Source organism: Streptomyces mabaensis, from assembly GCF_053763515.1.
The window spans coordinates 1-45,411 of the sequence record NZ_JBSOPZ010000047.1 but is presented as its reverse complement, the minus strand read 5'-3'; the positions used below and the strand labels follow the sequence as shown (position 1 = coordinate 45,411).

Annotated in this window: 39 protein-coding genes and 1 tRNA gene; 10 read left to right on the top strand and 30 right to left on the bottom strand. The window is 71.1% G+C overall.

The window, feature by feature from the left end; genetic code table 11:
* The first annotated feature begins 342 nt into the window (after positions 1-342).
* Positions 343-2,013: a multicopper oxidase family protein gene (locus ACWV17_RS30490; RefSeq protein ID WP_455362213.1), complete on the top strand. Its 1,671-nt coding sequence runs from the start codon at positions 343-345 to the stop codon at positions 2,011-2,013.
* Between the two features lie 911 nt (positions 2,014-2,924).
* Here ACWV17_RS30490 and ACWV17_RS30485 read toward each other — a convergent pair.
* Both ACWV17_RS30485 and ACWV17_RS30480 read right to left on the bottom strand, forming a co-directional pair.
* Positions 2,925-3,368 (bottom strand): CBS domain-containing protein, encoded by a 444-nt coding sequence (locus tag ACWV17_RS30485; RefSeq protein ID WP_455362212.1) that lies wholly within the window; start codon positions 3,366-3,368, stop codon positions 2,925-2,927.
* Positions 3,369-3,574: 206 nt separating this feature from the next.
* A complete protein-coding gene (locus ACWV17_RS30480) occupies positions 3,575-3,925 on the bottom strand; it encodes a winged helix-turn-helix transcriptional regulator (protein WP_455362211.1) in 351 nt (116 codons plus the stop codon).
* 45 nt (positions 3,926-3,970) lie between these two features.
* Between ACWV17_RS30480 and ACWV17_RS30475 the strand changes: the two genes are divergently transcribed.
* Positions 3,971-4,858: an NAD(P)-dependent oxidoreductase gene (locus ACWV17_RS30475; RefSeq protein ID WP_455362210.1), complete on the top strand. Its 888-nt coding sequence runs from the start codon at positions 3,971-3,973 to the stop codon at positions 4,856-4,858.
* 5 nt (positions 4,859-4,863) lie between these two features.
* Here ACWV17_RS30475 and ACWV17_RS30470 read toward each other — a convergent pair whose 3' ends face one another.
* Entirely contained in the window at positions 4,864-5,073 is a 210-nt protein-coding gene (locus tag ACWV17_RS30470) for a DUF397 domain-containing protein (RefSeq protein WP_455362209.1), read from the bottom strand.
* Positions 5,074-5,182: 109 nt separating this feature from the next.
* On the opposite strand from ACWV17_RS30470, the gene ACWV17_RS30465 reads away from it, so the two are divergent.
* Entirely contained in the window at positions 5,183-5,530 is a 348-nt protein-coding gene (locus ACWV17_RS30465) for a hypothetical protein (protein ID WP_455362208.1), read from the top strand.
* A gap of 28 nt (positions 5,531-5,558) precedes the next feature.
* Positions 5,559-5,708 carry an antitoxin VbhA family protein gene (locus ACWV17_RS30460; RefSeq protein ID WP_455362214.1) on the top strand — a complete coding sequence of 50 codons (150 nt, stop codon included), beginning with the start codon at positions 5,559-5,561 and terminating at the stop codon, positions 5,706-5,708.
* Between the two features lie 16 nt (positions 5,709-5,724).
* Here ACWV17_RS30460 and ACWV17_RS30455 read toward each other — a convergent pair whose 3' ends face one another.
* The 4 genes from ACWV17_RS30455 to ACWV17_RS30440 form a co-directional block, all read right to left on the bottom strand.
* Entirely contained in the window at positions 5,725-7,146 is a 1,422-nt protein-coding gene (locus tag ACWV17_RS30455; RefSeq protein ID WP_455362207.1) for a GH1 family beta-glucosidase, read from the bottom strand.
* A gap of 63 nt (positions 7,147-7,209) precedes the next feature.
* Complete coding sequence (locus tag ACWV17_RS30450; protein ID WP_455362206.1) at positions 7,210-8,052, bottom strand: carbohydrate ABC transporter permease; 843 nt, start codon at positions 8,050-8,052, stop codon at positions 7,210-7,212.
* Complete coding sequence (locus tag ACWV17_RS30445) at positions 8,049-9,008, bottom strand: carbohydrate ABC transporter permease (RefSeq protein WP_455362205.1); 960 nt, start codon at positions 9,006-9,008, stop codon at positions 8,049-8,051. Before ACWV17_RS30445 ends, ACWV17_RS30450 begins: the two co-directional genes overlap by 4 nt.
* Positions 9,005-10,381 (bottom strand): ABC transporter substrate-binding protein, encoded by a 1,377-nt coding sequence (locus tag ACWV17_RS30440; RefSeq protein ID WP_455362204.1) that lies wholly within the window; start codon positions 10,379-10,381, stop codon positions 9,005-9,007. The genes ACWV17_RS30445 and ACWV17_RS30440 overlap by 4 nt, the downstream gene beginning before the upstream one ends.
* 152 nt (positions 10,382-10,533) lie before the next feature.
* Here ACWV17_RS30440 and ACWV17_RS30435 point away from each other — a divergent pair, with 152 nt between their 5' ends.
* Positions 10,534-11,562 carry a LacI family DNA-binding transcriptional regulator gene (locus ACWV17_RS30435; protein ID WP_455354572.1) on the top strand — a complete coding sequence of 343 codons (1,029 nt, stop codon included), beginning with the start codon at positions 10,534-10,536 and terminating at the stop codon, positions 11,560-11,562.
* A 62-nt stretch (positions 11,563-11,624) separates the two neighbouring features.
* Here the strand turns inward: ACWV17_RS30435 and ACWV17_RS30430 are convergent.
* The 3 genes from ACWV17_RS30430 to ACWV17_RS30420 all read right to left on the bottom strand — a co-directional run bounded on the left by ACWV17_RS30430 (position 11,625) and on the right by ACWV17_RS30420 (position 13,751).
* Positions 11,625-11,697: transfer RNA gene (locus tag ACWV17_RS30430), tRNA-His, on the bottom strand.
* Positions 11,698-11,853: 156 nt separating this feature from the next.
* Entirely contained in the window at positions 11,854-12,456 is a 603-nt protein-coding gene (gene orn / locus ACWV17_RS30425; protein ID WP_455354571.1) for an oligoribonuclease, read from the bottom strand.
* 5 nt (positions 12,457-12,461) lie between these two features.
* On the bottom strand, positions 12,462-13,751 hold the full coding sequence (locus ACWV17_RS30420) for a helix-turn-helix domain-containing protein (protein WP_455362203.1): 1,290 nt from the start codon (positions 13,749-13,751) through the stop codon (positions 12,462-12,464).
* Positions 13,752-14,417: 666 nt separating this feature from the next.
* Between ACWV17_RS30420 and ACWV17_RS30415 the strand changes: the two genes are divergently transcribed.
* Positions 14,418-14,939 carry a universal stress protein gene (locus tag ACWV17_RS30415; protein ID WP_455362202.1) on the top strand — a complete coding sequence of 174 codons (522 nt, stop codon included), beginning with the start codon at positions 14,418-14,420 and terminating at the stop codon, positions 14,937-14,939.
* Positions 14,940-15,091: 152 nt separating this feature from the next.
* Positions 15,092-15,661, top strand: coding sequence for an acetate uptake transporter (locus tag ACWV17_RS30410; RefSeq protein WP_455362201.1), 570 nt, complete (start codon positions 15,092-15,094; stop codon positions 15,659-15,661).
* Positions 15,662-15,773: 112 nt separating this feature from the next.
* Here the strand turns inward: ACWV17_RS30410 and glmS are convergent, their stop codons facing one another.
* The 8 genes from glmS to ACWV17_RS30370 form a co-directional block, all read right to left on the bottom strand.
* Positions 15,774-17,588, bottom strand: a complete 1,815-nt coding sequence (gene glmS, locus ACWV17_RS30405) for a glutamine--fructose-6-phosphate transaminase (isomerizing) (RefSeq protein WP_455362200.1) — start codon at positions 17,586-17,588, stop codon at positions 15,774-15,776.
* A 73-nt stretch (positions 17,589-17,661) separates the two neighbouring features.
* Positions 17,662-17,940, bottom strand: a complete 279-nt coding sequence (locus ACWV17_RS30400) for a hypothetical protein (RefSeq protein ID WP_455354566.1) — start codon at positions 17,938-17,940, stop codon at positions 17,662-17,664.
* A 201-nt stretch (positions 17,941-18,141) separates the two neighbouring features.
* Positions 18,142-19,944: an IucA/IucC family protein gene (locus tag ACWV17_RS30395; protein ID WP_455362199.1), complete on the bottom strand. Its 1,803-nt coding sequence runs from the start codon at positions 19,942-19,944 to the stop codon at positions 18,142-18,144.
* Positions 19,941-20,510: a GNAT family N-acetyltransferase gene (locus ACWV17_RS30390; protein WP_455362198.1), complete on the bottom strand. Its 570-nt coding sequence runs from the start codon at positions 20,508-20,510 to the stop codon at positions 19,941-19,943. Before ACWV17_RS30390 ends, ACWV17_RS30395 begins: the two co-directional genes overlap by 4 nt.
* Entirely contained in the window at positions 20,507-21,802 is a 1,296-nt protein-coding gene (locus ACWV17_RS30385; protein ID WP_455362197.1) for a lysine N(6)-hydroxylase/L-ornithine N(5)-oxygenase family protein, read from the bottom strand. The genes ACWV17_RS30390 and ACWV17_RS30385 overlap by 4 nt, the downstream gene beginning before the upstream one ends.
* On the bottom strand, positions 21,786-23,276 hold the full coding sequence (locus tag ACWV17_RS30380) for a pyridoxal phosphate-dependent decarboxylase family protein (RefSeq protein WP_455362196.1): 1,491 nt from the start codon (positions 23,274-23,276) through the stop codon (positions 21,786-21,788). The genes ACWV17_RS30385 and ACWV17_RS30380 overlap by 17 nt, the downstream gene beginning before the upstream one ends.
* 176 nt (positions 23,277-23,452) lie before the next feature.
* Positions 23,453-24,370 (bottom strand): siderophore-interacting protein, encoded by a 918-nt coding sequence (locus ACWV17_RS30375; protein WP_455362195.1) that lies wholly within the window; start codon positions 24,368-24,370, stop codon positions 23,453-23,455.
* 113 nt (positions 24,371-24,483) lie between these two features.
* Positions 24,484-25,515, bottom strand: coding sequence for an ABC transporter substrate-binding protein (locus ACWV17_RS30370; RefSeq protein ID WP_455362194.1), 1,032 nt, complete (start codon positions 25,513-25,515; stop codon positions 24,484-24,486).
* A 333-nt stretch (positions 25,516-25,848) separates the two neighbouring features.
* Here ACWV17_RS30370 and ACWV17_RS30365 point away from each other — a divergent pair, with 333 nt between their 5' ends.
* Positions 25,849-26,262 (top strand): hypothetical protein, encoded by a 414-nt coding sequence (locus ACWV17_RS30365; RefSeq protein WP_455362193.1) that lies wholly within the window; start codon positions 25,849-25,851, stop codon positions 26,260-26,262.
* Positions 26,263-26,554: 292 nt separating this feature from the next.
* Here ACWV17_RS30365 and ACWV17_RS30360 read toward each other — a convergent pair whose 3' ends face one another.
* The 5 genes from ACWV17_RS30360 to ACWV17_RS30340 all read right to left on the bottom strand — a co-directional run bounded on the left by ACWV17_RS30360 (position 26,555) and on the right by ACWV17_RS30340 (position 33,214).
* Complete coding sequence (locus ACWV17_RS30360) at positions 26,555-27,001, bottom strand: hypothetical protein (RefSeq protein ID WP_455354557.1); 447 nt, start codon at positions 26,999-27,001, stop codon at positions 26,555-26,557.
* A gap of 303 nt (positions 27,002-27,304) precedes the next feature.
* Positions 27,305-28,465: an acyl-CoA dehydrogenase family protein gene (locus ACWV17_RS30355; RefSeq protein WP_455362192.1), complete on the bottom strand. Its 1,161-nt coding sequence runs from the start codon at positions 28,463-28,465 to the stop codon at positions 27,305-27,307.
* Between the two features lie 2 nt (positions 28,466-28,467).
* On the bottom strand, positions 28,468-29,406 hold the full coding sequence (locus ACWV17_RS30350) for a hydroxymethylglutaryl-CoA lyase (RefSeq protein WP_455362191.1): 939 nt from the start codon (positions 29,404-29,406) through the stop codon (positions 28,468-28,470).
* Positions 29,403-31,589 carry an acetyl/propionyl/methylcrotonyl-CoA carboxylase subunit alpha gene (locus tag ACWV17_RS30345; RefSeq protein WP_455362190.1) on the bottom strand — a complete coding sequence of 729 codons (2,187 nt, stop codon included), beginning with the start codon at positions 31,587-31,589 and terminating at the stop codon, positions 29,403-29,405. Before ACWV17_RS30345 ends, ACWV17_RS30350 begins: the two co-directional genes overlap by 4 nt.
* Before the next feature lie 8 nt (positions 31,590-31,597).
* Complete coding sequence (locus ACWV17_RS30340) at positions 31,598-33,214, bottom strand: carboxyl transferase domain-containing protein (protein ID WP_455362189.1); 1,617 nt, start codon at positions 33,212-33,214, stop codon at positions 31,598-31,600.
* An 89-nt stretch (positions 33,215-33,303) separates the two neighbouring features.
* Here ACWV17_RS30340 and ACWV17_RS30335 point away from each other — a divergent pair, with 89 nt between their 5' ends.
* Both ACWV17_RS30335 and ACWV17_RS30330 read left to right on the top strand, forming a co-directional pair.
* Entirely contained in the window at positions 33,304-33,945 is a 642-nt protein-coding gene (locus ACWV17_RS30335) for an SACE_7040 family transcriptional regulator (protein WP_455362188.1), read from the top strand.
* Between the two features lie 15 nt (positions 33,946-33,960).
* Positions 33,961-34,740: a phosphatase gene (locus ACWV17_RS30330; protein ID WP_455362187.1), complete on the top strand. Its 780-nt coding sequence runs from the start codon at positions 33,961-33,963 to the stop codon at positions 34,738-34,740.
* A gap of 19 nt (positions 34,741-34,759) precedes the next feature.
* On the opposite strand, the gene ACWV17_RS30325 is transcribed toward ACWV17_RS30330, so the two are convergent.
* The 7 genes from ACWV17_RS30325 to ACWV17_RS30295 all read right to left on the bottom strand — a co-directional run bounded on the left by ACWV17_RS30325 (position 34,760) and on the right by ACWV17_RS30295 (position 45,163).
* Positions 34,760-35,872, bottom strand: coding sequence for a S1 family peptidase (locus tag ACWV17_RS30325; protein ID WP_455362186.1), 1,113 nt, complete (start codon positions 35,870-35,872; stop codon positions 34,760-34,762).
* 196 nt (positions 35,873-36,068) lie between these two features.
* The gene (locus tag ACWV17_RS30320; RefSeq protein ID WP_455362185.1) at positions 36,069-37,688 is read right to left on the bottom strand and encodes a DUF6297 family protein; all 1,620 of its coding nucleotides are present in this window, start codon (positions 37,686-37,688) and stop codon (positions 36,069-36,071) included.
* Positions 37,685-38,374, bottom strand: a complete 690-nt coding sequence (locus ACWV17_RS30315; RefSeq protein WP_455354547.1) for an ABC transporter ATP-binding protein — start codon at positions 38,372-38,374, stop codon at positions 37,685-37,687. Before ACWV17_RS30315 ends, ACWV17_RS30320 begins: the two co-directional genes overlap by 4 nt.
* On the bottom strand, positions 38,371-38,616 hold the full coding sequence (locus tag ACWV17_RS30310) for a hypothetical protein (protein ID WP_455354546.1): 246 nt from the start codon (positions 38,614-38,616) through the stop codon (positions 38,371-38,373). The genes ACWV17_RS30315 and ACWV17_RS30310 overlap by 4 nt, the downstream gene beginning before the upstream one ends.
* Before the next feature lie 82 nt (positions 38,617-38,698).
* Entirely contained in the window at positions 38,699-40,549 is a 1,851-nt protein-coding gene (locus ACWV17_RS30305) for an ABC transporter ATP-binding protein (protein WP_455362184.1), read from the bottom strand.
* Positions 40,546-43,902: a lantibiotic dehydratase gene (locus ACWV17_RS30300; RefSeq protein WP_455362183.1), complete on the bottom strand. Its 3,357-nt coding sequence runs from the start codon at positions 43,900-43,902 to the stop codon at positions 40,546-40,548. Before ACWV17_RS30300 ends, ACWV17_RS30305 begins: the two co-directional genes overlap by 4 nt.
* A 37-nt stretch (positions 43,903-43,939) precedes the next feature.
* Positions 43,940-45,163, bottom strand: coding sequence for a lanthionine synthetase C family protein (locus ACWV17_RS30295; RefSeq protein WP_455362182.1), 1,224 nt, complete (start codon positions 45,161-45,163; stop codon positions 43,940-43,942).
* Positions 45,164-45,411: the final 248 nt, after the last annotated feature.

Genomic DNA, 45,411 nt, shown 5'->3' with positions numbered 1-45,411 from the left:
CCCCCCCCCCCCCCCCCCCCCCCCCCCCCCCCCCCCCCCCCCCCCCCCCCCCCCCCCCCCCCCCCCCCCCGCGCCCATGTCTGGTGTGTCTATATTTCGGTAGGTACGGGGCCGGGGTAAGCTGCGGACCATGATCACATATCGGACACCGTGCGATGTGCGGCCCTTGCTGCTCGCGGCGGTGCTGTTCGGGCAGGCGCTGATACGCGTCGCGTGACGTGCGCGCGTACGTGCGTGCGTACGTGCGCTCTCCGCCTCAATCCGCCCGAATCCGCCCCGAACCTGCCCCGAATCCGCTTCGACGGGGATGGTCCTCGCTCAGTTGCCGAGGTGCACTCAGTCATGCACACGCACAGCCACACCACCCGCCGGGCCGTTCTCGGTGCCGGAATCGCCGCGGCCGGTTCGGCGCTTCTGTCCGCCTGTTCGGGCGGTCGCCCGGAGCGCGGCGCTCCCGGCTCCGGCTCCGGCTCCGCCGCGCCCGGCGGGCACGGCTCCGGACCCGGCGGGCACAGCCCTCCCCCCGGGCCCCGTGGGTTCGTCTCCCCCGGGGACGTGGAGGTCGGGGAGGTCGAGGCGAAGCGCGGCGACGGCCGGGTCCACACCGTGAAGCTCACCGCCACCGCCGGCTCGGTCGAGCTGGGCGGCGGACGTACGTTCAAGTCGTGGGCGTATGACGGCCTGCTGCCCGGCCGGGAGGTCAGGCTGACGGCGGGCGACACGCTCGCACTCACCGTCGCCAACCACCTGCCGCAGTCGACGTCGATGCACTGGCACGGGATCGCGCTGCGCAACGACATGGACGGCGTGCCCCATGTGACGCAGGCGCCGATCAAGCCGGGCGAGTCGTTCGCGTACCGCTTCAAGGTGCCGCACCCCGGTACGTACTGGTTCCATCCGCACTCCGGCGTGCAGATCGACCGGGGGATGTACTCGCCGCTGATCGTGGACGACCCGAAGGAGCCGCTGTCGTACGACCGCGAGTGGATCGTCATCCTCGACGACTGGGTGGATGGAGTGGACGGCTCCACGCCTGACGCGGTGTTCGCCCAGCTCCGCAAGGGCGCGGGCGGCGGCATGAACCACGGCTCCGGGCACGGGGGTCATAGTGGCGACGACGGCCATGGTGGCGACGACGGCCATGGGGAGGATGGGCCGGGGCTGGGAGCGGGGCCGAACCGGTTGCGGATGGGCATGACGAGCTACCTGCTCGGCGGCGACGCGGGCGACGTCGACTATCCGCACTACCTGATCAACGGGCGCACCCCGGACGATCCTTCGCAGTTCACGGCCAAGCCCGGCGACCGGATCCGGCTGCGCATCATCAACGCCGGCGGTGACACGGCCTTCCGGGTGGCGCTCGGCGGTCACAAGCTGACGGTCACCCACACCGACGGCTTCCCCGTCCGGCACGAACGGACCCACGCGCTGCTGCTGGGCATGGGCGAGCGGTACGACGTGGTGTTCACCGCCAGGGACGGGGTCTTTCCGCTGACCGCGCTCGCCGAGGGTAAGCGGGCCTCGGCGATGGCGGTCCTGCGCACCGGCGGCGGGGCGCTTCCGCGCCCGTCGGCGCGTCCGGCCGAGCTGTACCGGAAGGTGCTGTCATCGGCTGCGCGTCTCGTGCCGGACGAGTCCGTGGCGCTCGCGCGGCGGAGGCCGGACCGCGAGGTCCGGATCAAGCTGACGGGCGGCATGGAGAAGTACGACTGGGCCTTCGACAGGAAGCCGTACTCCCCGGACCGCCGCTATCCCGTCCGCTACGGCGAGCGGGTCCGGATGTCGTTCATCAACGTCACAGAGATGTGGCATCCCATCCACCTGCACGGCCACACCTTCGCCCTGGCGGGCGTCAACGGGGCGGGCGCGCGCAAGGACACGGCGGTGGTGCTGCCGCACCGCAAACTGACCATCGACTTCGACGCGGACAATCCGGGCCTGTGGATGCTGCACTGCCACAACATCTACCACTCGGAGTCCGGAATGATGACGACGGTGGCATACCGATCGTGAGGCGGGGGCTGGGGCGGGGGTGAGGCGGTCCAGCTTGGCCGGGGGCGAGTTCGTGCGGGTGGGGGGCCGCCCGGCCGGTGATGATGGCGGCTCCGGGCCGGGCGTCAAGGGCGCTCCCTGCGGTCGCGTCGCTGCGCGATGGGCTGCGCCCACCCTGGACTCCCGTCCCTCCACCGCTGACTGATGAGTGGGGGGCGGCCCCCGGAGCGGGGCCCGGGAGCACCTATCGGTTGGTCCGGGCCCCGCTGCCGGCCGCAGGCCGCTGGGTGGTTGCGGGGCGCGGTCTCTCCGGGATGGGCCCGGCTCCGGCTTAGCGGCCACCGGGTGGTGGGTGGCGCGCGGTCCCTCTGGGATGGGCCGGGCCCCGGCTCAGCGGCTTCAGGCCGGTGGGCGTTGGCGAGTGCGGCAGGCACCGGAAGTGCCCGGACGGGGCTCTGGGCGGCCGTCAGGCCGGTCTGGCTGAGGTATGACGACATCCGTCGGCATGAGGGGTCCGCAGGGCCTCAATCTCGCCCGATTTGCCGGGGTTTATGGCCTACTCGCGGCCCTCTCGGCCGCTTGGTGTCAATCCACCTCGGATTGGGCGTTGTCGTAGGCCAACAGACGGCCGTCGGCCGCTGAGCCGAGGCCAGCAGCCCCCGAAGTGGCCGCGTGTCTTGTCCCGCTCACCGGGCTGAGGTCACCGACGAGAGCGCGGCCACTCCCGGGGCTCAGGTGGGGCCCCGCTCCCCGGGGCCGCCCGACACTCATCTGCACCAGCGGGACGGGGCGGACGGTCAAGGGTGGCCGGAGGCCATCGCGCAGCGACGCGACGAAGGAGCGCCCTTGACGGTCCGACCCGGCCCGCCATACTCACCAACCGGGCGGCCCCGGGTTCCCCGAACCCTCGCCTCCGGCCACGGTCACCCCGCCTAGCCGGTCGCCGCGTACACCCGGGTCGCGAACTCCGCGATCTGTTCGTCGCTGAGGTTCTTCGCGAGGTTGGACTCGGTGATCATTCCGACCAGACTGTGGCCCTTGTTGACGTCGATCACCGGCAGACGCTTGATCCGGTGCATCTCCATGGTCTCGAGCGCCTGCGTGGCGTCGGACTCCGCGTCGATCCAGTGCAGCTCACCGGCCAGGGTCCCCGCCTGTACTTCGGCCGGGTCGATCCCCTCGGCGCAACACTTCACGACGATGTCACGGTCTGTGATCATCCCCTTGATCTTGTTGTCATCACCGCAGATGGGCAGGCCACCCACGTTCAGGTCGCGCATCATCTTCGCCGCGTCGAACAGCGACTGGTGCGCGCCGACGCACTGCACGCCGGCCGTCATGATGTCGCGGGCCTTCAGCCCCTTGTCCATGGCCATGATCTCTCCCGCCTTCAGACGCGTTGCCTTACTCCTTCATCGATGACAACACGAATGGCCCAAGGTCGCCCCTCAGGCGGCCTACGCCACCTGCAGTAGCCACTTTTTTGTGGGTACTTGGCGGCGGACAGTAAGGGGCTGATCCTGGTGAAGGGCGGCCGGAGAGCCGCGGATCCGGGTGAGACGTGGGGTGGCGAGGTGATGTATCAGGAGGCCGACCGGGCCTCGGCGAGCTTCTCCAGGCGACGGTGGCCCCAGTCGGAGAGGGGAGCCAACGCCTCGGAGAGTTCTCGGCCGAACGCGGTCAAGGAGTACACGGTCTTCAGCGGAAGCACGTCGTGCACCTCCCGGTGCACCAGTCCGTCGGTCTCCATCTCGCGGAGCGCCTGAGTCAGCACTTTCTCGCTCAGGCCCGGCAGCTGCCGGCGCAGCTCGCCCGGACGGTGCGGACCGGACTCCAGCAGCCAGAGCAGAGCCGTCTTCCACTTTCCGTCGATCACGGCGATCGCGGCAGTCACCCCACAGACATCCGGGTCCTGGGCACGACCGCGCGTCATCTTGGTCCCTTTCACGAATTGTCGAGTCACTACGGGAGTTGAGCCATGTCCTCGCACACCGAACAGCCTGCTGTCACCGTACTGGGCCTGGGGCCGATGGGCCGGTCCCTGGCAGGCGCGTTCCTGGATGCCGGCCTGCGAACCACGGTCTGGAACCGGACGCCGGGCAGGGACCAGGAACTGGTCGCGCGGGGCGCGGTCAGCGCCCGGTCGGCCGAGGAAGCGGTTGCCGAAAGCGGGCTGATCGTGGTCTGCGTGGTGAACTACGACGCCGTGGACGCCATTCTGCGGCCCAAGGCGGTCACCGAGGCGCTCAAGGGCCGCACCGTGGTCAACCTGACCGCCGACACCCCGGACCGAGCCCGGGACGTCGCGGCGTGGGCGGCTGCGCACGGTGTTCGCTACCTCGACGGTGCGATCATGACGCCGACCACGACCATCGGAACACCGGCCGCGGTGTTCATCCACAGCGGCCCGGAGGAGTTCTACCGCGAGCACCAGCCCGTGCTGGACGCGCTGGGCGGCACGCACACCCACCTCGGTGAGGAGATCGGCCGGGCGGCGGCATACGACATCGCGCTGCTCGACATCTTCTGGACCGCGATGGCGGGCTATGCGCACGCCCTGGCGGTGGCGCGGGCGGAAGGCGTCACCGCGCGAGAGCTGGCGCCGTTCGCCCAGGGGATCGGCGCCATACTCCCGCCGATCTTCGAGGAGACCGCGGAGGAAGTGGACAGCGGAACGTTCTCCGGCGAGGACAACCCGCTCACCTCGGCGGCATCGTCCATGGCCCACATCATTCACACCTCCGAGGTCCACGGCATCGACGCGGGTGTGATGCGCGCGGCGGAAGGCCTGGCCCGCCGCGCGATCGGGCGGGGCCACGGCGCCGACGGATTCCTCCGGATCGCCGAGCTCCTCGGCCGCCGTTGAGGAGATCACGACGGGTCAGCGGCGAGCCGGTCGAGACGGCCGGACTTGATCGCGACCAGCAGCGCGCCGAGGGCGGCGGGGGTGGTGGTGGCCACGTCTGTGGGGTGATCACTCTCGCGCAGGTGAACGCGCCTGCGGGGGCCGACGGCCAGCTCTACGCATTCGCCCTGATCTCCTGTGCTGGACGAGGACTTCTGCCAGGCGAGCTGGGGCATCTGTACTCCCTACAGTTCGTACATGACGTGCTGGATCAGGCTGAGTGAGTCCCGGCGGAGCACTACTCTGTCGCGGGCCAGGATCGCTTCACCGGCTGGAGGCCGACGAGTGACCGCACAGCACGCGGCCGGACCGCTCATCCCCAAGCCAGTTCTGCGACTCTCCGCGCTGCGTCAGGCCGTGGCGACCGTCGTGCCGTCCCGTCTCGCCGAGTTCTTCGAGGACATGCAGAAGGCATTCGTCGAAGCGGGCGAGCAGGACAGTGTCCTCCCTATCCGGATGTTCTACCGGCACTGGGGCGTGATCGTCGAGATCGAGCGCCATCCGGACACCGCTCGGCGTCTCCACGCTGCTGAACGCGCGATGGACAGCGAGGCCTCCCCAACGCGGGTCCAGGCCGTTCGGGAAGCCGGCGAGATCGTGCGCGCAGCGCACCGCGAGGTTGCCGGTGGCTGACACCGCGCAGGCTGCGCGGCGGGAGGCCATGGAGTCGGCAACGGGGTCCGTAGAGGCCGAGGGTCTGCGTACGTCTGCGGCCGCGGACCAGGATGCGGCTGCCTACGTCGATGGAACTCTCAGCGAGGGGGACCTCATCGAGCGGGCTATTGCGCGCCATCGCACGACGTCGCCCTGAGCGCCGCCGCCGGCCGTCACGTCTCCGGCGCCTCCGGCAGGACACCCGTCCGGGCCAGGCGGGCGTACCAGTTCGCGCTCGACTTCGGGGTGCGCTTCTGGGTGTCGTAGTCCACGTACACCGTGCCGAAGCGCTTGCTGTAGCCGTACGCCCACTCGAAGTTGTCCAGCAGTGACCAGAGGAAGTAGCCGCGCACGTCCGCCCCCGCCGCGATCGCCTTTCGTACGGTCGCGAGGTGGGCGTGGAGGTAGCGGATGCGGTCCGGGTCGTGGACCGTGCCGTCGGTGCCGGGCTTGTCGTCGTACGCCGCGCCGTTCTCGGTGATCATCAGCGCCACGCCGGGCGCCTCGCGGGTGTACCGCAGCAGCAGGTCGTACAGGCCCGTCGGGTCCACGGACCACTCCATCGCCGTCAGCTCGCCGGGCGGCTGGTGGAACGCGATGTCCTCGGCCCCCGGCCAGGGCGAGTGGGCGGAGGCGCCGTGGCCGTCGTGCCGCCGGGCGGCGCCGGCCGGTGCGGCCGAGACGACCGCGGGCGCGTAGTAGTTGATGCCCAGGAAGTCGAGCCGCTGGTGGATGGCCGACTCGTCGCCTCCGCCGACGAACGACCAGTCGGTGAGTGCCGCGGTGTCGGCCAACAGGTCTGTTGGATAGGCCCCGTTGAGAAGGGGGCCGGTGAAGATCCGGTTGGCCAGGGCGTCGATCCGGCGCCGAGCCTCCGCGTCCCGCGGAGAGCGCGTGAGCGGGCGGACCGCGCTCGGGTTGAGGGCGATACCGGTCCGCGCACGGGCCGGGAGCGCGGCGCGCAGCGCCTGGGTGCCGAGCCCGTGGGCCAGGTTGAGGTGGTGGGCGGCGCGCAGGGCGGCCACCGGGTCGGTACGGCCCGGCGCGTGCACCCCCGAGCCGTACCCCAGGAACGCGCTGCACCAGGGCTCGTTGAGCGTGGTCCACAGGTCCACGCGGTCACCGAGCGCCCCGGCGACCAGATCCGCGTACGCGGCGAAGCGGTACGCGGTGTCGCGCTCCGGCCAGCCTCCCGCGTCTTCGAGCTCCTGGGGGAGGTCCCAGTGGTAGAGGGTCAGGCTCGGCCGGATGCCGTTCGCCAGCAGCTCGTCCACGAGCTTGCGGTAGAAGTCGAGGCCGCGCTGGACCACCGGGCCGCGGCCGGTCGGCTGCACCCGCGGCCACGAGACCGAGAAGCGGTACGCGGTGAGGCCGAGGTCCGCCATCATCCGGATGTCGTCGCGCCACCGGTGGTAGTGGTCCACGGCGATGTCCCCGGTGTCGCCGCCCAGCGTCCTGCCGGGGGTGTGCGCGAAGGTGTCCCAGATGGACGGGGTGCGGCCGTCCTCCCGTACCGCGCCCTCGATCTGGTACGCGGCGGTCGCGGTACCCCACAGGAAGCCGGGCGGAAAGCTCTCGGTCGTGCTCTCGGACATGGAAGCGCTCCCAAGGTAGACACGGACTAGGTGGGTACGGACGATCGGAGTCGGGGAACCTGGTCAGCCCTTGACCGCGCCCTGCATGATCCCGCCGACGATCTGCCTGCCGAACACGACGAAGGCGAGCAGCAGCGGCAGGGTGCCGAGCAGCGCGCCGGCCATGATCACCGACTGGTCGGGGATATAGCCGCGGCCGAGGCCCGTCAGGGCCACCTGCACGGTCGGACTGCCGTTCTGTGTCAGCGCGATGATCGGCCAGAAGAAGTCGTTCCAGGCCATCACGAAGGTCAGCATGCCCAGCACCGCCATGGCCGGCCGGGCGGCCGGGAAGACGACGTGCCACACGACGCGCAGACTGCTCGCGCCGTCGACCCGCGCCGCCTCGATCAGCTCGGTGGGCAGCGCCTCGATCAGGTACTGCCGCATGAAGAACACCCCGAACGCGCTGACCAGGGTGGGCAGGATGACGGCCTGCAGCTGATCGGTCCACGACAGCTCGGCGATCAGCATGTACAGCGGTACGACACTGAGCTGTGGCGGCACCATCATCGTGCCGATCACCAGGAGCAGCAGGACGTTCTTGAACCTGAAGCGGAGCTTGGCGAAGGCGAAGCCGGCCAGCGTCGCGAAGAACACCGTGCCGGCCGCGACCGACCCGGCGACCAGCGTCGTGTTGAACAGCGCGGTCCCCATGTTGGCGTCGGTCCAGGCGATCTCCAGGTTCTTGAGGAGGTTCCCGCCGAACCAGAAGGGCGGCGGGGTCTGGGCCAGCCGCGTGCTGGTCCGGGACGCGGCGATCGCCGTCCACACCAGCGGGAACAGGGACCCCACGGTGAAGAGGACCAGCACGGCGTACGTCCACCGGCCGCCGTGCAGGTGCCTTCCGGCGCGCCTGGCGGTCATGACGTTCCCCCCTCGCTCTTGTGCAGCCGGCGGGCCACGGCGAAGTTCACCGCGCCGATCAGCAGCAGGATCAGGAACATCGTCCAGGCGATGGCCGAGGCCCGGCCGAGGTGCAGGTTCACCCAGCCCTGTTCGTACAGATAGAGGCCGAGCGTCTGGAACTGGTGGTCGGAGCCGCCGGTCGCGCCCGCCGCGCCGTTGAACAGCAGCGGCTCACCGAAGAGTTGGGTCGACCCGATCGTGGAGACCACCACGGTGAACAGGATCGTCGGCCGCAGCGCCGGGACGGTGACATGGACGAACTGCTGCCACCGCGAGGCCCCGTCCAGTGCCGCCGACTCGTACAGGTCGTCCGGGATCGCCTGCATGGCGGCGAGGTAAATCAGCGCGTTGTAGCCGGTCCACCGCCAGATGACGATCGTCGAGACCGCGAACTGGGAGGTCCAGGTGCCGTTCTGCCAGTCGACGGGATCGACGCCCGCGAGGCCGAGCGCCCAGTTGACCATCCCGTAGTCCCGTCCGAAGAGGAGTACGAAGACGAGCGTCGCGGCCGCGACCGAGGTGGCGTACGGGGTGAGGACCGCGACACGGAAGAACATCGAGCCGCGCAGCCGGTAGTTGAGCAGATGCGCGATGCCCAGCGCCATCAGCAGCTGCGGGACCGTGGAGATCAGCCCGATCGTGACGGTGTTGCGCAGGGCGTTCCAGAAGAACTCGTCCTCCAGCAGCCGGGAGAAATTCCGCAGCCCCACCCAGTTCATGTCGTTGGGCGCGGTCAGCTCCACCTGGTGCAGGGAGGCCCAGCCGGTGTAGAGCAGCGGGAAGAGGCCGAAGGCCGCGAAGAAGACGAAGAAGGGCGCCACGAAGGCGTACGGGCTCCACCTCGTGTCCCGGCGATGGCGGCGGCTGCGCCGCTCCCCGAGCCGGTCGTCCGGGACGGTCCTCGCCGCGGTCACTGGTCCAGGGCGTTGTCGATCGCCTTCACCGCGGCGTTCCAGCCCTGTTCGGGGGACCTGCCCTTCTGGTCGACCTGGAGCATGCCCACGTCGGCCAGGTTCTGCGCGATGACGAGGTCCTTGGGGCCGAGGATCGTGACCGGGATGCCCTCGGCGGCCTGGGCGAAGATCTCACCGATGGGCGCGTCGGCGAAGTACGCGTGCTTGGCACCGGCGACGGCCGGCAGATCGTACGCCGCCCGGGCGCTCGGGAAGCTGCCGCGCTTCTCGAAGAGCTTCGCCTGCTGCTCCGGCGCGGTCAGCCACGCGGCCAGCTTGGCGGCCTCGTCCTTGTTCCTGCCCGCCGAGGGCACGACGAGGAACGAGCCGCCCCAGTTGCTGGGCCTGGGCGCCCGGGCGACGTCCCACTTGTCCTTGCCCTTCTCGCCCGCCTTGTCCTGGATGTAGCCGAGCATCCAGGCGGGGCACGAGAGGGTGGCGAAGGTGCCGTTGGAGAAGCCCTGGTCCCAGGCGGGCGTGAACTGCTGGAGCTTGCCGCTCAGGCCTTCGGTCGCGAACGAGGCCGCGATGTCCCAGGCCTCCCTGACCGCCGGGTTGGTCTTGTAGACGACCTTGCCGTCCTCGTCGTAGAAGCGCTTGGCGCTGCTGCCGGTCACCGCGGCCATCACACCGGATGCCGAGTCAACGAACGCCTTGCCCTTGCCGGATGCCTTGTACTGCTTGCCGACGTCGAGGTACTTGCGCCAGTCGCCGGCCCACAGCCTGCCGACCGCCTCCCGGTCGGTGGGCAGTCCGGCCGCCTTGAACAGGTCCTTGCGGTAGCAGATGCCCTGCGGGCCGATGTCGGTGCCGAGGCCGATGGTCCTGCCGTCCTTGGTGGTGGCCTGGGCCCACTTCCAGGGCAGGAAGGCGTCCTTGCGCACGCCCTGCGTCCTGCCGAGGTCCACCAGCTTGTCCGCCTGGGTGCGGGTGATCTCGGCGATGTTGTTGACCTCGACGGCCTGGATGTCGGCGAGACCGCTGCCGCTGCCGAGGTGGGTGAGCAGCTGCGGGTAGTAGTTCTCGTTCCGCTCGATCGACGTCTGCTTGATGACGACGCCGGGGTTGGCCTTCATGTACTCGTCGTAGAGACCGGCTTCCTTGAGGCCGAAGGCTCCGAAGACCCCGACGGTGATCGTCGTTCGGGCCTTGCCGTTGCCCTTCCCGCCACCGCTGCCGACCGGGGAGCCGCCGGGCTCCTCCTGGTCGGTGGCGCAGCCGGCCAGCAGTCCGGTGCCGAGTGCGGCGACGGCGGCCAGGGCCACCAGCCGGCGCGACGGGACCCCCGGCCTTCGGGACAACCCCGGCCTTCGAGAAAACACAGTTCTGCGCATGGCGTCCTCCTTGTGTCCCGACACGGGTTGTGGGAGCGCTCCCAGATGTGATGGGTTGAAGGGTTCCGGCTCGCCGTAGGGGTGTCAAGGGACCGGACAGCGGGAGCTGGCTCCGGTTGTCCGGCTGTTAGATTTCGATCCGGGAGGCAGCCATGAATGTGCGTGCGCGGAGCGGGGGACGGCCGACCCTCGAAGAAGTGGCGGCGCGGGCGGGGGTCGGCCGCGGCACCGTGTCCCGCGTGATCAACGGCTCGCCCCGGGTCAGCGACCACACCAGGGCCGCCGTCGAGGCGGCCGTGGCCGAGCTCGGTTACGTACCCAACCGGGCGGCCCGCGCGCTCGCCGCCAACCGTACGGACGCGATCGCCCTCGTCGTCCCCGAGCCCGAGACGCGCTTCTTCGCCGAGCCGTACTTCTCCGAGGTGCTGCGGGGTGTCGGCGCGGCCCTCGCCGAGACCGAGCTGCAACTGCTGCTGACCTTCGCGGGCGACGACAGCAAGCGGCGCAAGCTGGCCCAGTACCTGGCCGCGCACCGGGTGGACGGCGTGCTGCTGGTCTCCGTACACGCCGACGACCCGCTGCCGGACCTGCTGGACCAGCTCGGTATCCCGGCCGTGGTCAGCGGCCGCCGCTCGGCGCGCGAGCCGCTCGCCTCGGTGGACTCGGACAACTTCGGCGGTGCCCGCGCGGCCGTGGCGCATCTGGCCGGCCGCGGCCGCCGCACCATCGCCACCATCACCGGCCGGCTGGACGTGTACGCCGCGCAGTGCCGTCTCGACGGCTACCGGCAGGCCCTCGCCGGGGCCGGGCTCGCCGCCGACGAGCTGCTGATCGCGCCGGCCGACTTCACCGAGGAGGGCGGCCGCCGGGCCATGGCCGAGCTGCTGGAGCGCCGGCCGGACCTGGACGCGGTCTTCGCCGCCTCGGACGTGATGGCGGCCGGGGCGCGCCAGGTGCTGCGCGAGGCGGGGCGCCGGATTCCGGACGACGTGGCGCTCGTCGGCTTCGACGATTCGGCCGTCGCCCGGCACATGGACCCGGCCCTGACCAGCGTCCGCCAGCCGATCGAGGAGATGGGCCGCAGCATGGCCGGCGTACTGCTCCAGGAGATGGCGGGCCGGGCGGCGGAGCGGCCGCAGATCGTGCTGCCCACCGAGCTGGTGGTGCGCGCGTCGTCGTAGCTGCCTAGGTGAACGACTGGAGGCCCGGTCCGCTTGCGCGGACCGGGCCTCCAGTCGTTCAGGGTGAGTGACGGGACTTGAACCCGCGGCCACCTGGACCACAACCAGGTGCTCTACCAGCTGAGCTACACCCACCATGTCCGGTCGTTCGCTGAGCGACCGGCCGAGGAAAAGCGTACATGGTCCGGGAGGGTGCTCGCGCCCCGGTTTATCCGGAGGCCCGGCAGCCCCCCGGCCCCGCCGGTCCCCGTACCGGCTCAGTCCCCGTACCGGCTCAGTCCCCGTCCCGGCTCAGTCGCCGGGCAGTACGTACTTCGCGGCGATGGACTTCGCCGTGTCCGAGTCGGGACCCGGCTGCGGGACGAAGACCGCCTCGCGGTAGTAGCGCAGCTCGGCGATGGACTCGCGGATGTCCGCGAGCGCCCGGTGGTTGCCGTTCTTCTCCGGGCTGTTGAAGTAGGCCCGCGGGTACCAGCGGCGGGCCAGCTCCTTGATCGAGGACACGTCGACGATCCGGTAGTGCAGGTAGTTCTCCAGGGTCGGCATGTCGCGCAGCAGGAAGCCGCGGTCGGTGCCGACGGAGTTCCCGCAGAGCGGCGCCTTGCCCGGCTCCTTGACGTGCTCACGTACGTACGTGAGCACCTGCTCCTCGGCCTCGGCCAGCGTGGTGCCACCGGCCAGTTCGTCGAGGAGTCCCGAGGCGGTGTGCATCTGCCGCACCACCTCGGGCATGGTCTCCAGTGCCCCGGCGGGGGGGCGGACGACGATGTCCACCCCTTCGCCGAGCACGTTCAGCTCCGAGTCGGTGACCAGTGCGGCCACCTCGATAAGTGCGTCGTCCGTCAGCGAGAGCCCGGTCATCTCGCAGTCGATCCACACCATGCGATCGTTCATGTGTCTTACCCTACGGGGCGCTCCCGCTGGCCGGGCAGCACAGGGCGGCCCGAAGCGTAGAGGTCCGGGCCCGCTCTGCCCGGTTCCGGTGGCGCGTGTCCGATCGCCGTCGGGCCGTTCGGCGCGCCGGCGGCGGCCGTCCTGCGCTCGTGCGGCGACCGTTCGTGGGGTGCCCGCTCATGCGGTGAGCGCTCGTGCGGCGGCCGCTCGTGCGCAGGCCGCTCGTGCGGCGACCGCTGGTGCGGCACCGCCGTCTCCGCCACCACCGCCGGTTCCGCCTGTGGCCGGCGGGCCCGGTAGGCAGAGCGGTAGGCGGCCGGGGAGGAGCCCAGCTGGCGCCGGAAGTGTCCGCGCAGCGCGACGGGCGAGCGGAAGCCGCAGCGGCCCGCGACCTCGTCCACCGAGTAGTCGGACGTCTCCAGCAGCCGCTGTGCCTGGAGCACCCGCTGGGTGATCAGCCACTGCAGCCGCGCACTGCCGGTGAGCGAGCGGAACCGCCGGTCGAACGTCCGCCGGCTCATATAGGCGCGCGCGGCCAGCGTCTCCACGTCGAACTGCTCGTGGAGATGCTCCAGCGCCCAGGCGACGACCTCGGCGAGCGGGTCGGCGCCGATCTCCTCCGGTAAAGACCTGTCGAGATAGCGCTCCTGACCGCCGCTGCGGCGCGGTGGTACGACCAGCCTGCGGGCCAGCGCCCCGGCGGCCTCCGAGCCGTGATCGGTACGCACGATGTGGAGGCACAGGTCGATGCCCGCCGCGGTGCCCGCCGAGGTGAGCACGTCACCGTCGTCGACGAACAGCTCGCGCGGATCGACATGCACGGACGGATAGCGCTTGGCCAGCGTCGGCGCGTACATCCAGTGTGTGGTGGCGGGCCGGCCGTCGAGCAGGCCGGCCGCCGCCAGGACGAAGGCCCCGGTGCACAGGCCGACGATCCGGGCTCCTTCCTCGTGCGCGCGGCGCAGTGCGTCGAGCGCGTCGGCCGGTGGTGGTGAGGTGATCGACCGCCAGGCCGGTACGACGACGGTGCCCGCCCGCGCGATCGCCTCCAGTCCGTACGGTGCGGTGAGTTCCAGTCCCCCTGTGGTCCGCAGGGGTCCCTCTTCGCCCGCGCACACCAGCAACCGGTAGCGCGGAACGCCGGCGTCCTGCCGGTCGATGCCGAAGACGGACAGTGGAATGGAACTCTCGAAAATGGGGCCGCCGCTGAACAGCAGCACTGCGACGATCTCCCGGCGACGACGCCCGGAAAGCTTGCGCGCGGCCTCCGGTGCGGCGGTGGAGTCCTGGCTCATGGCGCTAAGCCCCCCTCGGGTGTCGCGACTCCTTGTTCTGGTCGCTCCTGCACGTTTCCCCTCGGTCCTGCACGTGTCCCCCGCCGTAGATACTCATGATCGAATCTACTGTGTCCCGTGGTGTCGGCGTGACAAGTTCAGCACCCAGCGCTATGTCGACTTGGCAACTTGGCGTGAAGCATTCGATCACGAAGCGTTCCACTCCGGGAGCCCGGTGGGAAGTGCGCCTTTCGTGAGTGGCCCGTCCCCATAGGCCCCGAGCGGCCTCGACGCCCCTTTCCGCCCTGGTGGCAGAGGGGTTGGGTGGTCATTCCGCCAAGGCAGGGGTGATCACGCGAAGTTGGCTGAAAACCGGTGGGCGCGGGCGTACGAACCAGCCAGGCCCCGGCGCACCTCCACCCGCTCTCCGAGCGCCCCCGTGCGCCTCCACCGCCGGCGGGGCGGCGACCGGCCGGTCACTGGCTGTAGAGGGCAGCCAGCGTTGCGATCCGGGCCGGGCTCGGGCATGCTCCGGGGAACGCCGCCCAAGGGTGAGCGGCCTGGGCAGGAGAAGAGTGTCGCCGTACCCTTGGGGGTATGGGGTTGGGAAGATGATTCCCGGACACAGCTCCGCCGACAACTGTCGTTCGTTCCCCTCCCAAGAGGACATTCTTCGCCGAGACACCGATGGCCGGTCACGAAATTCCCGAACCCGCGGACCGCAAGCAGGTCGCCGATCACTCGGCCGATCTCCAAGCGGCGGAACAGACGCGCCACTCCTGCGATCCCGCCTTCCGGCACGGAGTCGTCGTCGGCTTCGACGGCTCGACGTCCAGTGAGCGCGCCCTCGCCTACGCGATCGGCATGGCCCGGCGGTCGGGCTCCGGCCTGATCATCGTCCATGTGGCCAACCGGCTGCCGACGACGGTCTGGGCGGGCTGCGAGCCGCCCGTGTTCGTGGACGTCCCGGACCACCGGACCGAGGTGCTGGGGCTGGAGCTCGCCTGCGCCGACTATCTGGCCGAGGTGCCCTGGATCCTCGTCGAGCGCGGCGGCGACATCTGCCACGAGCTGGAGGAGGTCGGCCGCGAGTACTCGGCCGACGCGATTGTGGTCGGTTCCACGCACGGCATCGTCGGGCGGCTCTTCGGTTCGGTCGCGGGACGGCTGGCCAAGCGCGCGCAGCGGCCCGTCGTTGTCATCCCGTGACCTCCCGTTGTCCCAGGTGAGACCTGGGCTGATGCGTCGTCAACTTCCTTCGTCCCACCCTGAATTTACCCACGGATACAGGTGGATTGTGTGCTTGTGAAGGGTACATAAGGGTCCTGGGAAGCAGCACCACTGCATGAAGGGAGCCCGCCGTGGACAACGACGTCTCTGCGGGAAGCACGACCTCGACTCTCGGCCACCTCGCACTCGGCCTGACCCTGCTGGCGTTCGGCATCGGCCATGCCGAAGTCATCGACGGAGTGACCGCGGCCGACGCCGTCTCGCTCGCGCTCTACGTCGGCGGCATCGCACTGTTCATCGCCGGACTGCTGGAATTCCGTGGCGGCAACGCCTTCAACGGCACGGCGTACGCGGGACTCGGCGCGTTCTGGTTCACCTGGGGGAGCGGGGCCGGCGCCCAGGTCTCCGCCGAGGCGGCCGGACTGTTCCTGCTCCTCTTCGCGCTCCTCGCGCTCAGCCTGACGCTCGGCTCCGCCGGCAGCGGGCTCCTGACCCAGGGCACCTACGGGCTGCTCTTCCTCTCGCTCCTGCTCCTCGGCATCGCGACATTCGCCGAGAGCGGGGGCCTGGCCCAGGTCGGCGGCTGGGTGGCCGCGCTGGCCGGTCTCGCCGCCTGGTACGGGGCGACGGCCGCGCTGGCCCACTGGCCGACCGCGGTACCGGGACGCGCCGCCGGCCGGCGGGTGACGGCCACCGGCTGAGGCGGCCACACGCCGGCGCGGGCAACGCCGGCAACGAAAGAGCGACCCCCTGTGCGCACTGGTGGCACGCACAGGGGGTCGCCTCGTTCCGGAGAGTTCAGCGGCGGAGCGCCTACTCGACCGTGACGGACTTCGCCAGGTTGCGCGGCTTGTCGATGTCGCGGCCCAGGGCCAGTGCCGCGTGGTACGCGAAGAGCTGGAGCGGGATGCCCATGAGGATCGGGTCCAGCTCGACCTCGTTCTTCGGCACCACAATGGTGTGGTCGGCCTTTTCCTGCTCGCGGTGCGCGACCGCGAGGATCCGGCCGCTGCGGGCCTTGATCTCCTCCAGCGCTGCGCGGTTCTTCTCCAGCAGGTCGTCGTCCGGGACGATCGCGACCGTCGGCATCGCGGGCTCGATGAGGGCGAGCGGGCCGTGCTTCAGCTCGGAGGCGGGGTAGGCCTCCGCGTGGATGTAGGTGATCTCCTTGAGCTTCAGCGAGGCCTCGCGGGCCACCGGATAGCCGCGCACCCGGCCGATGAACATCATCGACTTCGCGTCCGCGTACTCCTCGGCGAGCTTCTTGACCTCGGCCTCGGTCTCCAGGATCTCGGCGATCTGGCCGGGCAGCCTGCGCAGGCCCTCGATGATCCGCTTGCCGTCGGCCACCGACAGGTCGCGGATGCGGCCCAGGTGCAGCGCGAGCAGCGCGAAGGCGACCACCGTGTTGGTGAAGCACTTGGTGGAGACGACGCAGACCTCGGGGCCCGCGTGGACGTACACGCCGCCGTCGGTCTCCCGGGCGATCGCCGAGCCGACCACGTTGACCACGCCGAGGACGCGCGCGCCCTTGCGCTTGAGCTCCTGGACGGCCGCCAGTACGTCGTACGTCTCACCGGACTGGGAGACCGCGATGTAGAGGGTGTCGGGGTCCACGACCGGGTTGCGGTAGCGGAACTCGGAGGCCGGCTCGGCGTCCGAGGGGATGCGGGCCAGCTCCTCGATCAGCCCGGCGCCGATCTGGCCCGCGTGGTACGAGGTGCCGCAGCCGAGGATCTTCACCCGGCGCACCGCACGCGCCTCGCGGGCGTCGAGGTTGAGGCCGCCCAGGTGCACGGTGGAGAAGCGGTCGTCGATACGGCCGCGCAGCACGCGGTCGACCGCGTCGGCCTGCTCGGAGATCTCCTTGTGCATGTACGTGTCGTGGCCGCCCATGTCGTACGACTCGGCCTCCCACTCCACCGTGGTCGGCGTCGCGGTCGTGCGCGAGCCCTCGGTGGTGTAGGTGCGGTAGTCGTCGGCCTTGAGGGTGGCCATCTCGCCGTCGTCCAGGGTGATCACCTGGCGGGTGTGGCTGACCAGGGCGGCGACGTCCGAGGCGACGAACATCTCCTTCTCGCCTATGCCGAGCACGACCGGCGAGCCGTTGCGCGCCACGACGATGCGGTCGGGGAAGTCCTCGTGCATGACGGCGAGGCCGTAGGTGCCCTCGACCAGGCGGAGCGCGGAGCGGACCTTCTCCTCCAGCGACTCGGCCTGGGAGCGGCCGATGAGGTGGGCGACCACCTCGGAGTCGGTCTCGGAGGCGAACACGACACCGTCGGCCTCCAGCTTGGCGCGCAGCTCGGTGGCGTTGTCGATGATGCCGTTGTGGACGATGGCGACCTTGCCGTCGGCGTCCAGGTGGGGGTGCGAGTTCTCGTCGCTCGGGGCGCCGTGGGTGGCCCAGCGGGTGTGCGCGATGCCGGTGGTGCCCGCGAAGCGCTTGGGAATGCGGGCTTCCAGTTCGCGGACGCGGCCCTTGGCCTTGGCGGTCTTCAGCCCGCCCGACTTGCCGGTGATGACGATGCCGGCCGAGTCGTAGCCGCGGTACTCCAGCCGCTGGAGGCCCTCCAGCAGCAGGGGAGCCACATCACGCTTCCCGATGTATCCGACGATTCCGCACATATGTGATGCCCTCCGAGTGGTTGCGTGGGTGCTCGGCCGTGAGACGACGCTCAGCCGTCGGCTCGACGTCGGCTCAGCCGTAGACGAGGCGGCGCAGCTGCCGCAGCGAGAGGTCCGGTGGAGCCACCGCGCGGTGCGGCAGCTCGGCCGCGATCCGCTCGAAGATCTCCGTGTTGGCCAGCCCGCCGGACTGCAGTTCGCGGTGCCGGCGGCGGACGAACTCCTCGGTCTTCTCGTCGAAGTACGCGAGCACGTCCAGTACCACCCGGGCAGCCTCGCCGCGCTGTAGCGGCGTACTGCGCACCAGGTGGTCGACGAGGTCGTCGTGAGCGGACGGGCGGCGTTCGAGCACCCGTAGATATTGGGGGGCGGGAGGGCCTCAACGCAAGAATCCTGCCCGATCCCGGGCAGTGGGACGCGGAAAGAGGTCCGAAAGTGGACCACACCGCGACCGCCGGTGAGGCATGCGGTACGCAGGGTGACCGGGATGAGAGAGGGGCGGGCGCCCGCGCGGTCCGGTCGCACGGGCGCCCGCCGGTTCTCGGCCGGGTCCTCAGCCGCGGGCGAAGCGGGCGATCGGGTTCGCCAGGGTGCCGACGAGCTGGAGGGCGCCCGAGGGGTCCTGGAGGTCGACCATCTGCTGGTTGTTGCGCAGCTGCAGCCGGTTGAGGCAGGACCGCGCGAACTCCGGCGCGTACATGTCGTACTGCTTGAACTTGTCGGCCAGGTGCGGCACTGAGTCCTGGTAGTCCGCCACACAGTCCGCGACGGCCCGCCAGAAGGTGTCCTCGTCCACCACGCCCTCGGTCGCGAGGATCCCGCCCAGGAAGCGGAAGAAGCAGTCGAAGACGTCCGTGAAGATCGACAGCAGCTTCATGTCCTCGGGGACGTCCGCGCGGATCCGCTCGACGGCCGGCGGCAGCACGGCGTCCGGGTCCATCACGCAGATCTCCTCCGCGATGTCCTTGAAGACCGCCCGCTCGACGACGCCGTCCTTCAGGACCAGGATGACGTTCTCGCCGTGCGGCATGTAGACGAGGTCGTACGCGTAGAAACTGTGCAGCAGCGGCGTCAGGTACGCGTGCAGGTAGCGCCGCAGCCACTGGCCCGGCTCCAGCCCCGACCGGGCGATGAGGGCGCCCGCGAACGACGCGCCTTCGTGGTCGGTGTGCAGCAGGGAAGCCATGGTCGCCAGGCTCTCGCCCGGCGCCAGCGACGGCACCGGGCTCTCCCGCCACAGCGCGGCGAGCATTTTGCGGTACGGCGAGTAGCGGTCGGTGGCGGCCTCGTACTGGCGGTGGTGGTAGCCGATGGCCGCGCGCTCGCGGATGATCGAGAAGCGGGCGGCCCGCAGGACGTCGTCGGCTGCGATCAGTCCGGCCAGCCAGTCGTTGATGGCCGGGGTGGCCTCCATGTAGGCGGCCGAAAGCCCGCGCATGAAGCCCATGTTGAGGACCGAGATGGCCGTTTTGACGTAGTGCTTGGCCGGGTCGCTCGTGTTGAAGAAGGTGCGGATCGACTGCTGGGCCAGATAGCTGTCGTCACCCTCGCCCAGGCAGACCAGCCGCTGCTGCGCGACCTCGGCGGCGAAGGTGACGGAGAGCTTGTTCCACCACTGCCAGGGGTGGGCCGGGAAGAGGTAGTAGTCGGCGAGGTCCAGGCCCAGCCCGGCCATCGTCGCGGCGAACCGGGCGAGCTGCGCCTCGCCGAGTTCGGCGCGGACCAGCGCGTCGTAGTCGAGTCCGGCGCCCGCCGTGAAGGTGGCGTGGTCGCGGTGCGCCGCCAGCCAGACCAGCCGGATGCCGCGCGCGGTCTCGGGGGCGTACGAGAGGTACTCGTGGACGCCGAAGCCGAGCCGGCCGTTGTTGGCGACGAAGCAGGGGTGGCCCTCGGTCATGCCGGTCTCGACGGCCTGGAAGCCTGCCTCGGCGAGGTCCGCCGCCGGGACCTGCTCCTTGGTGAGCTTGTACGCCGTCCCGGCCAGGGTCGAGCTGATCTCCTCCAGGTAGACCGGCAGGACCTCGTCGCTCAGCCCCAGGGAGCCCCGCATCTCCAGGAAGAAGTCCAGGGCGTCCAGGGGGAGTTCCGGGCCGTCGCGGTGCCGGGTGACGGACTCGGCGAAGACCTGCCAGTGGTCGAGGGCGAAGACGCGGGCGGTGAAGCGGTACTCGGTGGCGCCGTCGTCGCTGTGTACGGCGTACCGGTCGCCGTCGATCAGCTCCGGGGTCAGCAGCCGCTCGTGGGAGAACTCGGCGAGGGCTTTGCGCACGAGCTGCCGGTTGGCCCGGGCCCACAGGTCCGGGGTGAGATGCGAGACGGCTTTCTGCGCGGTCGGGGTCGTCTGCTTCGTCGTCATCGGGTCGCTCCCTGGGTGGCCTCGAACTGCTCGCGGGTGCAGAAGCTCAGGTACGCGTTCTTCTCCGGCTTCGCCAGCCGCTCGGCTATCTCGAAGCCGACCGCCTGGTTGAGGGCGTGGACGGCGGCGTTGCGTACGTCCGGCTCGACGACCACCCGCCGGGTCGCCGGGTCGTCGAACAGCGCCGCCATCACCGTGGTGATCACCGCGTGCGTGAACCCGTGCAGCGGAGTGTCGGGCGGGGCGACGAGGAAGTGCATGCCGACGTCGCCCGGCTGCGCCTCGTACATGCCCTTCAGCTCGACCTCGGCCGGGTCGTAGCGCTCCATCAGGAACGCGGGCCGGCCCTCGTGCAGGCCGATGAACGCGTCGTGGTGCTCGGCCGCGGCGATCGCCATGTACGCGCGCTCGACGTCGGGCAGCGAGGCGCCCTGCATCAGCCAGAAGGCGGCCTTGGGGTGGGTGACCCAGCCGTGCAGCAGCTCCGCGTCGGCGAACGGGTCGAGGGCGCGTACGGCGAACTCGCCGAGGGTCGCGTCGGTCCGGGTGAAGAGGATGGTGCTCATATGAGGGCGCCCTCCGGGGCGGCGAACTCCTGGAACGCGATGGACTTCTCGACCGCGTAGTGCTCGCGGCCGAGCAGCTCACCGACGATGTACGCGTTGCGGTACGCGGCCATGCCCAGGTCGGGCGAGGTGATGCTGTGGGTGTGGACGGCGGCGTTCTGCAGGAAGATCCCGCGGCCGGTGGTGTCGATGCTGTAGTTGCGGGCCACGTCGAAGCGGCCGTGGCCGTCCCAGCGGATGCGGCCGTGGACGGGCGCCAGGAAGGCCGGCGGGGTGTACCGGTAGCCGGTCGCGAGGATCAGGCCGTCGGTGACGAGGGAGAAGTCCCGCTCCTGCTCCTCCTGGCGCAGGCCCAGGGTGTACGTACCGGTCGTGGTGTCGTAACTCGTCGCTCCCAGCGCCGTGTTGGTCATCAGGCGGGTGGGGACGGGGCCGTTCAGGTTCTTCTGGTAGAGCAGGTCGAAGATCGAGTTGATCAGTTCCGAGTCGATGCCCTTGAACAGGCCCTTCTGCTGGGTCTCCAGGCGGTAGCGGGTGGCCTCGGGGAGGGCGTGGAAGTAGTCCACGTACTCCGGGGAGGTCATCTCCAGCGTGAGCTTGGTGTACTCCAGCGGGAAGAAGCGCGGGGAGCGGGTGACCCAGTTCAGCCGGTAGCCGTGGACATCGATGTCGGCGAGGAGGTCGTAGTAGATCTCCGCGGCGCTCTGGCCGCTGCCGACCAGGGTGATGGACTTCTTGGCCTGGAGCTCCGCCTTGTGCTGGACGTAGCGCGAGTTGTGGATGAAGTCGCCGCCCAGGTCCTGGCAGGCCTCGGGTACGTACGGCGGGGTGCCGGTGCCCAGCACCAGGTGGCGGGCGCGGTACGTCTCGCCGCCCTCGGTGCGGACGGTGTAGAGCGCGTCCGTCTCGTCGTACTCGACGGTGGTCACCGTGGTGTTCCAGCGGATGCTGCTCAGTTTGCCGGCGGCCCAGCGGCAGTAGTCGTTGTACTCGGTGCGCAGCGGATAGAAGTTCTCGCGTATGTAGAACGAGTACAGCCGCCCGGACTCCTTCAGGTAGTTGAGGAAGGAGTACGGAGAGGTGGGGTCGGCCAGCGTCACCAGGTCCGACATGAACGGAGTCTGGAGATGCGCGCCTTCGAGGAACATGCCGGCGTGCCACTCGAAGCCGGACTTGGACTCCAGGAAGACCCCGTCGAGTTCGTCGATCGGCTCGGTCAGACAGGCGAGTCCCAGGTTGAAGGGGCCGAGCCCGATGGCGATGAAGTCGTGGGGCTCACGAGGCGTGGACAAGGGGTTCTCCCAGGTACTGGCTCGCGTGCTCGGCGAGGAGGTCGAGGACGATGGCGATGTCGTCGGTGGTGGTCTGCGGGTTGAGCAGGGTGAATTTGAGGTAGTGGCTGCCGCCGACCTTGGTGCCCGCCACGACGGCCTCGCCGGAGGTGAACAGCGCCTTGCGGGCATAGAGGTTGGCGCGGTCGATGAGCGCCGGGCTGGTGGCGGCCTCGGGGACGAACCGGAAGACCAGGGTGGACAGCTGCGGCTGGACGACGACCTCGAAGCGGGGGTCGGCGTCGAGCATCTTCCAGCCCTCGGCGGCCAGTTCCACGACCTCGTCGAAGAGCTCGCCGACGCCGTCCGCGCCCATCACGCGCAGCGTCATCCAGAGCTTGAGGGCGTCGAAGCGGCGGGTCGTCTGGATCGACTTGTCGACCTGGTTGGGAATCCTGTCCTCGGCCATGCGGCGCGGGTTGAGGTAGTCCGCGTGATACGTCGCGTGGCTCAGCGTGGCGCGGTCGCGCACCAGGACGGCGCTCGAACTGACCGGCTGGAAAAAGGACTTGTGGTAGTCCACAGTGACCGAGTCGGCGTGCTCGATGCCGTCGAGCAGGTGGCGTCGGGTCCGGGAGACCAGCAGTCCACAGCCGTACGCCGCGTCCACGTGCATCCAGGCGCCGTGCTGCTCGCACAGCCGGGCGATCTCGGGCAGCGGGTCGATGGAGCCGAAGTCGGTGGTGCCGGCGGTGGCCACGACGGCCATGGGGAAGAGGCCTTCGCGGGTGCAGCGTTCGAGTTTGCGGGTGAGCGCGACGGTCTGCATCCGCTTGTTCTGGTCGCACGGCACGGATATCACGGCCTCGTAGCCGAGTCCGAGCATGGCGGCCGACTTCTTGACGCTGAAGTGGCTGCACTCGGAGGTGAAGATCCGCAGCTTGGGCAGGATCTCGGCCTTGGCGAGCTGGTGCCCTACGTAGTCGGGGTGCTTTTGCACCAGCCGGCATGCCTCGTCGCGGGCGAGCAGCAGGGCGTGGAAGTTGGACTGCGAACCGCCGCTGGTGAACACGCCGTCCGCCGCGGTGCCGAGGCCGATGCGCTCCGCGGTCCAGTCGATGAGGCGGCGCTCGATCAGGGTGCCGCCGGCGCTCTGGTCCCAGGTGTCGAGCGAGGAGTTGACCGCCGAGAGGACCGCCTCACCGACGACCGCGGGGATGACCACCGGGCAGTTGAGGTGGCCGAGGTAGCGGGGGTGGTGGAAGTAGACGGCGTCTCGCAGGTAGACGGCTTCGAGTTCGTCGAGAGCGGCCGCCGGGTCGTGCAGAGGGCGGTCGAGGTCGATCCCGGCGATGACCGGAGCGAGCGCGTCGACGGCCACACCGGTGTGGGGGCGCTGGGTGGTCGCGAGTTTGGCTGCCACTCGATCGACGCCCTCGGTGACGGAGAGCCTGTACCGCTCCGCGGTCGTCTGGTTGAGCAGATGCGAGCGCATCAACTGTCCTCCGGGGTGAGGTGAATCGTCACACCCTCCGGGCAGGAACAAGCGGGGGGCGAGGGCGTGGCGTCGAAGTTAGGTTAGCCTAACCTAACTTTGCGACGCCAGGCCCTCGCCCCCTGCGGGACGCGCGTGTTGTCCGGGTATCTGGCCGGGAAGTGACCGGCGAGCGCTCAGATCTCTTCGTCCGGGGCGCTGTTCGCCTTGGAGAGGGCTTCGGCGAGAAGCTGTTCCTCGCTGCGGCCCAGCCGCCAGTAACCGACGAACGTGACGGCCCTGCGGTCGATCCCGCGCTCCCGCACGAGATGGCGGCGCAGTGCGCGTACGGTGCCGGACTCGCCCGCGATCCACGCGTATGGCGTACCCTCGGGCAGCTCGGCGGCGCGGACGTGGTCGAGGACGCGGTCCGTACGCGCCGGTCCGTCGCCGCCGGCGCTGTGGCCGCCATAGCCGTGGCCGTCGCCGTCCCGGACGAGCCAGGTGATCTCGGCGTCGGCGAGCGTGGGCAGCACGATGCGGTCGTCCGCGTGCGGGACCTCGATCCACGCCCGGACCTTGCGGTCGCGCGGCATCCGGTCGAGGATCGCCGCCGCCGCGGGCAGTGCGGTCTCGTCCGCGAACAGCAGGACCCAGTCGGCGTCCTGAGGCGGGCGGAAGCGCACCGCGGTGTTGTCCGCGACGGCCGGTCCGAGCACCTTCACCCGGTCGCCGGCCACGGCCCGGCCCGCCCAGCGGGAGGCCGGGCCTGTCTCTCCATGCAGGGCGAAGTCGATGTCGACCTCGTCCTGCGGCTCGCGGCGCTGCTCGCTGACCGTGTACGAGCGCATGACCGCCCGCTCGTCCGCGGGCAGCGCCCGCCACGCGGCGAACCATCCCTCGCCCGCCTCCACCGGTACGACCGGGGCGTCCTGGTGCGGATGCGGCAGGAACAGCGAGAGGCTCTGGTCGTAACCGCCGGCGGCGAAGTCCTTCAACTCCTCGCCGCCGAAGGTGATCCGGATCAGTGAGTGGCCGAGGCGACGCGTCCGTACGACCCGCAGGTCGAAGAAGCGGAACGGCGCGATCGCCGGGGCGGGGGCGGGGACGGTCATGCGGAGGGTCCTCCCTCGGCTGGTTGGCGAGGCTGCCTTGGTCGGCCTGGCGCCTGGTCGGCCTGGACGCCCTGGTCGGCCAGGCTGCCCTGGCTGTCGCGATGGGCGCGGCGTCAGCTGACCTTCTTGGCCTTCTTGATGGCCTCGGCGAGCTCCTCGAGGATCGGCGCGCACTTGGCGTACGAGAAGATCGGCTCGGTGACACGCGGGGTGATCTGACCGGCCTTCACGGCGGGCAGCTGGGCCCAGGTGGGCTTCGCCTTGAGCGCCTCGGGCTGGAGCTGCGAGGTGCGGTTGTCGAGCATGATCAGATCGGCCTTGTACTTGTCCGCGTTCTCCCAGCTGAGGCTCTCGAAGAAGCCGCCGGCGTCGAGCTTCGTCGGGACGACGAACGTGACGCCCAGCTCCTCGAAGTACTTGAGGTCGGCCGAGGTCTTCGGGGTGGAGACGTAGAACAGGTCGGCGGCGGCGGAGCCGGCGAGGACCTTGATGCCGGGGTTGGCCTTGGCGGCCTCACGGAGGGTCGCGGCCGCCTTCTCGAAGCGGGCCTTCGCGTCGACGGCGGCCTTGGCGTTCAGGTCACCGCCCAGGGACTTGGCGAGCTCGGCGGTGCGCTCCAGCGGCTTGGTCAGCGAGACGTCGCCGCCGACGGCGATGGCGACGCTGGGGGCGAGCTTGAGGATCTTGTCCTTCGACTCGTCCGGCACGTACCAAAGTGCGTCCTTCTCCCAGGTGTTGGTGATCAGGACGTCGGGCGCGAGGGCGGCGTACTTCTCGACGTTGAACTCGCCCCAGACGTTGCCGAGGATCTCGACCTTGGAGATGTCGAGGTCGCCGGCCTGGACGTCCGGCTTGCCGTCCTTCAGCTTCGTCGGGCCGAAGACGCCCTTGACCTCGACGCCGTAGTCGTGCAGCGCGGCGGCCGTACCGATGAACGCGACGATGTTCTTCGGGGTGCTCTTGGTGCTCGCGGTCTGGCCCCGGTCGTCCTTGAAGGACCACGGCCCGGACTTGCCGGCACCCTTGTCCGAGCCCTTCTTGGTGTCGCTGTCGCCACACGCGACGAGCAGCGCACCAAGACCGAGGGCGCCGCCGGCGGCAAGCAGGCCGCGACGGGAGAGGTGAGAAGCTCTGGCGTGATCCATGGGGTGTCTGCTTTCGTACGTGCGGGGGTTCCAGCCGCCGGTCAAGTTTCGAAGGTAGGTTAGCCTAACCTCACCACTTGTCCAGCGAGGGGTCCACGGATCACGGCGCACGGCTGTGTGGCGACCTGTGTGACGACTCTGAGAGGGCGGTTTGCGAGTTGATGTCCGGTTCATCGTTGGGCTTGGGTGAGAGGTGTTGCTCGGTCACCCGCGCCGGAGAAGAGCGTGAAGCGGCCCGCCAGGGCTTCATCAACAACCTCAGCGCCGTCGCCGATATCCCCGGCTGAGCTGCACCCTTGACCTCAACCTTGGCTTAGGTACAACACTTGGCGCATGGAGATCACAAACAGCAGCACCATTCTCTTCCGCAACACCATGCGCATCACCGACGGCCACCTCGACGGCTTCCGGCACGCCATCGCGCAGGCGGTGGCATTCGCTCAAGAGCACGGCCCCCAGCTCATGGTGGAGGTCTTCATCGACGAAGAGCGGATGCTGGCGCACAGCTTCCAGCTCTACCGCGACTCCGATGCCATCCGCGCCCACTGGCGGCTGTCCGACCCGTACATCCGCGAGGTGATGGAGCACTGCACCGTGCAGCACTTCGAGATATTCGGTGAACCGGACCACGACATCGTGGCGGCCTTCAAGACCCCCGACGGCGAATCCTTCCCCTTCACCATCTCGCCCCGCCTCGCCGGCTTCAACCATCTTGAGATGCCTGGCCGGGGTGAATCACCCTCTTAGAGGCGGTTCGTGAGTTGATGTCAGGTTTCGGGATAGTAATACGTCGCACTCCTCGGCGGCAGTTCGTTCGGGAGGTAGGCCCACTGGCAGCCCGTCCGGCCCCCGCCACCCCAACAGACCACCGGCTGCGGACCAGCGGATTCCGCCCTCACCCACACCATCAGGCGACGACAGAAACACTCAAAGACTCACGAACCGCGCTCTGAGACGACGACCGCCCCCAGGACGCCGCCGCGTATGCGGCTGACGGCTGGGGGCGGTTGCGTCGCGCGTGGTCAGCGCGGCGGGATGGTCACGTGCAGTACGGCGTCAGGACCGTGTAGCCCACCCAGACCTGGCCGTGGTAGTTGATGTTGGTGGTGTCTCCGCCCGTGCCGGCCGTGCGGCTGGACCACACAGGGCGGTAACTCCCGTTGTAGATCACCAGGTTCCCGTCGTGCTGGTACTCGACGAAGCGGCCGCCGCTGCCTTGGGTGTTCGAGGCCCAGCAGACCCTGCGTCCCTGCGGTCCGTAGGCGTAGAGCACCAGGTTGCCGTCGCCCTGCATGACGAACTCGGCGTCGTTGATGCCGGCGACCTCCCGCCAGATGCGCTCACCGTTGTAGAGCCGTTCGCCCTTCTTCAGGTAGGACGAGCCGGCCCCGGCCTGGGCCGGGGTACCGGAGGCGACGGTCAGGCCGAGGCCCATGGCAACCGCGGCCAATAAGCTGACGAGCTTGATTCGGTGTCGGGCAGTCATCAGTGTGTTCCCCCTCTTGGTGTAGGCGGTGGAATCATCACAGAGGCAGACCGGGCCGTACCGGGAAACTCATCGCTCTCGGCGGATGGTCCAAGAAAATCAAGCCGCCCCCGCCCACCGGCCGACGCGGGGCTCAGAACCGCGGTCAGGTCAGGGCGCGCAGGTCGAATCTACGGGAATGCGTCTCAAGCCCGGATGGAGCCAGATGTCACGGCCTCGGTGCTCGGACAGCCCGGCCGGCAGGATTGGCCGGGCGGCCGTGTGGGCGCGGGTTACGCGCACGGCCGCCCGGTACAACCGCCGTCAGGCCGGGAGGCCCAGTTCTCGGGCGATCAGCATGCGCTGGACCTCGCTCGTGCCCTCGCCGATCTCCAGGATCTTCGAGTCGCGCCACATGCGGGCCACCGGGTACTCGTTCATGAAGCCGTAGCCGCCGTGGATCTGGGTGGCCTCGCGGGCGTTGTCCACCGCCACCGTGGAGGAGTAGAGCTTCGCGAGCGCCGCCTCCTTCTTGAACGGCTCCCCGTGGACCAGGCGGGAGGCCGCGTCCCGCCAGGAGATACGGGCCGTGTGCGCGCGCATCTCCATGTCCGCCAGCTTGAACTGGATGGCCTGGTTCTCGCCGATCGCGCGGCCGAACGCGTGGCGTTCCCGCGCGTACTTCAGTGACTCGTCCACGCAGCCCTGCGCCAGGCCCGTCGCCAGCGCCGAGATCGCGATGCGGCCCTCGTCGAGGATGCGCAGGAACTGCGCGTAGCCGCGGCCCTCCTCGCCGAGGAGGTTGGCGAGCGGCACGCGGACGTCGGAGAAGGACAGCTCGCGGGTGTCCGAGGCGTTCCAGCCGACCTTGGAGTACGGGGCGGCCACCGTGAAGCCCGGGGTGCCGGACGGGACGATGATCGAGGAGATTTCCGGGCGGCCGTCAGCCTTGCGGCCGGTGACCGCGGTGACCGTGACCAGGCCGGTGATGTCCGTACCCGAGTTGGTGATGAAGCACTTCGAGCCGTTGATGACCCACTCGTCGCCGTCCCGGACGGCGGTCGTCTTCGTACCGCCCGCGTCCGAGCCGCAGTCCGGCTCGGTCAGCCCGAACGCGCCCAGCAGTTCGCCCGAGCACAGGCGCGGCAGCCACTCGCGCTTCTGCTCCTCCGTGCCGAAGCGGTAGATGGGCATCGCGCCGAGGGACACGCCGGCTTCGAGCGTGATGGCGACGGAGGAGTCGACCCGGGCCAGCTCTTCCAGCGCGATGCCGAGGGCGAGGTAGTCGCCGCCCATGCCGCCGTACTCCTCGGGGAAGGGCAGGCCGAACAGGCCCATGCGGCCCATCTCGCGGACGATCTCGTACGGGAACTCGTGGCGCTCGTAGAAGTCGCCGATCTTCGGCGCGACGACGTCGTGCGCGAACTCCTCGACCGTACGGCGGAGTTCCTCGTGCTCGGGGGAGAGGCGGTGGTCGAGGGACATGGCTAGGACTCCTTGTGGGACAGGGCACGGACAGTGCGGGAAGGGCTGGGTCGGCCCAGTTGTTCGGCCATCCACGCGCTGGTGGCGGTGAGGCGGCCGAGGTCGACCCCGGTTTCTATGCCGAGGCCATGGAGCATCCACACGAGGTCTTCGGTGGCGAGGTTTCCGGTGGCGCTCTTCGCGTACGGGCAGCCGCCCAGGCCGCCCGCGGACGCGTCCACGGTGGTCACTCCGTGCTGGAGCGCGGCGAGGGTGTTGGCGAGGGCCTGGCCGTAGGTGTCGTGGAAGTGCACACCGATGGCGGAGGTGGGTACGCCGTCGTCGTTGAGGGCGGCGAGGAGGGCGAGGACGTGGCCGGGTGTGGCGACCCCGATGGTGTCGCCGAGGCTCAGCTCGTCGCAGCCGAGGTCCATGAGCTGCTTGGCGACCCGGACGACCTGATGGACCGGAACGGGTCCCTCCCACGGGTCGCCGAAGCACATCGAGAGGTAACCGCGGACGTGGATCTTGTCCTCGCGGGCCTGGGCGACGACCGGCTCGAACATGGCGAGCGACTCGGCGACCGTCCGGTTGAGGTTGCGCGTCGCGAAGGTCTCGGTCGCGCTCCCGAACACCGCGATGCGGCGCGCGCCGAGGGCGGTGGCGCGGTCGAGGCCGCGGGCGTTCGGGACCAGGACGGGGAGGGCGGCGCCGAGTCCGTCCAGCATCGGGAACAGCTGTTCCGCGTCGGCCAGTTGGGGCACCCACTTGGGGTGCACGAAGCTGGTCGCCTCGATGGTGGAGAGACCGGCGCCGGCGAGGCGGCGGATGAACTCGGCCTTGATCTCGGTCGGCACGACGGTCTGTTCGTTCTGCAGGCCGTCGCGCGGGCCGACTTCGTGGATGCGGATGCGGGGCGGCAGGTCCCGCGCGGGGAACTCCATGGGCAGGCCGTCGGTCATGACGAGGCCTCCTCGGATGCCTCAGGTGTCTCGTGCGGGGCGACCACGGCCAGGACCTGGTCCATGGCGACGGTGCTGCCCGGGGTGACGTCCAGTTCGGTTACGGTGCCGGCGTGCGGGGCGGAGATGAGGTGCTCCATCTTCATCGCCTCGACGACCAGGAGGCCCTGACCGGCGGTGACGTCGTCGCCGACGGCGACCTTCACGACGGTGACGGTGCCGGGCATGGGGGCGGTGAGCGAGTCCACGCCCGCCGCCCGGCCCGCGCCGGCGAGTGCGGCGGCGACGGGGTCGTGGTCCTGCACGTGCCAGCTGTCGCCGTCGCGGCCGAGCCAGACGCCGTCCGGCGAGGGGGTGTGGCTGAAGGTGTGGGTGACGCCGCCCCATTCGATGCCGATGCCGATGCTCACGCGGGCGGGGGGCTGTTCCCCCACCCCGCCCCTTCCCGAAACCGGGGGAAGACCCCCGGCCCCCCGGGGCGGCAGCTGCGCGCCGCCCACCAGGCGGGCCCGTCGCGGTGCGGCTTCGCCCCCCGCAGGTCCCCCTGCGGGATTCGCGCCGGCCCCGGCGGGCTCGGTGCCGGGAGTCGCCTCGGCAGTCCGGGGTACGTCCCCGAGCAGGATCTCCGTGCCCTCCGCTCCGTCGCGCAGGCGGATCGTCACCGGGTCGTGGCCCGGTACGCGTACGTGGTGGACCGTCCAGGCGGGGGTGCCGCCCAGGCGCCAGCCGCTCGCGACCGAGAAGGGGTCCACCCAGCCGGTCGTGCCCATGGCCGGGGCGGCCCGCAGTAGTGCCGCCGCCGCGTACACCTCCTCCGGGACCCCGGTGGGCACCAGGTCGTCCGCGTCGCGCTCCACCAGGCCCGTGTCCAGGTCGCCAGAGACCACCGACGGGTGAGCCAGCAGGCGGCGCAGGAAGCCCGCGTTCGTCGGGACGCCCAGGGTGACCGTCTCCGCCAGGGCCGCGCGCAGCTTGCGCAGGGCCGTGGGGCGGTCCGCGGCGTGGACGATGACCTTGGACAGCATCGGGTCGTACAGGCTCCCGACCTCGGTGCCCTCGGTGAGGCCCGAGTCCGTCCGTACGCCCGGTCCCTGCGGCTCGTGCAGCGCCAGCACCGTGCCGCCCGACGGCAGGAAGCCGCGGGACGGGTCCTCCGCGCAGATCCGTGCCTCGATGGCGTGGCCGGTGAGGGTGATGTCCGCCTGGGAGAAGGGCAGTCGCTCACCCGCCGCGACCCGCAGCTGCCACTCGACCAGGTCCAGCCCTGTGATCAGTTCGGTCACCGGGTGCTCGACCTGGAGCCGGGTGTTCATCTCCATGAAGTAGTACGACGCGGGGTCGTTGCCCGGGACGATGAACTCCACCGTCCCCGCCCCCCGGTACCCGCACGAGCGCGCCGCCTGCACCGCCGCCTCGCCCATCGCCGCGCGCGTGGCCTCGTCCAGCAGGACCGACGGCGCCTCCTCGATGATCTTCTGGTGCCGGCGCTGGAGGGAGCACTCGCGTTCGCCGAGGTGCACGACGTTGCCGTGTGCGTCCGCCAGGACCTGGATCTCGATATGGCGGGGCCGGTCGACCCACCGCTCCACCAGCAGTGTGTCGTCACCGAAGGAGCCGCGCGCCTCGCGCCGGGCGGCGGCGATCTCCTCCGCCAGCACGTCCTCGTCGCGGACCAGCCGCATGCCCTTCCCGCCGCCGCCCGCCGAGGGCTTCAGCAGGACCGGCATGCCGATCTTCCGGGCCGCGGCGGCCAGTTCGTCGTCGGTCAGCCCGCTGCCGGACGAGCCGGGGACCACCGGCACGCCGGCCGCCCGGACCGTCTCCTTGGCCCGGATCTTGTCGCCCATCAGGGAGATGGCCCCGGGCGGCGGGCCGATGAAGGTCAGTCCGGCGTCCGCGCACGCCCGCGCGAACGCCGCGTTCTCGGCGAGGAAGCCGTACCCCGGGTGGACGGCCTGCGCGCCGGAGCGGCGGGCGGCCTCCAGCAGCCGGTCGATCGACAGGTAGCTCTCGGCGGCCGCCGCCGGGCCGATCCGTACCGCCGTGTCGGCCTCCCGTACATGCCGGGCGTCGGCGTCCGCGTCGCTGAAGACCGCGACCGAGCGGATGCCCTGCTCCCGCAGGGTGCGGATGACGCGGACCGCGATCTCCCCGCGGTTGGCGACCAGAACAGTGCTGAACATCAAGGTCCTCACATCCGGAAGACGCCGTAGCCGGGCTCACCCAGCGGCGCGTTGGCGCAGGCGGTCAGGGCCAGACCCACCACCTGGCGGGTCTCCAGCGGGTCGATCACGCCGTCGTCCCAGAGCCGGGCGGTCGCGTAGTAGGCGTTGCCCTGCTGCTCGTACTGGGCGCGGATCGGGTCCTTGAAGGCCTCTTCCTCCTCCGCCGGCCAGTCCTCGCCGCGCGCCTCGATCTGGTCGCGCTTGACGGTCGCGAGCACCGAGGCGGCCTGCTCGCCGCCCATCACCGAGATCTTGGCGTTGGGCCACATCCACAGGAAGCGGGGCGAGTAGGCCCGCCCGCACATCGAGTAGTTGCCCGCGCCGTACGACCCGCCGACAACCACCGTCAGCTTCGGGACGCGCGTGCACGCCACCGCCGTCACCATCTTGGCGCCGTGCTTGGCGATGCCGCCCGCCTCGTAGTCCCGGCCGACCATGAAGCCGGAGATGTTCTGCAGGAAGAGCAGCGGGATGCCGCGCTGGTCGCACAGCTCGATGAAGTGCGCGCCCTTCTGGGCGGATTCGGCGAAGAGGATGCCGTTGTTGGCGACGATGCCGACCGGGTGGCCGTGGATCCGGGCGAAGCCGGTGACCAGGGTGGTCCCGAACTCGGCCTTGAACTCCGCGAACCGCGAGCCGTCGACGACACGGGCGATCACTTCCCGTACGTCGTAGGGCGTACGGGAGTCGACCGGCACCGCGCCGTACAGCCCGGCCGGGTCGGCCTTCGGCTCCTCCACCGGCTCGACGGACCAGGGCAGTGCGCCGCGTCCGGGCAGGGTCGAGACGATCGTACGGACGATCCGCAGCGCGTGCGCGTCGTCCTCCGCGAGGTGGTCCGTGACGCCCGAGACGCGGGAGTGGACATCGCCGCCGCCGAGCTCCTCGGCGGTGACGACCTCGCCGGTGGCCGCCTTCACCAGCGGCGGGCCGCCGAGGAAGATCGTGCCCTGGTTGCGCACGATCACCGCCTCGTCGCTCATCGCCGGGACGTACGCGCCGCCCGCCGTGCAGGAGCCGAGCACCGCCGCGATCTGCGGGATGCCGGCGCCGGACATCCGGGCCTGGTTGTAGAAGATCCGGCCGAAGTGCTCGCGGTCGGGGAAGACCTCGTCCTGCATCGGCAGGAAGGCGCCGCCGGAGTCGACCAGGTAGAGGCAGGGCAGCCGGTTCTCCAGCGCCACCTCCTGGGCGCGCAGGTGCTTCTTGACCGTCATCGGGTAGTACGTGCCGCCCTTGACCGTGGCGTCATTGGCGACGATCACCACCTCGCGGCCGCTGACCCGCCCGATGCCGGCGATCACGCCCGCCGCCGGGGCCGCCCCGCCGTACATCCCCTCGGCGGCCAGGGGGGCCAGCTCCAGGAAGGGCGAGCCGGGGTCGAGGAGGGCGTCCACCCGGTCCCTCGGCAGCAGCTTTCCGCGGGCCGTGTGCCGGGCGCGGGCCTTCTCGCCGCCGCCCAGCCGGGCCGCCGCCAGCCGGGCCCGCAGGCCCTCGGACAGCTCCTGGTGGGCGGCCTCGTTGACCCGCCAGGCCTCGGACGCCGGATCGGCGGCGCTCGCCAGCACTGGTGCCTGCTGCATCCCTCGAGCTCCCTTGCTCGGTTAATGAGCGTTAACGTTGTTTCGCTCAGGTTAACGACCGCTAACAGCCCTGTCTAGAATGAATTCCTATGAGCACCAGGACCGCGGCCCCGACCCGCCGTGAGCAGATCCTCAGGGAAGCCGCCCGCCTCTTCGCCGAGCGCGGCTTCCACGGCGTCGGCGTGGACGAGATAGGGGCCGCCGTGGGCATCAGCGGCCCTGGTCTCTACCGCCACTTCCCGGGCAAGGACGCGATGCTCGCCGAGCTGCTCGTCGGCATCAGCGACCGGCTGCTCACCGGCGGCAAGTACCGGGTGGCGGAGGCGGACGGCAACCCCGAGTCCGTACTCGCCTCACTCATCGACGGGCACATCGACTTCGCCCTCGACGACCGCCCGCTCATCACTCTCCACGACCGCGAGCTGGACCGCCTCCGGGACAGCGACCGCAAGCTGGTGCGCCAGCTCCAGCGGCAGTACGTCGAGCTGTGGGTGGCGGCCGTCCGGGAGATCCACCCCGACGTGCCGGAAGCCCAGGCCAGGGCCGCCGTGCACGCCGTGTTCGGGCTGCTGAACTCCACCCCGCACCTTGGTTCGTACGGCAGCGGCCTGCCCGGCCGGGCCGCCACCGAGACGCTGCTGCGCCGCCTGGCGCACGGCGCGTTCGGGGCCCTGACGGACGGGCAGGAGCCGTCCAGCGTTCGGGACGCCCGGCCCGCCGGTGGTCGCTGACGGCACAATGGGCGCATGCCGATACCCAGCCGTGCCGCCCTTGTCGACCACCTCGTCCGCACCCGTATCGCCGGTGATGTCGCCACCCCCCGCGACAACAACCTCTCCCACTACCGCAAGCTCGCGAACGGCGACCGCCACTACTGGCTCGGCCTGGAGCTCGGCGACCGCTGGACCGACGAGCAGGACGTCCTCGCCGTCATGGCCGAGCGCTGCGGCGTCAACGACGACCCGCAGCACCGCTTCGGCCAGGACACCATTGACCCCGAGCTGACGGTCGACGCCCTGGAGCGGATGGCGGCGCGGCTGCGCAAGGCCGCCGCGGGCAAGGAGCGCGTCCTGTTCGCCACCGGCCACCCCGGCGGCCTGCTGGACGTGCACCGTGCCACGGCCGCCGCGCTGCGGGCCGCCGGCTGCGAGATCATGGTGATCCCCTCGGGTCTGACGGCGGACGAGGGCTATGTGTTCCAGTTCGCGGACGTCGCGGTGCTGGAGCGCGGCGCGACCCTGTGGCACACGCACTCACCCCGGCCGATGGCGGCGATCCTGGACGGCCTCGCGGCCGAGGGCCGCCCGCAGCCCGACCTGGTGGTCGCCGACCACGGCTGGGCGGGCTGCGCGGGCCAGCGCGGGATCGACGCGGTCGGGTACGCGGACAGCAACGACCCGGCGCTGTTCCTCGGCGAGGCGGAGGGCACGCTCCAGGTGACGGTGCCGCTGGACGACCACGTCACCGACCCGCGCTTCTACGACCCGCTGACGGCGTACCTGCTGGACGCGGCGGGGCTGCTCTGAGGCCGTCCGTCAGGTCACCTCAGGGCGTGCGGGCCAGCCGGGTGCCGGTGGTCTTCAGCAGCGGACGGATGTCCGTGAAGTACACCCGCCAGGAGCAGGCCCGGCCAGTACCGCTGGGCAGCCCGGTGCAGGCGACCGGCTGCTGCCGGTCGTACGCGGAGATCATGCCGTGTGCGGTGACCCGCCCGGACTTCCCCCGGCCCGAGTACACCGGTCCTCCGCTGTCGCCGTTGCCCGCGGCGGCCTCCCGGGCGGTCTGTTCGGCTTCCACCTGGTGCGGGACCTTCACGCCGCCGATGGTCAGCACCACGCCGACCTTGGTGACCTTGAGGCCGCAGTGGGTCCCGGACACTGCACCCGAGGCGCACACGTACTGGCCGACCACCGGGGAGCGGCTGCCCGACACCCGGCGGGCGACCTCGTCGACGCCGTCCAGGTTCTCCGTCACCGCGCCGTGCCACACCTTGCCGGACCCGTCCGCCGCGACGACCAGGGCGTCGGCGGCCGGGTGACGTGCGACGGCGTTGCCGATGTACTCGCCGTCGCCGTTGTACCAGGGGCTTCCCACGGCTCCGCAGTGGCCCGCGGTGAGCAGCCGGCGCTGTCCGGTGCGGCGCTCCACCACACCGAACCCGACGGTGCACGTCTCCGCCTCACTGATGATCAGTGCTCCGCCGGTCACGGGTGTGGCGTCCGTGGCCCGGCCCGCGGGCCGGGGGCCGGGACCGTGCTCCACGGTGACCGGCACGCCCGCGGCCGGTACCCCGGTGGCCGGGGCGTCCGAGGCGGTCCGGCGCCCGCCCTCCACCCGTACGCGCAGACCGGTTCCGTCGGGCAGGGGAGCGGCCGAGACGACCCGGCCACCACCCGTGGCGGCCGTCTCCAGGACGCGGTGCGCCTCGTACTCCAGCCGGGCGAGTGAGTACGGCGCGGAGCGGACGTGGACGCGCACCTCGGGGGTGCTGAGTGAGCTGTTCAGGTCCCGTACGGCCGCGGGGAGTGCGCCGTGCCAGTACAGGTGGAGTGCCGAGCGGTCCGGGTCGATGGTCAGACCGGCGAAGCCCGGCCCCGCGGAACCCGCGGCTTCCCGGATGCGGTCCGAGGCTGCCAGCAACGGTTCCTGGCGGTCCATCAGAATCGGTGTGCCAACCGCTGGTTGGGAGGATTCGGCGGATTCTGCGGCCAGGGACGGCGCGGGGACCGAGGCCGCGAGCAGCAGCGCGAGACCGGCGGGAATCAGGGCATGACGAAGGGAGGGGCGTATCACAACGGCTTCCTTGAGGTGAGGGAACGTGAGCGAGGTGCGGTGGGTCAGCTGCGTGCGGACGTCAGCCGCGCTGAAGCGCCCAGGCCCGGAATCCGGCCCAGGCGGCGAGTCCCGCCGTGGCCGACAGCAGGTAGAGGAGGACAGCGACCACGGACCACCCAGGGGGTTCGTCACGCAGCAGCAGCGTCACCACCGGGAACAGGACGAGCAGCGCCACCGCCGGGCCCCGCAGATACCAGACGGCCAGGTTCACCGGGGCGGTGTTGCCGAGCGGAGTCTCCGCGCCCACCAGCAGTTCCACGGGCAGCGTCCCCCGGCAGGCGGAGACCAGGCCCGCCGCCACCAGCCCCGGAAGGCACAGGACCAGGGCCGCCACAGGCAGTACGGCGAGGCCGAGACCGGCGGTCACCCCGCAGGCCGCGGCTCCCGCGGTGAGCAGGGTGGCGACGGGCAGCAGCGCATGCCGCAGCACGACCCCGGCGAGCGGCCAGGGCAGCCGGCCCGAGCGGGCGGGATCGTCGCCGTCCAGCCTCGCGGCCTCCAGCAGTGCCCCCGCCGCGGCGTATCCGCCGGCCAGTGCGGCGACCACCGCGAGAGAGCGGAAGCCTCCCGAGAGCCGGTCCGCCAGGGTGACGGCGGCGCAGCCCGCCGCCAGCCAGAGTGCCGACCAGCCCAGTGCGGCGGGCCGGGACAGCCAGTGCACCAGGGTGCGCCAGGGGACGATCAGACGCGGGTCGCGCGGCGGGCGCGGCGCCGGCGGCCGGCCGGAACGCCGGCCCGGCAGGCCGGGCCCGCTCACCTGGACGCGTGCCTGCCGGAAGTTCATGGTGACCATCGCGGCGGACACCGCGGCAGCGGTACGTGCCCGCTCCTGAAGGGTCAGGGTGGACAGCGCGGCGACCCGGCGATCGGCCAGACGCAGCACGGCCCACGCGCAGCCGACGAGCAGCACCGCCGCGACTGGTGCGCCGGGCCGCTCCACCCCGCAGGCGGCGGCCCAGAGCTGGGCCGCCCACCCCCACGGACCCGACCAGAGCAGGACGGCCTCCGGCCACGCCGGCACGGGCGAGACCGTGCCCCTGGCCACCGCCAGACCCGAGGCGAGTGCCGCGCCCGCCGTCAGGACACCCGGCGGCAGCCGTAACGTACCGGGCGGCCTCCGGCACGCGAGCAGCCCGGCCAGACCGGTGCCCAGGGCGGCGAACGCGCCTCCCGCGACGGCGGCGGCGGCAAGACTCCCGGTGCCGACATCGCCCGCCACCACGAGCCGGCCGAAGTACGCGCCGACCGTGCAGAGCGCCGCGGCCGCACCGGCGTGGATCAGTGCCGTGCGGCGGAAGCGCGGCCGCAGCAGCCTCGCTCGCGCCACCGGGGTCGGCAGCAGCCAGGTCACGGTGGCGGCGTCCAGCAGTACCGGGCCCCCCCACCGTGCCGCGCCCGTGACCAGCCGTAGCCAGCCCAGCGCCGTCGCCGTGGCCACACCGGGCAGTACGGCCTGCATCCGGGACGCCCGCGGCTCCAGCGGTCCGTCCGCGGAGCCCGCCATGATCACCGCATGCGGTACGAGGTAGAGCCCCCCGAGCAGCAGTACGACGTAGGCATGGAAGGCGATGTCGCGGCGGGAGCGCCGGCGGTGCTGCCGGCGGGCCCGGTGCAGCGCGGTGAGAGCCGCGTCGCTCACAGGGTGGCCTCCGCGAGCACCCGGCCGGGCGGTCCCTGGGCGATCAGGCGGCCCTCTTCGAGGAGGAGCAGGCGGTCCGCGACCTCCTCGGCCAGTTTCCCGTCATGAGTGGCGAACAGCACTGCCGTGCCGCGTTCGCGCTCCTCCCGGAGCTGTCGGCCCAGCGCGGCCCGCGAGCCCGGGTCGAGCCGCTGTTCGGGCTCGTCGAGCACCAGCAGGTCGCGAGGACGCACCAGCGCGGAGGCCAGCAGCAGCTGCTGTGCCTTGCCGGAGGAGAGCGCCGCCGGCCGCAGATCCGCATGGTCCGTCAGCCGGGTGCGTGCCAGCGCGACGGCCACGCGGGCATCGGTCTCCTCGCGTGCACCGTGGGCGATCGCGACCAGCTCAAGATGTTGACGTACCGTCAAGTCCGGGTAGAACGCGGGACCGTCCGAGACCACCGCGATCCGTGCCCGTGTCCGCGGCTCGCTGTCGTCGACCGGGACGCCGGCGAAGGACACCGTTCCGGTCGTCGGCCGTTCCCTGCCGACGGCGATGCGCAGCAGAGTGGACTTGCCCGAGCCGTTGGCGCCCATGAGAGCGACGCACTCCCCGGGACGCACCTCCAGATCCAGCGGGTGCAGCACTGTCATCTCACCGTACTGCTGTCCCACACCGGCGAGTTCGAGGCCCGGCAGCGGTGTCACCGGCGGTTCCATCCCCGTACGACGCAGTACGCCCCGGCCGAGAGCACCAGGAAGAACCCGCCCCGCAGCAGGAGGGTGAGATACAGCCGCATGTCGTCGGAGAAGCTGTCGGACCGGGTCTGCGCGTAGAAGAGCAGAGCGCAGCTCAGCACGATGAGAGCGGCGCCGCCCGCGATCCACAGGCCTCGGACGGCCGGTCCCGCGGGAGTGTTCTTTCGGTCGGTCGGGGAGTGGTCTGCCACGGCGGTTCTGCCTCTCGGTTCTGTGTGGGGGGTGACCGGGGATACGGGCGGCCCGGTGCGGATGCTCAGACGGGACGGGTGCTCAGACGGGACGGACGACCGGATCGTCCAGATAGCCGGAGGCCTGGAGCCGGAACAGCTTGGCGTACGTCCCGTCCAGGTCCATCAGTTCGTGGTGCGTGCCCTGCTCCAGCACCCGGCCCTGGTCCAGGACGACGATGTGGTCGGCGACCCGGACCGTGGAGAAGCGGTGGGCGATGAGCAGGGTGGTCGCCTGGCCGGCGATCTCCCGCAGCCGTTCGAAGATCTGGGCCTCCGCCGCCGCGTCGATGGACGCGGTGGGCTCGTCCAGGACCATCACGGGGGCGCCGCGCAGGAACGCCCGGGCCAGCGCCACCTTCTGCCACTGTCCGCCCGAGAGCTGTCTGCCGCCCTCGAACCAGCGGCCCAACGGGGTGTCCAGGCCGTCCGGGAGCCGGTCCAGGAACTCTCCCGCGTCCGCCTGCTCAGCGGCCCGGCGGATCTTCTTCTCGTCGTCGAGGTCGTCGACGCGGGCGTAGCCGATGTTGGCGCGCGCCGAATCCTCGTAGCGGACGAAGTCCTGGAAGATGACCCCGATGCTGCGGCGCAGCTGCTCCAGGTCGTACTCCTCCACCGGATGCCCGTCGATCAGGATGCGGCCGGAGTCCGGCTCGTACAGCCGGGACAGCAGCTTCACCAGGGTGGTCTTGCCCGCGCCGTTCTGGCCGACCAGCGCGACACAGCGGCCGGCCGGCAGGGTGAGACTGAAGTCCTCGAGGACCGGGGCGCTCCCGCCTGGATAGCTGAACGTGACGTCGCGGAACTCGATGCCGTGGGTGAGCCGTTCGGGGAACGGGCGCGAACCGCTGCGCAGCGTGCGCTCGGGGGTGTCGAGGAACGTGAAGAGGTTGCCGAGGAAGAGATTGTGTTCGTACAGCTCCCCGAAGCCGGCGAACAGGCTCTGTGCCGAGGCCTGCACCACGGTGATCGCCGCGACATAGCCCGCGAACTGGCCGATCTGCCCGCTCTCCACGGTGCTGCCGACCGCGAAGAGCACCGCGCCGCCGGACGCGGCGACACTGAACAGTCCCAGCAGGGCGTTGGCCGTGGACTGCTTGCGGGCCAGCGACCGGTCCACCGCGTAGAAGCGGCCGATCATCCGGCGGTAGCGGTCGAGGAAGAAGCCGCCCAGGGAGAACAGCCGGGTCTCCTTGTACGTACGGTCGTTGGTGACCAGGTACTGGAGGTAGCTGGCACGGCGGCGGTCGGCAGCCCGCTCGTTCTCCACCTTCCACGTCATGCGGCTGTAGAACATGGTGGCCAGGACCGAGGGAATCGGCGCGCAGAGCACGGCCAGTGCCACCCACGGGTCCCAGGACAGCAGAACGGCCGCCACCGACACCAGGGTCACCGCGTGGGACACCACGGCGATCAGATCGGAGAACAACTGGTAGGGCCGGTAGGCCGCTTCCCGGTTTGCGCGCTGAAGAGCGTCGTAGGTGGCCGGGTCCTCGAAGTGCTCCAGCTGGAGCCGGACCGCCTTCTCCATGATGTCCGTACTGATCCGGTTGGCCATCCGGTACTGAAGGAGCGCCTCCAGATAGTTCTGGCCGATGCCGCACAGATGGCCGGCCAGCGCGACCGCGGCGAGCAGCACTCCCACGGACAGGGCGTCGTCCAGCGCACCCGGCGTGCCGCCGACGGCGTCGGCGACATACTGGACGGCCCTGGTGGTCAACTGCACGGAGGCCGCGGGCAGCAGGGCGGTCAGCAGGGTGGTGACGACGACGCCGGTCATGTGGCCGGCGCTGACGCTCCACAGCAGCCGCAGCGTCCGGGCCCAGTGCCGGCCGGAAGCCGCGGCGGGCCCAACGGCGGGATCCGCGGCGGGTTCCACGGTGTGCACGGTCACGCCCCCCGGGTCCCGCGGCCGGCCGTGACGAGGGCCGGGCGGCGGCGGATGGCCTCCAGGGCCTGCGCCCAGAGTTCGTGGCACAGCCGCTCGCGCTCCTGTCCCATCCCCAGGAAGCGGTTGGCGCGCATATGGGCGAGGCTCGCCAGCATCCTCTGCTCATCCCCCACCAGGCGCCCCGCGCCGGCCAGTTCACGGATCAGGCCGCCCGCCTCGGCGAGCACGCTCTGCTGCCGGACGAGTATACGTTCGAGGGCGGGGGCGTACTGCCGCGCCGCGGAGTCGGGGTGGGCGTCCCACGGCACCAGTAGGTCGCACAGGGTCCGCTGGATCCGCCGGAAGTGCTTCCTGGCGCCGTCGGACAGTGCCCGGTCGGTGGGCCGGGAGTCCAGCGGGTCGGACCCCCAGTCCCGGTAGAGCGTGTGCATGGCCAGCACGCACAGCGCCTCGGCGTCGAGATCCAGACCCCCCAGGCGCCTGGCTGCGACGAGTTCGGCGCAGACGTCGCTGTCGGCCTCGAAGACCCGCTCGGCGGCGTCCATCGCCTCCGGGCCCCCGTACCGTTCCAGCTCGCGTTCGTAACCCGCCAGCACCACATCGGCGGCCAGCCCCGTCTCGATCAGTCCGTTGGCCCAGGCCAGACAGGTGGTCAGCAGGGTCGCGGCGTGCTCGTCGCGGGAAGCCCGGAAGCGGATACGCAGATGCGGCATCGGGTCGGCGTACCTCAGGAAGAACCAGCGGTCGACGAGCCCGTCGGCGCGCAGGGCTCCGACGAGTTCGCGCAGCGGCCCGGCGATCACGTCCTCGTGCCGGGTGGCGGCGCCGTACAGCTTCAGGTACGTCCACTCTCCGCCGGCCGGGTGGGAGCGCCGGCTCTCGCGCGGGGCGCGGAACCGCTGCACGAGATCGGTGATCCCGGCGGTGGATTCCACGCCGGGCGCGCGGCCGGGTCCGGCCGGGAGACGGGTGGGCACGGCCGAGCGCCGGCTGTGCGCGGGATCGCGGCTCAGCAGGGGCACGACGACCTCGTTGAGGTAGTGGCCGCCGTCCGGGTCGCGCAACCAGCTGCCGGGGAAGCCGGGCATGGCCTCGTGGAGGGTCAGCTGTACGCGTCCTTCGCTCTTCAGCCGGGAGAGTTCCTCGCGCAGTTCGTCGGTCGCCAGCGGGTGCTCCAGGTCGAGCATCAGGCGGTTGTCCATCCAGACGAGATAGACGTACCGGGGTACGTTCCACTGGGCGCGCCAGCGGCTCACCAGAGCGTGGAACGCGTCGGCGCCGGGCAGCGGCGCCCCGGCGGCGAGGCCGAGGCGCTCCGCGGTCAGCGACCACTGCGCGGGGTGCAGTACGGCCCGCCCGCGGGTGACCCTGGGCAGGAACGGCGCGCAGGCCATCGGGCCCCAGTCGAAGCCGGCGAGCGGCGCGAAGCCGTCCTCGGACAGCTCCAGCAGCAGCCGGCAGACATTGGGCGCCTGGGTGGCGGTGAGCATATGGCTCTGGGTCACCACGAGTTCCCTGCCCAGCCGGGCGGACCGCAGGAAGAAGCGGTTCGCGGTGGCGCCGACCAGGATGTCGTCCAGCGCGATCCGGAACGCGGGCTCGACCGTGGGTGCGGTGTTGACGCAGATCTCGTGCGTGCGCAGCCGGGGGTGCAGAGCGACGTTGCCGGAACGGCCGTGCGGGTGCAGATAGTTCAGTTCGGCGAAGACCGTCCCGGGGCAGTGCTCCTCCTCCGCCCGGGCGTATCCGCGCAGGCGCTCCAGCGTCTCGTCGTCCAGCAGGTCGAAGAACCGTCCGAAGGTACGGCCGCCCTCGGCCATGCCGGCCGGGGCCAGCACCAGCCGCCAGTCGTCGCCGCGCAGCGCCTCGGCGGAGCCCGCGGCCACCTGGACGTACAGATCCAGCGCGGGCCGCACCCGCGGCTGGTGCTCACCGGCCCGCCACACCGACAGCTGTTCAAGACGCTCGTCGGTGATCTCCAGCTCGCCGGCGCCTGAGCTCAGTGCCTCGGCGGCGAGGGCGGCCAGCCGGAGTTCCCGCATCCGGTCGCGGTCCTCGCCGACCGGTGGGAGCGGGAACGCGCGGGCGGGCGCGGTGTACGGGGTGGGAGCGTCGAGCCCGGCCTCCGGGCTGAGCAGTTCCAGCAGCGGCACTTCGGAGTCGACTCCATAGCGTTCCAGGAACGCCGCGTGGTACTCCGCGATGTGCTGGGGCCGGGGCGGATGGCTGCCCAGGCGCAGCAGTGTCTCGGCCGCCTCGGCGGCCGCCGCGCCGACCTCGGCGGGCAGTCCCGTCCCGGTGACGGCCAGAGCGGTGTCCAGCTGGTACGTCTCACCGGTGTACCCGGGGGTCATCGCACGCTGGTGCGCGGTGAGATCCGTCAGCCGGGAGACGGGAGCGGTGCCGCGTCCGGCATCGATCCGCCCGGCCAGCGTGCGGACGGTGTGCAGCCCTGCGACCACGTCACGGGCCGCGGGTATCGCCTCGAGCCGCCCGGCGAGGGCGAGTTCGGGGAGTGGCTCGCTGAGAGAGGGACGCAGTTCGCTGGTCAGCGCGTGCAGATCCCACAACTGGGCGAGGAATGCGGCCGCCTTGTCATGCGTGGCGCCGGGGATGTCCCGCGCGATCCGGTCGACGATCCGGGCGTACGTCGTGCCGGGCACCCGGGCGAGACGCAGTGCCAGCTCGGCGGGCGCGGTGATCCGGAAGTCGGCCAGGCGGTTGTCCTCCTCGCCGTAGACATCGGCCACCGGGAGTACGGCCCGGTCGCCCACCCGGTAGAGCCCCGGGTTGACCGTCACCGGCAGCTGGGCCCGCACGGCCGGGTCGCTCTCGGTTTCCTTGAGCAGCGCCAGCAGCCAGCCCAGATCGGCACGGGTGCGGGTCCTGGCGACCGGGTCCCGCCCCAGCGCGAGACCGGCGTCCTCGGTGAACAGGCCGGTGGTGACGCCCGCGAAGAGACCGTACGGCGTCGGCCGGGTCGCCATGCGGGTCACATAGCGCAGCAGGGTGGAGTAGGCCCGGCGGGCGCGCTTGTCGTCCTCCGGATCCGCGGCGAGACGGCCGAGGCCGGCGGTGACGGAGGCGCTGCCGATGTGCAGGGCCTGGGCGATCCGGGGGCGTGCGGCCGCCTGCCGCAGCAGCTTCCGGCCCTCCCTGCGCAGCCGTGCCAGTCGCGCGGGCTCGCCTTCGCTCCGGCCGTCCGGTGCCGCGTCCTCGTCGCTGTTCCCGCTCGCTCCGAGGGCCAGGAACTCCTGGACGGGCAGGAGCGGGGTCCGCAGCAGGTAGAAGTCCGCGGGCCGGTACAGCGTTCCGCCGGCCGGGGACGGGCGAAGGGAGGGTCGTTCTGATGTCACGGGTGGGTGCCTCTCGGTGATCCGGCCGGTCCGTACGTCACGCGACCAGCAGGGCGCGCGTCCAGTGGGGCTCGGCCGGGCCGGCGGCGGCCCACAGCGCGAGTGCGACCCCGCCGGCGCCGGTCAGGACGCCGGGGCTGTCCAGCAGTACGCCCGGCTGCTCCAGGTCCTGCACCCCGAGGGGAAGGGCCGCGTCGCAGTGGGAGAGCAGGTGCGCGACGAGCGCGGGCAGTTCGCCGCGCGCGGCGCCGCTCGTGGTGCGGCGGGCGAACGCCGCGCAGATCACGACGAGGCCGGCGGCGCCGTGGCACAGCGTCGCGGAGGAGAAGCGGCCGGCCGCGGCGAACCGGCGGAGCACGGCGTCGAAGGCGTCGACGGCGACCGTGCGCAGCGCCGCGTCACCGAGCGCGTCGGCCGCGTCGAGCAGGGCGCAGGCCACCCCGGGGGCGCCGTAGCACCAGGCCGTGCGCGCCGGGGTGAGTCCGCTCCGCGTCTCCGCGCCGGAGGCGTCCAGCGGGATGCCGGAGGGCCAGTTGCGGCCCGAGTCGTCCTCGAAGGAGACCTCGATCAGGTAGTCCGCGATGTCGCGGACGGTTTCGGCCAGTCGGGGGGTGCGGACACCCGCGGTCAGCGCGAAGGAGAGAGCGGCGAGGATGCCGGGGATGCCGTGCGCGAGGCCCAGGTTCAGGTACCCGTGCGGGTAGGGGCCGCGGTAGTCCTCGGACGGGTAGTACCGCGGGTGTACGTACCAGGAGGGCCACCCGTCGGCCGTGCGGGACGTGGACAGCGCCACGAGTTCCGCGGTGACGGACTCGGTGGCCTGCCGTACCGCGTCCCCGGCCGGACCCGGCTCGTGCAGGGTGGGGGTGGCCGTCAGATGGGCCAGGACGCCGGAGAGGCCGGCGATCGCGTCGTACAGGTCGTAGCCCACTCCGTCGGTGGCGACCGTGTGGCCCGGCGGCAGCGCGGCGATCTGGCCGGCGAGCCGCTCGTCGAGGCTGCGCAGCAGGGCCGCGTAGCGCGGCTCGTCCCGGACGCAGTCGGCGACCGCGAGGGCCAGACCGGCCGTGCCGCCGGCCATGCCCGGCTCGTCGAGCGGGGCGTCGTGCGTGCTGCGGGCGGCGGCGGCCAGGTGATGCTGCGAGAGCTCCTCCCAGCGGCCGGCCTCGGCTGGGAGAGCCCGGGCCGCGTACCGGAACACCAGCGCGGTGCCCGCCTCGCCGGCGAGCAGCGAGGGGCCGCCCCACCCGAAGGGGTTCACGGCGTTCTTCTCGCACGATTCCAGCGCACGCCGGACTGTTTCCGGCTCGGCGAGCCGACGGGAAATCGTGCGGGCGAATTCACGCGCATTATCGGCGAGCTTTTCTGGCAGCAGGGCTTGCGAATGTGCGGGCACGGACCGGTTTTTCTCTTGGGAATCTGGAGGCCTGGAGGGGGGCGGGGGGGGGGGGGGGGGGGGGGGGGGGGGGGGGGGGGGGGGGGGGGGGGGGGGGGGGGGGGGGGGGGGGG

Excerpts from the sequence above, each read along its gene's own strand:
- ACWV17_RS30360 (WP_455354557.1), bottom strand. The coding sequence starts at position 27,001 with ATGACTGCCCGACACCGAATCAAGCTCGTCAGCTTATTGGCCGCGGTT.
- ACWV17_RS30420 (WP_455362203.1), bottom strand. The coding sequence starts at position 13,751 with ATGAGCCAGGACTCCACCGCCGCACCGGAGGCCGCGCGCAAGCTTTCC.
- glmS (WP_455362200.1), bottom strand. The coding sequence starts at position 17,588 with ATGTGCGGAATCGTCGGATACATCGGGAAGCGTGATGTGGCTCCCCTG.
- ACWV17_RS30370 (WP_455362194.1), bottom strand. The coding sequence starts at position 25,515 with ATGGATCACGCCAGAGCTTCTCACCTCTCCCGTCGCGGCCTGCTTGCC.
- ACWV17_RS30490 (WP_455362213.1), top strand. The coding sequence starts at position 343 with ATGCACACGCACAGCCACACCACCCGCCGGGCCGTTCTCGGTGCCGGA.
- ACWV17_RS30325 (WP_455362186.1), bottom strand. The coding sequence starts at position 35,872 with ATGGACCGCCAGGAACCGTTGCTGGCAGCCTCGGACCGCATCCGGGAA.
- orn (WP_455354571.1), bottom strand. The coding sequence starts at position 12,456 with ATGAACGATCGCATGGTGTGGATCGACTGCGAGATGACCGGGCTCTCG.
- ACWV17_RS30415 (WP_455362202.1), top strand. The coding sequence starts at position 14,418 with ATGGCCGGTCACGAAATTCCCGAACCCGCGGACCGCAAGCAGGTCGCC.
- ACWV17_RS30475 (WP_455362210.1), top strand. The coding sequence starts at position 3,971 with ATGTCCTCGCACACCGAACAGCCTGCTGTCACCGTACTGGGCCTGGGG.
- ACWV17_RS30345 (WP_455362190.1), bottom strand. The coding sequence starts at position 31,589 with ATGTTCAGCACTGTTCTGGTCGCCAACCGCGGGGAGATCGCGGTCCGC.
- ACWV17_RS30330 (WP_455362187.1), top strand. The coding sequence starts at position 33,961 with ATGCCGATACCCAGCCGTGCCGCCCTTGTCGACCACCTCGTCCGCACC.
- ACWV17_RS30375 (WP_455362195.1), bottom strand. The coding sequence starts at position 24,370 with ATGACCGTCCCCGCCCCCGCCCCGGCGATCGCGCCGTTCCGCTTCTTC.
- ACWV17_RS30380 (WP_455362196.1), bottom strand. The coding sequence starts at position 23,276 with ATGCGCTCGCATCTGCTCAACCAGACGACCGCGGAGCGGTACAGGCTC.
- ACWV17_RS30455 (WP_455362207.1), bottom strand. The coding sequence starts at position 7,146 with ATGTCCGAGAGCACGACCGAGAGCTTTCCGCCCGGCTTCCTGTGGGGT.
- ACWV17_RS30460 (WP_455362214.1), top strand. The coding sequence starts at position 5,559 with ATGGAGTCGGCAACGGGGTCCGTAGAGGCCGAGGGTCTGCGTACGTCT.
- ACWV17_RS30450 (WP_455362206.1), bottom strand. The coding sequence starts at position 8,052 with ATGACCGCCAGGCGCGCCGGAAGGCACCTGCACGGCGGCCGGTGGACG.
- ACWV17_RS30435 (WP_455354572.1), top strand. The coding sequence starts at position 10,534 with ATGAATGTGCGTGCGCGGAGCGGGGGACGGCCGACCCTCGAAGAAGTG.
- ACWV17_RS30485 (WP_455362212.1), bottom strand. The coding sequence starts at position 3,368 with ATGGCCATGGACAAGGGGCTGAAGGCCCGCGACATCATGACGGCCGGC.
- ACWV17_RS30335 (WP_455362188.1), top strand. The coding sequence starts at position 33,304 with ATGAGCACCAGGACCGCGGCCCCGACCCGCCGTGAGCAGATCCTCAGG.
- ACWV17_RS30470 (WP_455362209.1), bottom strand. The coding sequence starts at position 5,073 with ATGCCCCAGCTCGCCTGGCAGAAGTCCTCGTCCAGCACAGGAGATCAG.
- ACWV17_RS30350 (WP_455362191.1), bottom strand. The coding sequence starts at position 29,406 with ATGACCGACGGCCTGCCCATGGAGTTCCCCGCGCGGGACCTGCCGCCC.
- ACWV17_RS30340 (WP_455362189.1), bottom strand. The coding sequence starts at position 33,214 with ATGCAGCAGGCACCAGTGCTGGCGAGCGCCGCCGATCCGGCGTCCGAG.
- ACWV17_RS30395 (WP_455362199.1), bottom strand. The coding sequence starts at position 19,944 with ATGACGACGAAGCAGACGACCCCGACCGCGCAGAAAGCCGTCTCGCAT.
- ACWV17_RS30390 (WP_455362198.1), bottom strand. The coding sequence starts at position 20,510 with ATGAGCACCATCCTCTTCACCCGGACCGACGCGACCCTCGGCGAGTTC.
- ACWV17_RS30480 (WP_455362211.1), bottom strand. The coding sequence starts at position 3,925 with ATGACGCGCGGTCGTGCCCAGGACCCGGATGTCTGTGGGGTGACTGCC.
- ACWV17_RS30355 (WP_455362192.1), bottom strand. The coding sequence starts at position 28,465 with ATGTCCCTCGACCACCGCCTCTCCCCCGAGCACGAGGAACTCCGCCGT.
- ACWV17_RS30440 (WP_455362204.1), bottom strand. The coding sequence starts at position 10,381 with ATGCGCAGAACTGTGTTTTCTCGAAGGCCGGGGTTGTCCCGAAGGCCG.
- ACWV17_RS30365 (WP_455362193.1), top strand. The coding sequence starts at position 25,849 with ATGGAGATCACAAACAGCAGCACCATTCTCTTCCGCAACACCATGCGC.